A 49348-nucleotide genomic window follows, 5' to 3' on the forward strand; every position below is an offset into this window, starting at 1 on the left:
GGCCAAAGTCACCAGCATTGGGTCTAGGCGGCGCCGACCGCTGCCAGCACCGCAACCGGCAACAGCAGCATCCACTGAGGCAGGCGCAGCAACGGCTTCGACCAGCTCGCGGCCAAGGAAACGGCCAGGAACACGGCCGAGTAGGCGACGAAGTGGGCGGCCAGAAGCCAGGCGATGGTGTCACTGCCGGGGCGGTCGCGCAGGGCCAGCCAGATCAGCGCCGCCGCGGCCAGGACCATGTCGGCCGTGACCATGTGCCAGACGGCGTGCAGAACACGGCGGGGCTCGTCCGGGAGGCTACCGGCCAGCAGCGGCCGGACGACGTCCCGACCACCTGCTATGGCGTGCATCGCGGCGACCCCGGCCGCGGTTGCGCCGGCGCTGAGAAACCAGCCGTTCACCGGGCCTCGATTCCGCGGCCGACGATGGCCGCCAGTTGAGCGGCGAGCTTCGGGCTGGGCTGTTCGCCCACCAGCCCGACGTGGAAGAAGACGGCTCCCGCAAGCGTGTCCAGAACCAGGTCGACCAGCACGCTGGGGGCGGTCTCCCCGCGCCGGCCGGCTCGCTCGAACACTGCCACCAGACCGTCCTTGGCCGGTGCGAGGAAGTTGGAGCGGATGCGGGCCTGCAAGTCCGGGTCGGCGGCAAAGTCGGCCAGCAGGCCAGGCAGGGCAGCGGCGACGGCCGGCGCGGAAAACTCCTGGATGAGGGACTCCAGCAGCGCCGTCAGATCACCAGTCAGCGTGCCGGTGTCGGGCACCGGACCCGCTTCGGTTTCGGTGAACACCGCCTCGTACACCAACTCGGCCTTGCACGACCAGCGCCGGTAGATGGTGTCCTTGCCGACGCCGGCCCGGGCGGCCACCGCTCCGATTGAGGTGGCGGCGTAGCCGAGTTCCGTCACCAGCTCGGTCGTGGCGGCCAGGATCGCCTGATGGGCACGGCTGTCTCGGGGACGCCCACGCGGGGCGCCGGGAAGATTCATGGGATAACCATACGGGACGGCCCGTTGGGTTATTTGCGGGTCGCCACATCTCCACCCCCATGCACCTCCCGCTGCCGGGCCGCTTCGACTCGCCTGAGCATGAACCGCCGCCTTTGGGGCAGGGGCCGGAGGCCGGGACCCGCCCGGTGCACTCCCGTGCTCGAAGGAGACCGAACGTGATAGCCCGTCCCACCAGCCCCGGCTCGCCGATCTACGACCAGCTCGTCATGGAACACGGAGACGTCCTCACCGAGGCCAGAAGACTCGCCGACCTCACGCATCAGCAGGCGGATCGTGTGCTGACCTGGGACAAGTCCACCTTGAGGGGCGATCAAGCCGCACAGTCCTGAGTTCGGCGTCCTGTTCGCTGGAGGGTGCCGGGGGCGATTCCTTCGCATGGCCTATCGTGGCCGGTCACACGGGGTGGGCCGGCCAGGACGGCGGGGCGGAGTGCCAAGGGGTCACAGATGAGCGAGGGACGTCCGGGCTGGATAAGGGTTCCGGTCGGGGATGACGCCGCTCGATGGGCAGCCCGAGGACAATGCCGCCGGGTGCTCCTGGTCGTACACAACGTCACTTCGGCCACCCGCCTGCTCGACGTCATAGCACTGTTCCATGACGACCTGCGGGTGCAGCTTCTGGCGACCTGCACGCGATCCTCCGCCTTCAGTTCCGGGGTCGCCGAACTTCTCGCGAGTATCGGCGTACCGATATTGCCGTGGGAACAGGCATGCAGCGTCCCTGTGGATCTTGCCATCTCGGCCAGCTTCGGCGGCCAACTCCACCGTATCCATGGCAAGTTGGCCATACTTTCGCACGGAATTGGCTATACTAAGACGCTGGCCAAGCCGGAAGCCGGAAGCCGGAAGCACCTGTCTTCGGGCTTTCTCCGGAGTGGCTGCTGTCGGAGGAGACAGGGCGTCCTCTCGCGGATGCGCTGGTGCTGTCCCATCCCGAGCAGCTCGACCGTCTGCAAGCCGCCTGCCCCGAGGCCGCCCCTACGGCGGTGCTCGCGGGAGATCCGTGTTTCGACCGCATGCTGGCGGCACGTTCATACCGTGAGAGGTTCCGTAATGCTTTCGGGGTGCGGCGCGGGCAGCGGTTCGTCGTGCTCAACTCGACCTGGAATCCGGACTCGCTCTTTGGTGATGCCGGCGAGGACGTTCTGCCGTGGCTGTTGCCGCGCCTGAGTGCCGAGTTGCCGGCGGATGAATACCGTGTCGCTGTCGTACTGCATCCCAACATCTGGCACGGCCATGGCCCCGGGCAGATCCGGGCGTGGCTCGACCGGGCGCGACGAAGCGGTCTGGCACTGATCGATCCCCTGGAGGACTGGCGGCAGGCTTTGATCGCAGCGGATGCCGTGATCGGCGATCACGGGTCGGTCTCCTACTACGCCGCCGCCTTGGGCGTCCCGGTGCTGCTGGGCGCGGCGCCCGAGTCGGGGCTCGACCCACTGGCGCCGGTCTCGGACTTTGTGCGGCGCGCACCCCGTCTGGACGTGTACGCGCCCCTGCTTCCCCAGGTCGCCTCCCTGCTGGCGGGCCACCAATGCCTGGCGGGGCCGAAGGAGTTCACGACGTCGCTGCCCGGCGAGGCCGCGCTGCGGCTGCGCCGTCTGTTCTACGCGCTCGTCGGGGTGAGCGAACCGCCCTGGCCTGCGCTTCTGGAGCCGTTGCCGATGCCTGCGTACACGCCGGTCTCGCACACTGCTCCGTTGCGTGTGCTGACCCGGCTGCTGGACGGGACTGATGCGGTGGCGGTGGAGCGCTATGCGGCGCCCGTCTACGAGCCGGTGGCGACGGGCGGGGCGCAGGCCGAGGCGCATACCGCCGTTCATGAGGACACCCGGGATGTGAGCGCGCTGGGCCTCGCCGACGTCATCTTCCGTGAGGGCTCCGCTGAGGATCCGCGGTGGGGAGGCCCTGCCCGGTGGACGGCCGAGGTACTGGATATGCACCGCCATTGCGCCCTCGCCGCATTCGTCACCGGTCCGGGCGAATGTGTGGCCCGTATCCGTGGCGGCGAGGTTCTGCGCCTGTTGCCGGGGCCGGATGGTCCTGATCCCGCTGCCTGTGCGTCCGCGCTCTACGCGCGGCTGGCCGCAGGCTCCAGCCCGGACGAGATCGTGGCGCAGGGACTGACCGTCCGCACCGGCCGGACCACGCATCTGGTTGCTGTCACGACCGGGGAGTGAGGCACTGCTCACGCAGTGCGCGAAGGTAAACGAGTGGGTACGACGCCTGTTCCTGCCCGAGTTTGTTGATCGCCTCATCAATGTGCGGCAATGCGGCAGCCCGGTCCTGCTGGTCGAGCAGAGTTTCCGCGAGGTCGGTCAGGACGCGCGCCGTGTTGTAGGCCTCCTGGCTGTCGCGGAAGAACTGGAGCGCGCTCTCCAGGCGCTGTTGTGCCTCGGGTCGTCGCCCCATGCCGCGCAGCGCACGACCCCGATGGCGTTCGAGGAGCGCGCGGGCACGAGGCAAGTCCGGCGCTCCTTCGCCGTCCGGGGCGATGGTGTCGTAGATCTGTCCTGCCTCCTCGAAGCAGTCGTACGCCTCGTCGAAACGCCATTGCCGCAATCGCAGCAGCCCGAGGAGTTCCGTCGCCGATGCGTGTCCTCGCGCGTGACCGGCTTCCCGCTCGGCGGCTGTGGCGGCGAGCGCGGCGGCTTCCGCTTCATCGAAGCGTCGCAGTTCGGTGAGGGTGTGGGCGAGTTGTACGTTGAGGGCGCCGGCGGTGCGGGTGCCGGGGCAAGAGGTGGCGGCGGAGTCGGCCGCGAGCCGGAGGACGGGCAGCAGTTCGTCATGGTGGCCGGCTTTCAGCTGCAGCGGCCACAGCGCCCGTCCCAGGTCCATCACGGTGTGATGGTCACCGAACTCGGCGGCCGTGTGCATGGCCTGCACGATATTGCCCGCTTCCGCGGCGAGGATCCCCAGTGCTTGGCCCCGCTCGATGTGCGCGCTGTGAGCGGATCCCTCTGGCAGGGGTGGTACGCGCCAGCTTTCGGGGAGGGCGTGGTGTGCGGCGTGCAGTGCAGTGTGCCGGTAGCCCTCCGTCATGCGGGCGACGGCCGAGGCGCACGCCGCGATGCCGTCTACGCGGGCGGCAGTCTGTTCTGCGTGGCGCCGCACGGCCGGACGGTAGCGGTAGCGCCCGTCGTCCGTGCCTTCCAGCAGTTGCAGCTCGGCGAGCGTCGCCAGGATGCGGGCCGCGTCGTCCTCACTGATCTGTGCCGCCCACGCCGCCGCGGCAGGGCCGATGAAGGGCCAAGGCCGCAGCCCCAGCAGTCGGTACAGTCGAGCGGCATCCGGATCCAGCAGACGATAGGTGTCCTCGGCGGCGGTTTGAAGGGCTTCGTTTTCAGGAACTGCGAACACCTCCTGCCGCGGGTGATGGTGCGATGACAGGGCCGAGAGGCGCGGGGCGGCGGCTCTCAGGGCGTACGGCGAACCTCCGCAGCGGGCAATGACAGGTTCGAGCGTGGCGCGGGCAGCGGTTATGGCGGGCCTGCCGGCGATTTCCGTCAAAAGCCGTCTGGCGTCCTTGTCTGCCAGCGGACCTACAGGGATGCGCAGGGCGTCAAGGCCAGGCAGCGGATGCCGGGCGACGACGAGAGTGAACAGACCGGTGGCCGAGGTGATCAGCGGTCTGATCTGGGCAGCGGAATAGGCATGGTCGAGGACGACCAGCAGCCGGCGGTCGGAGGCGATGCGCCGGAAGTACTCGGAGCGCTCTTCGGCCGTGGGGGGAATATCCTCGGCGGCGAGGCCCAGTTGCCCCAGCAGGCGGCTCAGTGCGGCTGTCGCGTCGAGGGCGCTGTCGGCGGACTGGCCCCGCAGGTCGACGTACAACTGCCCATGAGGAAAGCGGTTCGCCTCCCTGCTGCCCCAGTGCAGGGCGAGGGTACTGGTGCCCATGCCCTCGGGGCCGTGCAGCAGGGCGATTCTGGGTCGGCCGTCGGCGGCGCGTGAGGCTTCCTCGCCGAGGAGCTTCATCGCTGCTTTGCGGTCGGTGAAGAAGCGTGGTGCCGGTGGGAGCTGAGGGCGAGCGGAGGCGACGGCGAAACGGGGCATCTGTCGCGCGAGTGCGTCCCATGCGGGACTGAGCCCCGGTTCGCGTCGCAGGCCTTCGGACACCAGGCGAGCCACTGCCTCGGCTTCCCGGGAGGTCGTGGGCGCGGACACCTCCCGTCCGGCGATTCGACGTACCAGGCCGCCCGCCGACTCCCAGGCCCGCTTCCCGGCCTCGTTGGCCATTCCCGCACCGACCGCACCAAGAACCGCGGTGGCGGCCGCCAGCGATATGGGATCCAGCATCGTGCACTCCCCCTTGTCCGGACTTCCGCGCCGCGACTGCAAGGCGCCAACGCGCGGGTGCGTCGCCGCCCTCAAAGTCCACGGTAGCGTCCAGGCGATCACCCGAGGTGCCCACGGACCGATAACTGGCCAAGCAGCAGGGGGTGTTCCTGCCACGACAAGGGACCACAGGCGAGCACGTCGCCCACGCGCAGGCACGCAGCCCCAGCGGATGTGTTGTTGATGCCGGGCCTGCGCGGAGGGGACGGATGGGGGCCCCGCCCCCTCCGCGTTGTGGGCCGGTGTCAGGCGGTGGCGGGCACGGGCGGTGCGGACGGCGCGGGCGGCTTCAGGCGGCCGGTGCGGTGCAGCCCGTACAGGGCGGCGGCACAGGCGAGGCCGAGAGCTGTGAGCGCGATCCATGGCAGCGCCGACATGCCCGCAGCCCGGGCGGCGTCGAGCGCGGCTCCGGTGAGCAGGTTGCCAAGCGTGATGCCGACGCCGCAGATGGTGTTGTAGAGCCCGTAGTGAGTGGCGACGAGGCGGTCACCGGAGAGGCGGACGATGGTGTCCATCTCGAACGGGTAGGCGATCATCGTGCCCAGCGCCAGCAGAAACGCGGCGAGCGTCGGCGGTACGGCGGCGAGAAGCCATAGCCCGGCCCCGCTGTCGGGTACCGGTACGGCCGTAGCCGCAAGCAGCGGCAGGAACGCGGTTCCCATGACGAGCAGGCCCCCGATGAGCGCGCGGCCGGGCTCCATGCGGGCCTTGCACCAGGCGGTCACCTTGGTCTGGCCGAGGATGGTGCTCAGTCCGGAGACGGCGAACAGCACCGCCACCGCCGCAGTCCCGAAGTCCCCTTCGCCACCCAGGCGCCGCACTTCCAGCGGCAACGCGAGATAGACCTGGAACGACATCACGTACGAACCGATCATGGCGAGCGAGAAGAGCAGGAACGGCCGGTTGGCCAGGATGCTCCGCCACTGCGACAGCACACTCTCCCGGCGGCCGTCCGCCTGGACCTTCGCGCCGTCGGCCCGGCGCGCCGGCAGGGCCCGGACCTGCACGATGCTCAAGGCCGCGAAGATGCCGGCGGCGGTCAGGCAGGTGATGCGGAAGTCGATACCCGTCAGCACCATGCCGACCAGCGGGCCGAGCAGGATGCCCGCCTGGTAGAAGACGTTGAACAGCGCGAACGCCTCCACCCGCCGCTCCCCCGCATCGGCCGCGAGGTAGGCGCGGGTGGCCGGGTTGAACAGGGCCCCGGCCAGTCCCGTCGCGGCGGACGCGGCGATCAGCGCGGGCACCGAGTCGACGAGCCCGAGGGTGGCGAAGCCCACGACGCGCAGCAGCATCCCCGCGATGATCATCGGTTTGTAGCCGAGCCGGTCGGCCAGTGTTCCGCCGACCAGGAACATGCCCTGCTGGCTGAAGTTGCGTACGCCGAGGATCAGGCCGACGAGCCAGCCGGCCAGTCCGAGGGGTCCGGCCAGGTGCGTGGCCAGGTACGGCATCAGCATGTAGAAGCCGAGGTTGATGGTGAACTGATTCACCATCAACAACTGGACGCTGCGTTCGTACGTGCGGACCTGCGCGAGGACGCTCTTCACCGGTCCCCCTCCACATCGGTCTCGGACGGCGTCTCCGCGGCGGATTCCGGATGTTCCGCGCCCGCGTCATGGGCGAGGACAAGCGGGTCCACGATGCTGGTGCACCGGGTCCAGCGGGTGACTTCCTTCTCGTCCAGGCGCCCGATCGCCTCCGGTTCGGGCGCGGGCGGGAAGCCGAGCAAGCCATGGGCGGCGCAGTAGTCGTCGTCGTACACCGTGCTCAGATAGCGTTGCGGCCCGTCGGGGAAGATCGCCGCGATACGGGTGTCCTCGGGCAAGGTACGGGCAAGCCAGCCGGCGACCAGGGCGACCGCGCCGACGCTCCATCCGCCGGTGGCGTAGTGCGAGGCGGCCAGCTGCCGGCAGGCCCACACCGCTTCGGCGGGGGCGACCCAGTGGACCTCGGAGAAGCTGTCGTAGGCGACATTACGGGGGTAGATGCTCGACCCGAGTCCGCGCATCAGCCGGGGCCGGGCGGGCTGGCCGAAGATGGTGGAGCCGATGGTGTCCACGCCCACGAGCTTCAGGCCGGGGTAGAGCTGTCGCAGGACCCGCGAAACGCCGGCGGAGTGCCCGCCGGTGCCGACGCTGCACACCAGCACGTCGATGTGGGCGAGTTCGGTGGCGAGTTCCAGGGCGAGCGGTGTGTACGCGGTGGTGTTGTCGGGGTTGTTGTACTGGTCCGGGGACCAGGAATCCGGGTGCTGCCGCATCAGCTGGGCGACGCGGTCGCAGCGGGCCTGCTGCCAGCCGCCGGTGGGGTGCGGCTCGGACACGACATTGACCTGGGCGCCGTACGCGGTGAGCAGCCGGGTCATGGACGTCTCCAGGCCCGGGTCGGTGACCAGGGTGACTGGGTGGCCGTACACCATGCCTGCCAGGGCCAGGCCGAGGCCGAGGGTGCCGCTGGTGGACTCGATGATTCGGGCCGCGGGCTTCAGATCGCCGCGAGCGCGGGCGCGTTCGACCATGTGCAGGCCGGGGCGGTCTTTTATGCCGCCGGGGTTGAAGCCTTCCAGCTTCGCCCAGAAGCCTCGTCCGGCAGGAGCTAAGGGCTCACTGACGTGCAGTAAAGGGGTGTTGCCGACCAGCCCCGACAGGGCGGCGTGACCGGGCTTGGCGAGGGGCGAGGTATTCGGAGATTGCATAAGTCGGCTCTCCTCATTCGGTGAATGGCGCGTCGGGTGCTGATCGGCTGCGACTTCAAGGGCATGGCCTACGTCCGCCACCGGCACAGTGTGCAGAGCGTGAATCGGCCGGACATGGTTCTTCGGGCCTCCTGCACCGCGGGCCGCTCACTCCCGGGAGGTGCTGTCGAGCGCGTCGCTGCCGCTTCGGGGACGGCCGCGGCTGGCATCGGCTTACGCGTCTGCTGCCGTACGGCCGGCTCTACGTCCGAGCCGGTCGGCGAGCAGGAGGAGGAGTCGGCAGGTGTCACCGCAGCGGGAGACACGTGCTCGGTGCTCTGTCGGGCGCCGGCGACGGTACGGACCGCGCCGTGAGCACCGCCGAACTCGTGCAGCAGCCGCGCACAGTCGAGCACGAGCAACAGCAGCCCGCTCAGCAGCAGGGTGAGCAGTCGGCGCTGCGCAGGGGAAGCAGCGGGGCGTGGGCGAATGCGGGATGGCGGGGGCACAGTTCCTCCGCAGACGGCCGTCGTGCGCCACAAGGCACATCCGTACGGCGGGCGGGGCGGGCGGGGCAGTGTCAGGGAAATGCCGCATCGCGCCCGCAGCCGCTGGGGGCTGTCCGTAGTCATGACCACGGGAGGCGTCGAGGGCCGGCGTAGAGTCGCCGGTCCCTAGATCTGCAGAACTGTGGCTCTTATCGACGTGCTCGGCAATTGCTTGGCCGCCGCCACGTCACCGAACGCGACCAGGACAGGTCGCGGCGACGGGGACGACCCCTGCTCGGCCACGGCACAGAGGCCGGGAGCGTCCAGGGCAGGCGTCTGCTGCGGCTGGCCGGGCACGCATTCCTGAGCGAGGTGGACGAGGTGGGACGGGTCGTGACCACCACCGTGGTGATCCACTGGCGGTTCCTCGACCGCATGGCCGTGAAGGACGACCGCTGCGGGCGCGGTGGCAGTTGCGGTTGCGGTTGCGTCGAGGTGGCTGGTGACGCCTTCGGTGCTCACGGCGTGCGCGTACACGAAGGCGAACAGCGTCATCGCCACCCACAACACGCGCAGCGGACCCGCTGACGAGCGGGCCCGCGACATGCGGAAGTACGACGAAGCCGTGACCACGCCGTGATCCTAGCGGGTGGCGTTGCAGATGTCGGCGCAGTCGGCGTTCGTACGGATGCACTTGGCCAGGTCGGCGACCATCTCCTCGGACAGGAGGGAGTCGGGGCAGCGGTCAGTGGTACGCGTGAACCACCGCGTGGCCCTTGCCCCGACCGATCATCCACTTGTTCAGCGGTGTGGTGATGACGAAGGCGACGGCGAAGCCTCCCAGGAGCGCGCCCCAGAAGAGTCCGTCGGACAGGTGGGCGTCCAGTGCGCCGGGCGTGAGCGCGATGATCAGGTTGTCCACGAATTCCATCACCGCGATGGAGACAGTGTCGGCAGCCAGGGCAACGCGGATGGCGGCCTTGAGCCCGAGTCCCGCCTTGCGCACCGCGTACATGGTGAAGGAGTAGCCGAACAGGAAGGCCAGGGCGATCGCCAGCGCCATGGTGGGGACGTTGCCCCAGAGCAGGGCGGTGCCGATGGCCATGCCCAGGATCTCGCCGATCGCGCAACCGGTCAGGCAGTGAGCCGTCGCCTTCGCCGCAGTACCCCAGGAAGCGCCACCAGTCCCCGTGTGCCCGCCGTGACCATGGTCGCCATGATCGTGCCCGACGTGCTCCCGGTCCGTGTGCTGGGAGCCGGAGGTGCCGGCGTGATGAGCGCTGTGGTCCATGTGATCCATGACGTTCTCCCTCTCCTCTTTCCAGTCTGAGCCCGAGGGGACCGCCCGGCACAGCACAGCACAGCACAGGAGGTGATCACGGCCGGTGGCACTGGGGCTAGTAGGTGGAAGGTGGCCGGTCCCTGGGGCAGGGGGCGCGGAAGCCTTACGCGGCTGGGGGAATGCGGGGGCGGCTGGTGGCGGCCCCCGCATCGCGGCTCGTGCGGTCAGCTCTTGCCGAGCAACTTGTTCATGCGGGTGATCTCGGCGCTCTGCGAGGTGATGATGTCGCCGGCCATGTCCTTGGCCGGCCGGTAGGCACCGTCGGCCTGCTCGGTCCTGGCCATTTCGATCGCGCCTTCATGGTGCTTGATCATCAGCTCCATGAACGCGGTGTCGAACGCCGCGCCGGAGGACTTCTCCAGCCTGTCCATATCCTCGGGCGTCATCATTCCGGGCATGGAGTGCCCGGCGTGCTCGCCGATCTCGTTCTCCTTGGGGACTTCCTCGCCCCAGGAGGTCAGCCATCCGGACAGCGTCTTGATCTCCGGGTCCTGCGCCTTCTTGATCTCCGCGGCCAGCTTCTTTACCTCGGGGGACTGCGCCCGGGTCTCCGCCAGCTCGGCCATCTCGACCGCCTGCCGGTGGTGCGGGATCATCCCCTTCGCGAAGGCGAGGTCGGCGGCGTTCTGCTCACCCTCCTGGGCGGAGGCCGACGCGCTCGGCGAGGAGGTCTTGTCGTGGCCGTCATGGCCGGCCGAACTGTCATTTCCCCCGCCGCAGGCGGCGAGCACGACGGCGGCGGTGGCCGCGGCGGCAACAGCGGCGACACGACGAATCAGGGAACGGTGTGCGGTCATGGTGGTGCAGCTCCTGTGTGTACGTGCGATCAGGCATGGCTCTCAACGGCGGCACCGCCCAAAGGGAGCGGGCGCGCCGGGGCCGCCCTATATGCGCAGGAGTTGCAGTTCGCTCAATGAGGGCGGGGCCCGCCCACCCAGCGTCGCCGCCGGCACGACTGCGGGTGCTTCAGCCGTCGGGCACGTAACCACCACAGCCAGAGCAAGCGCGGGCAGTGCGGGTGCTCCGCTCGTGCCGCCGGCAGCGCACGTGGCGTCGGCGTGCTCGGCGTGTCCGCCGACACCGCCCTCGTCGTGACCGACGTGAATGCAGTCCTCACATTCGGCTGGGTCGGTGTGCGAGGAGGCCCCAGCCGTGACCGCGTGGCGGACGTCCGGTACGGCGGAGGGCGACGCCAGAGGGACAGCAGGCCCCAGACCGTGCATGGCCACCACACCCGCCAGCACGGCCAGCACCAGCAGCACGTACGCCCGTACCGCACCCGGTCGGGCTGCGCACCACGCCTGCTGTCTCATACCGGGCATCCTAATCGTCGTCCCTTGCCGCACCGCTGACCGCGTTGCGGCGGCTCGACGTACCGCCCCTCACCACGTGAAGGGGCGGGAGAGCAGGGCGGCTCAGCCGACCTTCTCCATGGGGAGCCCGCAGCAGCACGTGGGTGCTTCGTCCCCGCCGTGGCCCGGAGTCGCCCCCTTGGTCACGGTGATCTCACAGCCACAGTCGGGGTCTGGGCACCGGTACACCTCGCCTTCGATGAATGCCATGAGGTGAACTCCTTCCCGCTTGGTGCCTACGCGACGACGCTAGAGCCTCCCCCTGCCGGCAGGCGCAAGGCCCGCTGCATGGAGGGGCACATCTCAGGATATTGCGGAGGGTCCCCGCATGCCGGACGCAACGTCGACCGCCACTGACGCCCGTGTGTGGGTGCGCAGTGGCCCGGACCGTAAGTGATCGGCGGCCTCCGCAGTCAGCACCCGGGGGGTTACCGGCGGAGGCTTCGGATCAATGGTTGTGGCCGTCTTCGTGCCCGGGCTCTTCGCTCGGGTGAGTGTCCTTCGTGGGCGGGCTGGGCTCGGAAGTCGGATCGGCGGTGCCGCTGCCCTGGTCACCCTCATGTCCTTCGCCGTCGCTCTTCTCGGTCACGGCATCGCCGTGACTGTGTCCCCCTCCGGGCACCTCGGCCATGGTGGGCGCAATGTGGCGCAGGCCCGCGAAGGTCAGTGCTGTGACGACGAGGACTGCCAGACCCATGAGACCGAAGATGCGCCGCCACGGCGTCTTGTCCTCCTTCAGGAAGTAGGCGACGAAGGACAGGACGATCCCCAGCGGTATCAGCACGGCGCAGCGGTCCGGAAGGTCTGCGAAATGCTGCATGCCACCGCTGAGCATGCCGAGACCGAACGACAGCATCGTCGAGGTGCCGAGCACCCGCGCCATGCGTGACAGGGCCGGCTTCTCGGTCGCAAGGATGATGTCGTTGAGGACGGTTGCGAGAAGGAAGACCAGCACGCCGGCCCCGGCGATCACGGAGTAGCGGGTCGGATCCATCGGGTGATGCACGACCGCGCCGCTGATGAGTCCGGCACCCACGTAGTAGCCGACGTAACCGAGGTAGCGCCACGGCAGGGAGGCGCTTTGCTGCCTACTGGCGGAACGGCGGTGGCTGGGGGTCGGCTCCGACGGGGTCGGCGGCGGGGTTGTGGCGAGACGGGATGAGGAGGACAAGAGCTGCTGGCCTTTCAAGGGTGGGTTCGGTGGCGCAGGACTGATCGCCTTGCGGCCTTCAACGAGACGTGAGGACAAACAGCCGGGCAGGCCTACAGCTCCGCGTCGCTTTCGCGTGCGGACAGCAGAAGGGCATGGCGCGGCATGGCAGAACCGCTGCGGACACGCAGGCGAAGACGGTGCGGCGTGTGCCCAACGAGTCGTCGACCGGTTCGAAGGCGACGCGAAGATTTAGATCCGTAGAACCGCTGAGTCCGGCAAGGGGGGAGACGCCCAGGGGGCAGCCGCAGGCCGACCGTTGATGGGTACGGACGTGTGCGGAGGCCGGATCATCGGAGCCCCGCACGGGGCGGGCAGCGCCACACTCTGCTCGGGGTGACCGGACACACACTGGTGAGCCGCGTGGTCAGGCTCCGGGGCATCATCGTGGTGGTCGGAGTGTCGCTGGTCGGAGTGCGAGCCGAGCCCATCGTGGCTGTGGCCGTGCTCGACCGCACCGGCGGCGTCTTGGGCGCCTACGGCCACCGTGCTGGACGCCACGGGATGTGCATGGCCTGCGGCGCTCTCCCCGCTGACACCGTGTGTGTACGTCAGTGCGAGGAGCAGCGCGGACAGCACCCATGTCCGCCACGGGCCCGCTGCATCAGAGCGGGTCCGCAGCGCGGGGAGCATCCGCCGGGCCGCAAGCATGCCGGGGAGCATAGCTGCACATCAGGAAGAACGACTACCGCCCCCTTGCGCGAGCCCCTCGGTCTCACGCTCGGGGAACGACGCACCCCCGACCTGCCAGGCCGCCCCGGCGACACGCCGCAGAAGGAATCTTCCGCCGTAGTGACTCGCGGGGGGATGGGCGGGGATGGAGGGATGGGGCCGACCGGATTCGAACCGGCGTCCTCCCACATGCGGTGAAGGCGCGACAACCGCTGCGCTACGAGCCCCATCCCGCTCTTGATCATACGAGACTCTGCGTGATTATTGATCTCGGTGATGCCTCTGAGGAGGCCGCCCGAAAACAGCCGCCCACGACCATGTCGTGGCTGACGGTTCTGGGCCGTGCACGAGGTCATGCTCCGCTTGGAGGAACTGTCGGCGGAAGAACACGGCGAGGCGATCCGTAGTGGGATCAGATGCCGGGCAGCCGGGGCCTCGTGTACGGGCTGTGGAGCCTGGTCGAGCCGGGGGTTCGGCTCCTATATGCGGCTTCCTGCTGACTGCCCAGCACGGGGCCGCGCGTGGTGCTGTGCGTGCATGTCCGTCGTTTCGCCTGCGTGGGTCCTCCGTGTGAACGGCGGGTCTCCGCCGAGGACTTACCCGTCGATACAGCCGGTGGACCGAACGGCTGCGGTCGGCATTGGCCTAGTGCAGCGCGCCGCAAGTCATTTGCTGGTTGCGATCATGCGATTGCGCTGCACTAGGTCTGCGCGTGGCAACAACTTCGGGACTCAGACGATCGACTTGATGGTCTTGTCCGCGTACCGCAGTGTCTCGTCGATGGCCTTGTCCATCTCGCGCAAGGCGTCGGGTTTTGCCGTGAGGAGAGCACTGACGTTGATGCTGCTCACGGCGAGGAGGCATCCCGCCACGGTTAGGAACTCCTTGTACCGTTCCTGCCCCTCATGCCCGAGCGATTTCCAGTGCCGGGGCTCCGGCGGCAGACTTACCCTCCACTTCTCAAGGGCGTGGGTGCCGTGGACGCCGACGTATTCCATGATGGCCGTGGCGCGAAGTAGTACGTCGATCATGGCGTCGAAGCCTTGCTGTGACTGATCCAGAGCTGCCTCCGCAGCCTCGACCTCGGTTCGGAGACGCTCCTCCTCCTTCTTGTTTCGGCGCTGCCTCAAGACGTAGAAGCCGGCGGCCGCCAGCGCTGCCGCCGGGGCGGCGACCATGCCTGTGAGCAGGAGAGTTCCACCCGCCATGCCCGCACCGCCTGCGGCCAGCGTGCCTCCTCCCAGGAGGGCCAGAGTCGCGTTGGTCGCGGCAACCCCGGACAGCGTCGAAATAGCTGCTCCAGTGGAGGCGGTCCCGAACAACGCGGCGGCAGTGAACGCACCGTAGGCCGCGGCGCCGCCGGCTGCTACCCCGGCCGCACCTCCAGCGGCGACACCGCGGATCGCGTTGGCGATCCCGACGGACATGGCCTCGATACGTATCGCAGTGGGGATCTCGCCCGTGCTCTCGGTCTCCTCCTCACTCGGCCTCTCTGGCTCGGGCGCCCCGCTGATGCTCTCGGCCAGCTCCACGAACCTCAGGAAGAACTCGTCGCGGGCGGTATCATGGACATGATTGAAGGCTTCCCCGAATTCTTGGGTGATCTTCGACCGCTGGGCCACCTTCTCGTTGATCTCGGCGTGACGTCTTTTCGTCTCCGCGACTTGGTCGCGCAACTTCACCGGCCGCTGGCCCCGCTGACGAGCGAGAGACCTGGTTCGGTCCTCCGCCTCCTGCTTGAGTTGCCCGGGTGTTAGTTGGAGCGCGAGGGCGATGGCGGCTAGACGGTGCTCCCCGGGGCTTATCAGCCCGCGCTCGATCCGGGAGATCGAGACCGCGCCACCCTTCCCGTAATCGGCCCGTTTAGCCAACTCTTCCTGGGTCATCGAGGGTCTCTGGGCCTGGCGGTGCTCGCGGATCACGAGGCCCATCGCCTCTGCACTGAAATCATTCATCGGTTCCGGCCCCTTCGGTCAGCGGGCTGTGGCGACGCCAGGAGGACTGAGCCTCACGTGCTAGCGCACCACCGGAGCGGAAAGCCTGGGCGCTGTCTTCCGCGAACTGCTTGGCCGCCTTGACAACGGCCGGGTCACGACGGACTTCGTCGGCGGTCTGGATGTTCTGGGCGGCGGTGAGGGCCAGTTGGGCGAGGTTGAGGCGAGACATGGCAGTGGACCTTTCGTCGCTGATGGTGCCTGCGCGTGTGCAACATAGCGTCACTTAGTGTGCGGTGTCGGCACTATGGCGAAGCTGACTGCGATGCCGACACGCTCAGCGCCTGGGACCGCCTGAGCACGCAGGGGCTAGCGCAGCGCGTCGCAGGTTCTTTGCCGGTTGTCGGTGACGGTGGTGAGGGTCATGCGGCTCGGTCGAAGGCACCGGGATGGCACGGGTATTGAGTGTGGCGTTCGAGGTAGCGGGCGTGTTCGGCGTCGGCGTCGTACCGCCACCGGTAGGGGCGGGCCGTTCGGTTGCAGCGGACGGTGTAGGCGGTGATCTGTGTTTCCAGGTCGTCGCGGGAGGCGAAACCGCCGCGGCGGAGGAGGCGACGGGTCAGCGCGCTGAACCATTGCTCGATCATGTTGAGCCAGGAGGCGTGCTTGGGGGGGGGCGGGATCGGTGCAGCGGTCGATCAGACGCGGGAAGCGGATGAAGGTCGCCGAGTTGTTGCGGTCGATGGGCTCGGCGATGACCTGGCCGGTGGCGACGTTCATGGCTGCGACGAGGGACAGCTCCTCTGGCGCGCATATACGGCCCGGACACCCCGGATGGGGTGGGGAGGGAAGGTTCTGGTGATCAGCCCACTCACCGCGAAGACCCACATCAACCGGGTCATGGCCAAGCTCCACGCCCGGGACCGGGCCCAACTCGTGGTCCTGGCCTACGAATCCGGACTCGTAATCCCGCGCAACTGACGAAACGCACACCATGTGCGGCTTACCTCGCCGTCGAACACCGCGTTAGCGTGTGGCCTTTGGCGAATCCGCTACACGACTGGGAGGTGCTGACATGACCAGTAAGTTCACCGACCTTGCGATCGACTGTGCCGATCCCAACGGTCTCGCCCGGTTCTGGTGCTCGGTCCTTGGCTACGAGGTGCAGGACAAAGACGAAGACGAAGGAATTGTCACCATTGGCTCCCCCATGGTGCCTGAAGGCACGGACCGCCTTGGCCCAGTGCCACCGACGTTGACATTCGCGCTCGTGCCCGAGGGCAAGACCGTCAAGAACAGGCTCCACATCGACGTCAACCCGACCGACAGGGAGCAAGAAGAAGAGGCCCGTCGCCTGCTCGGCCTAGGTGCTCGGCACGTCGACGTCGGCCAAACCGGCGACGAGAGCTGGGTCACGCTTGCCGACCCGGAGGGCAACGAGTTCTGCGTCCTTGCGAGCCGCCGCCCCTGACCGGAGGCCGCACGCCGCGCCAGACACGCAGGCGCTGAAGGGGGCCGGACGTACAGCTGGGGCAGAGATCGAATTCGTGCTCGCCCGGCGGGTCAGGGGGTGGCGGTGGAAACGACGTAGACGAAGGGACGCGCCGGGTCGGTGTCCTCGACCGTGATGTCGACGGTCGGCTGCGGATCCTTCTGGTCGACCGTGGTGCCGGACCAGGTACGGGCGGGATCGAGGTTCCAGCCGGCGACCTCGGCGTCGCGCGCACTGATCGTGATCTTGCCCTTCTTGAGGGCGGCCCGGTTGATGCCGAGGTCGTTCAGGAACCAGTCGAGGTCCGGCGGGACCGTACGGAACTGGACGTACAGCCTGCTGCTCTTCCAGTTGTTGGTCTCGTAGTAGGCGACTTCCTGGCCCGCGTTGGGGACGGGTACGTCGTAGATACGGCGTGTCATGCGGGAGGGGAAGCCCTCGATGAGGCCGGTGGCCGAGGCGATCTTCGCCTTGTCGCGGCCGCTGTCGCGGCTCTGCTCGGCGGAGATCAGAAGATAGCCGGCGGGGATGCCGATGAGCAGCACGATGATGATGGCCGTCAGCCAGCGGCGGCGGACCATGTGGCGGTGGGTCTCGGTGGGCTTGCCCGCATCGTCCGGGGACGGCGACTGGTGGGGAACGGACGGGGTCATTACTGGGGTCCCTGCGTGGTGGAGCGGATGGCCTGGGCGTAGCGCTCGTAGCGTTCGTAGCGCTCCAGGCGGCGGCGGTTGGCGCGGCGGAAGCGGCGCGCGACGAGGCGGGCGAGGTCGGCGGCGCCGACCATACCGGCCTCCGGCCCGAGCTGGGCCTTGGCGATACGGGCCTCGGGGCGGTAGCCGCGGCCGGTGAGGTGGCGCTTGAAGGCGTCGCGGGCCGGGCCGATGAGCAGGTCGTCCGCGGCGCTGACGCCGCCGCCGATGACGAAGCAGGAGGGGTCGAGTGCGGCGGCGAGGTTGGCGATGCCGACGCCGAGCCACTGGCCGATGTCCTGGAGCAGCTCGACGCACATCGCGTCGCCCTCACGGGCGAGCTCGGTGATGAGCGGTCCGGTGATCTCGTGGATGTTGCCGCCGACGCGCTCGATGAGGCTGTACGCGACCGGGGAGTCGGCGGCGGCGAGTTCGCGGGCCTCGCGGACCAGCGCGTTGCCGGAGCTGTACTGCTCCCAGCAGCCGCGGTTGCCGCACGGGCAGCGGTGGCCGCCGGGGACGACCTGCATGTGGCCGAACTCGCCGGCGACGCCGTACTTGCCGCGCTTGACCTGGCCGTCTTCGAGGATCGCGCCGCCGATGCCGGTACCGAGCGTAATCATGACGAGGTGGTCCTCGCCGCGGCCGGCGCCGAAGCGCCACTCCGCCCAGGCGGCGGTGTTGGCGTCGTTGTCGACCAGGACGGGGACTGCGAGGCGCGCCGAGATCGCGTCGCGCAACGGCTCGTTGCGCCAGGCGAGGTGCGGGGCGAAGAGGACGGTGGAGCGGTCCGCGTCGACCCAGCCGGCCGCGCCGATGCCGACCGCGTGGACGTCGTGGCGGTCGGAGAGGTCGAGGACCAGCTCGACGATGGTGTCCTCGACGACCTTGGGGCTCTTGGACTTGTCCGGGGTCTCGGTGCGGATCTTTTCGAGGATGACGCCGTCGGCGTCGACGACGCCGGCCATCACCTTCGTACCGCCGATGTCGATCCCGACCGTGGGCACCCGGGGCGCACTGAGGTGCGAGCGCCGCTCCCGGGTGCCGACGGTCCGCAGGACGGTGGCGCGGGCGGAGCCGCGGTGCGCGAAGTCTCGGTACGTGCTCATGTCCCCTGCGGGGTGTTGGGGGCGGTGGCGGGTCAGGTGGTCGATTCTGCCATCCGATGGGGCGGGGTGCGGTGCGGCGCCGCTGCGCGGGGCGACCTGGGGCGCTGCCCCGGACCCCGCTCCTCAAACGCCGGAGGGGCTCCACAGGAGCCCCTCCGGCGCGGTTACCGCTCCAGTTCGTGGCCGAGCTGGTCGAGCTCGCTGCCGCCTGCCATCTCGCGCGTCAGCTCGTCGAGGGTGATCTCGTCCCGCGTGTGGCTGCCGGACATCGCGCCACGCTTGAGGAGCACGAAGCGGTCGCCGACCAGATACGCGTGGTGCGGGTTGTGCGTGATCAGGACCACGCCGAGACCCGCGTCACGTGCCGCCGCCACGTACTTCAGGACGACGCCCGACTGCTTGACGCCGAGCGCGGCGGTCGGCTCGTCTAGGACCAGCACCTTCGCGCCGAAGTAGACCGCGCGCGCGATCGCCACACACTGCCGCTCGCCGCCCGAGAGCGTACCGATGGGCTGGTCGACGTCGCGCAGGTCGATGCCCATGCGCAGCAGCTCGGAGCGGGTGGTCCGGCGCATGAGGTCGACGTCGAGGCGCTTGAAGGGGCCCGCGCCCTTCGTCGGCTCCGAGCCGAGGAAGAAGTTCCGCCAGACCGGCATCAGCGGTACGACGGCGAGGTCCTGGTAGACGGTGGCGATGCCGCGGTCCAGGGCGTCGCGCGGGTTCGCCAGCCGGGTTTCCTCGCCCTCGATCGAGAAGGTGCCCGCGTCGTGCTGGTGCAGGCCCGCGATGATCTTGATGAGGGTGGACTTGCCGGCACCGTTGTCGCCCAGGACGCAGCTGATCTCGCCCGCGTGGACTTCCAGGGAGACGCCTTCGAGGGCCTTGATGTTGCCGTAGAACTTACTGACAGCGCTGAGTTCGACAAGAGGTGCGGTCTGCGTCTGCTGCGTCCTCATCGGGTTGCCTCCGCGCGCTTGCGTACCCATGCGTTGAGCAGGGTGGCCAGAAGGAGCATCGCTCCGAGGAAGAACTTGAACCAGTCGGGGTCCCACTCCGCGTACACAATGCCCTTGCTGGTCATGCCGAAGATGAAGGCACCCACCGCGGAGCCGATCGCCGAGCCGTAGCCACCGGTGATGAGGCAGCCGCCGATGACGGCCGCGATGATGTAGATGAGCTCGTTGCCGACGCCTTCGCCGGACTGCACGACGTCGAAGGAGAAGAGCAGGTGCTGGCCGGAGATCCAGGCGCCGAGGGCCACGCCCATGTAGAGCCCGATGCGGGTCTTGTTGACCGGGACGCCGACCGCACGGGCTGCCTGCGTCTCGCCGCCGACCGCGAAGATCCAGTTGCCGGCGCGGGTGCGCAGCAGGATCCAGGTCGCGGCGGCCACCAGGCCGAGCCACCACAGCACGGTCACCTTCAGGTTCACGCCGCCGATGGTGACCTGGGACGCGAAGAGCGCCTTGGCGGAGCTGAAGCCCTCCATGTCGGCGATGCTCTTGGTCGACACCGTGCCGCTGATCAGCTTGGTCAGGCCGAGGTTCAGGCCGGTCAGCATCAGGAACGTACCGAGCGTGATGATGAAGCTCGGCAGTTTCGTGCGGGTCAGCATGACGCCGTTGAATACGCCGATGGCCAGTGTGACCAGGAGAGAGACGAGGACGCCGACCCAGATGTTGGCCGTCATCTGGTAGCTGAACATCGAGGAGACCAGCGCGGAGCTGGTCACCAGGACGCCGGCCGACAGGTCGAACTCGCCGCCGATCATCAGCAGCGCCACGGGGACGGCCATGATGCCGATCACGGACGCGGCGTACAGCACCGTGCCGAAGCTAGACGCGCGCAGGAAGCTGTCCGCGACGATCGCGAAGAAGAGGAAGACGGCGACGGCGCCGACGACCGAGCCGAGCTCGGGGCGGCCGAGCAGTCTGCGCAGCAGCGACGTCTTGAGCAGCCGTTCGTCGGCGGGTGCCTTCTGGCCGGGGGCCGGCGCCTGTGCCGGTGCGGTCGCGGTCATCGGGTCCCCCGCTTCGTGTAGGCCTCCAGCTCGGCGGCGTCCTTCTTGGTGATGATCTGGGGTCCGGTGAGGACCGGCTTTCCGCCGCCGAGCACGTCGGCGTTGTACTTGTAGAGCCACAGCAGGTCCACGGCCTGGTACCCCTGGAGGTAGGGCTGCTGGTCGACGGCGAAACCGAGCGTGTCGGCCTGGAGCCCGGTGGCGACCTGGGCGTTGAGGTCGAAGGTGTCGATCTCGGCCTCGCTGCCCGCCTGTTCCTTCGCCTTGACGGCGGCGTCCGCGAAGGGCGCGCCGAGGGTCACGACGGCGTCGATGTCGTTCGCGGACTGGAGCTTCGCCTCGATGGACGCCTGTACGTCGGGCATGTTCGTGCCGTCGACGTAGAGGTTCTGCATATCGCCGTCGAACGTTTCCTTGGCGCCCGCGCACCGCTGTTCGTGCCCGACGTTGCCCTGCTCGTGCAGCACGCACAGCGCCTTCTTCTTGCCGCGCTTGGCGAGCTCCGCTCCGACCGCCTCACCGGCGATCGTCTCATCCTGCCCGATGTGGGCGAGCGCGCCGAAGTCCTTGGACTCGGCGGAACCGGAATTGACGGTGATCACCGGGATGCCGGCCTTGGTGGCCTTGGCGACGACGGCTTTCATGGCGTCGGGCTTGGCGAGCGTGACGATCAGCCCGTCGACCTTCTTGTCGATGTACGAGTCGACCAGCTGGGCCTGCTGCTGGCCCTCGTCGCTGTGGGCGTACAGGAACTTGATGTTGTCCTTGGCGGCGGCCTGCTTCGCGCCGTTCTGCACGATGTCCCAGAAGGTGTCGCCGTCGCCCGAGTGGGTGACCATGCCGACGGTCCAGCGGGGTGTGTTCACCGCGGCCCTGCCCTGCGCGGCGGCCTGTTCGGCCCGTTCCTCGGCGCGCTTTCCGCCCGTACTGCTGCAGCCCGCGAGGGAAGCCCCGAGAACCGCCGCCAGCACCGCGCCCAGCGCGCGTACCCCTGTCCGAACCCTTGCCACGACGTCGAGCCCTTCTCGTACTCCTCGGTGCGGCCGGGGATCATTCAGCCCGTCCCCGGCCGACCAAGTATCGGTTACGGGTGTTCGCACCGTATTCATCGGGTACCGCGGGCCGTGTACTTCTCCAGCGCCGGTACGTCCTCGTCCGTGACGAGGGCCGGGCCTGTCAGGACGGGCTTTCCGCCGCCGAGAACGTTTCCGTTGGTCTTGTAGAGCCACAGTTCGTCTACGGCGAGGTAGCCCTGGAGGTACGGCTGCTGGTCGACGGCGAAGCCGATTTCCTTGGCCTTGAGCTGCCTCACCACCTCGGCGTTGAGGTCGAAGGTGTTGACCTCCGCCTCGCTGCCCGCGCCCGCCTTGGCCTTGACGGTGGCCGCCGCGAAAGGCGCGCCGAGGGTGACGACCGTGTCAATTTCCTTGCCGTTCTTGCCGGTCTGGAGCTTCGCTTCAATGGAGGAAGTCGACGCGGGCATATTGGTGCCCTCGATATTGAGGTTTTCGACCGTTCCCCGGAACGTCTTTTTCACGCCCGCGCAGCGCGCTTCGAGCGACACGTTCCCCTGTTCGTGGATAACGCAGAGCGCCCTCCTTTTGCCGCGCTTGTTGAGTTCCTCACCGACGGCCTCACCCGCGACGGATTCCTCCTGACCGATGTGGCTGAGCGCGCCCGCCGCCTCGGAGTGTTCGCCGCCGGAGTTGATCGTGACGACGGGTATGCCGGCCGCGACGGCCTTCTCGACGGCTGCCTTGACCGCCTCCGGCTTCGCGAGGGTCACCACGATGCCGTCGACCTTCTTGGCGACGTACGAGTCGATGAGCTGCGCCTGCTCCTTGCCCTCCTTGCTGGCGGCGTAGAGGAACTCGACGTTGTCCTTGGAGGCGGCCTGCTTGGCGCCGCTCTGGACGATGTCCCAGAAAGTGTCGCCCTCGCCCGAGTGCGTCACCATGGCGATCTTCAGGCGCTCGGTGGTGACGGCCTTCCCGCCACTGCCGCCGCTGGCGCCGGTCTTGTCTTCGGAGTCCTTGCCGCCCTCGGAGCTGCATCCGGCTGCGAGCGCGAGCACGCATACGGCGAGGAGGGCTGCTGCCTTGCGGTGGGTACGCATCGTGGGTTCCGCCTTGTCTCCCGGCCGCCCCGTTGCGGCTGGGGGAGTTCTAGCGGCGTACGCGAGCCCCCGTCAAGACTTTGTCCGAACATTCTTACGCGGAGCGGCTGCTGGGGTTGCGGCTCACGGCCTGACGAGGAGCTGGAACTCGAAGGCGTACCGCGAGGCCCGGTAGATGTGCGAGCCGAACTCGACCGCCCGCCCCGTGTCGTCGAACGTCGTCCGCTGCATCGTCAGCAGCGGCGCCCCCTCCGCCTCCGCCAGCTGCCGCGCCTCGTCGGCCCCGGCCGCCCGCGCCCCGACCGACTGGCGCGCGCTGTGCAGCGTGATGCCGGCGGAGCGCATCATCCGGTAGAGCCCGGTGGCTTCGAGGTGCTCGGTGTCGAGGGCCAGCAGTCCGGTGGGCAGGTGGTTGCGCAGGACGGCCATGGGCTCGTCGTGCGCGAGCCGCAGCCGCTCCACCAGGTGTACGTCGCTGCCCTCCGCCACGCCGAGCGCCGCCGCGACCTCGGCGGTCGCCGGTTCGAGGGTGTTGCGCAGGACCGTGGTGGCCGGCAGCTGGCCCGCGGCTTCGAGGTCGTCGTACAGGCTGCTCAGTTCGAGGGGGCGCTTGACCTGGCTGTGCACGACCTGCGTGCCGACGCCGCGGCGGCGGACCAGCAGGCCCTTGTCGACGAGTGACTGGATGGCCTGGCGGACGGTGGGGCGGGAGAGGCCGAGGCGCCCGGCCAGTTCGATCTCGTTGCCGAGGAGACTTCCCGGTGAGAGCCGGCCCTTCTCGATTGCCGCCTCCAGCTGCTGGGACAGCTGGAAGTACAGCGGGACCGGGCTGTTCCGGTCCACGCCGAGACGCAGGGAGATGGTGGGGTCAGCCGTGGGTTTCGACACGCTCTTGAGCGTAAACCCCAGGTAATGACTACTGGAAGTCCTGTGGTCAGGTTGTCTGGACAAACGCTTGACAGGGTGGCGTTCATGGCGACACTTTGGGGCCATGCGCATCGGACTCATCGGCACGGGACGTATCGGTTCTTTCCACGCTGACGTGCTCAGCCGCCATCGCGAAGTGGGTGCCCTGCTCGTCGCGGACACCGATGCCGCGCGGGCCACAGCGGTCGCCGACCGGCTCGGCGCCACCGCCGCGCCCTCGGTCGAGGAAATCTTCGCGTGGGGCGTTGACGCCGTGGTCATCGCCTCCGCCACCTCGGCGCACGCCGACCTGATCGGCCGGGCGGCGCGGGCGGGACTGCCCACCTTCTGCGAGAAGCCGATCGCCCTGGACCTGCCCGGGACGCTGGACGCGCTGAGGGAGGTCGACGCGGCCGGGACGGTGCTCCAGCTCGGCTTCATGCGCCGCTTCGACGCCGGGTACACCACGGCGCGCGAGCTCGTACGGTCAGGGAGCCTCGGCCGGCTGCACACCGTACGGGCGATGACCTCCGACCCGGCGCCGCCGCCCGCCGCGTACCTGCCGCTGTCCGGCGGGCTCTACCGGGACTGCCTGGTCCACGACTTCGACATCCTGCGCTGGGTCACCGGGCGCGAGGTCGTCGAGGTGTACGCCGTCGGTTCCGACGCGGGGCCGGCGATGTTCCGCGAGGCGGGCGACGTCGACACGGCCGCGGCCGTCCTCACCCTGGACGACGGGACGCTCGCCACCGCCACGGCCACGCGCTGCAACGGCTCCGGTTACGACGTACGGATGGAGCTGGCCGGCGAGCTGGACCAGGTGTCGGTGGGGCTCGACGACCGTACGCCGATCACCTCGACCGAGCCGAAGGGGCCGCCGGCCTGCGAGCAGCCGTGGCCGGGCTTCCTGGAGCGGTTCGCCCCGGCGTACGAGGCGGAGCTGGACGCCTTCGTGCGGGTCGCGCTGGGCGAGCGGGACAACCCCTGCGACGGCAGGGAGGCCCTGCACGCGCTGCGGATCGCGGAGGCCTGCGAGAAGTCGCGCCGGGAACGGCGGCCGGTACGGATGGATGAGATCCCCGCGTCATGACGCTGAAGGCGGAGGACGGGGTGACGCTCTGGACGGCGAAAACCGGCGAGGGTGATCCGGTCCTCCTGTGCCACGGCGGACCCGGCCTGTGGGACACCTTTGACGACGTCGCCCGGCTGCTCGCCGACCGGGGGGCGGCCGTGTACCGCTGGGACCAGCGCGGCTGCGGGCGCTCCGAGCGGCGCGGCCCCTACTCGGTGGCCAGGTCGGTGGCCGATCTCGACGCCGTACGCGGGCACTTCGGGCTGGAGCGGGTGACGCTGCTCGGCCATTCCTGGGGCGCGCGGCTCGCACTGCACTACACGCTCGCGCATCCGGAGCGGGTGACACGGCTGGTGTACGTGTCCGGCACCGGGATCGGGCCCGACTCCGGCTGGCATCCGGAGTTCGCGGCGAAGCTGCGCGCAGCGCTCGGTGAGCGGCTGCCCCGCTGGGAGGAGCTGAGGTCCCGGGAGCGGCGTACGGAGGCGGAGGAGCGCGAGATGTGCGTACTCCAGTGGTCGGCGGACTTCGCCGGGCCGGACCGGGACCGGGCGATCGAGCTGGCCGAGCGGATGGCCACGCCCTGGCTGTGCGTCAACCACGCGTGCAACGCGGAGATCAACGCCGAGACGAGGACGATGAGTGAGCACCAACTCCACGCCGCCTGTGGGGGGTTGAGGATGCCGGTCGTCATCGTGGACGGCGCGGAAGACATCCGGCCGCGAGACGCCGTGGACTCCCTGGAGCAGGCCCTGCCGAATGTCTCGCGGGTGACGCTCGCGGGAGCGGGCCACATGCCGTGGGCCGAGTGCCCGGCCGAGTTCGCGGCGGCGGTCGCACCCGGCCGACCTCCTGAGCTCGCCATGTAAAGAACCCTTGACTTCATGTCCAGGCTGCTTGACACTCCACAGTGTCAAGTTTTCCTTACATGGGGAGTGAGCGGCAGTGGCATTCGAAGAGAAACGGGCCTGGAGCATGGTCCTGGTCACGGTCGCGTCGTACGCGGTGTACCTGGCCGTCGTCCTCGGGCGACCCGGAGACGCGCCGCTCGCCGAGGCGCCCTATGTGCCGGCGCTGCTGTGGACGGTCGGCGCGGCGATCGCCGCGTCCATCGTGCTCCACATCGCACTGGCGACGTTCTCGCCCGAGGACGCGAAGAGCAAGGACCAGCGCGACCGGGAGATCCACCGGTTCGGTGAGCACATCGGGCAGTCGTTCGTCGTGCTCGGCGGCGTGGCCGGGCTCGCCCTGGCCATGGCTGGTCTCGACCAGTTCTGGATCGCCAACGCGATCTACCTGGCGTTCGTCCTGTCGTCGCTCCTCGGGTCCGCGACGAAGATCGTCTCGTACCGGCTGGGCTTCCACCCGTGGTGAAGCCGACCAGTGTCACCAACTCGATCCGGGCCCTGCGCTTCACCCATGGCGAGATGACGCAGGCCGAACTGGCCGGCCGCATCGGTGTGTCACGCCAGACCGTCATCGCCATCGAGCAGGGCCGTTACTCGCCCTCTCTGGAGATGGCTTTCCAGATCGCCCGTGTATTCGGTGTACCGCTCGACGAAGTGTTCCAGTACCCCCAGGACGACGCGGGAGAGACCCAATGAAGGCCATCGCCCACACCACCTACGGACCGCCGTCGGTCCTGCGCCTGGAAGACATGCCCCAGCCGGTGCCCGGCAGCGGCGAGGTGCTCATACGGGTCCACGCGGCCGGCGTCGACCCAGGCGTCTGGCACCTCACGGCGGGCATGCCGTACCTGATCCGCGCCATGGGCTTCGGTCTGCGGGCGCCCAAGGACCGCGTCCGGGGCCAGGACCTCGCGGGCCGCGTGGAGGCCGTCGGCCCGGACGTGACCCGCTTCCGGCCGGGCGACGAGGTGTACGGCACCTGCGACGGGTCGTACGCCGAGTACGCGTGCGCCAAGGAGGACAACATCGCGCACAAGCCCGCCAACCTCACCTTCGAACAGGCGGCCGCCGTGCCGGTTTCGGCCGTCACCGCCCTCCAGGCCGTACGCGACGCCGGGCGGCTGCGAGCCGGGCAGCGCGTCCTCGTCATCGGCGCGGGCGGCGGGACCGGCCACTTCGCCGTACAGCTGGCCAAGGCGTTCGGAGCCCACGTCACCGGCGTCTGCAGCACCGCCAAGGCGGACCTGGTCCGCTCGGTCGGCGCCGACGAGGTCATCGACTACACCCGCGAGGACCCCACCGACGGCACCCGCCGCTACGACCTCGTCCTCGACACCGCCGGCAACCGCCCCCTCTCCCGGCTCCGCCGCGCCCTCACCCCCCGCGGCACCCTCGTCATCATCGGCGGGGAGAACGGCGGCAAGTGGATCGGCGGCAACGACCGGCAGCTGCGGGCGCTGCTGATGTCGCCGTTCAGCGGACAGCGGCTGCGCGGGCTCGCGGTCATGAACCTGCACCACAGCGACCTCGAAGTCCTCACGGAGTTCATCGAGGCCGGCTCGGTCACACCCGTCATCGACCGGAGCTACCCGCTGGCCGATGTCCCCGAGGCCGTAGATCACCTGATGAAGGGTCACGTGCGGGGCAAGATCGTCGTCCAGATGTAAGGGCGGCCGGAGCCGCGAGGTCGCAGCGGCACACCGCCTGCCGGTGTCCGCCGTGCACCACGACGGCGCGGGCGATCAGCGTGGCGCCTGTCGCGGGGCGTACGTACTGGATGGAGAAGCCGCCGGTGGGCACGGCGGGGCCGAGCGCCGCGCCGCCCGCGAAGGTGAGGGCGTTGTCGGCGGCGTACGCCAGGACTCCCCCGTGCAGGAAGCCGTTCCGCTATGCCTACGCCCCCGCCGCGCGCCGCCCCCACGTCGTGCCGGCCAGTACCAGTACGCCGCCCAAGAGGCCCACCGCGCCAAGCCGTTCGCCGCCGATCGCGATGCCGGCCGCCGCCGCCCACAGCGGCTCCGTGCCGAGGAGGAGGCTGACGCGGGACGGGGAGGTTCGGCGTACCGCCCACATCTGCACGAAGAAGGCGAAGAGTGTGCAGAAGAGGGAGAGGAAGATGAGGCCCGCCCACTCGCGCGGCCCGAAGCCCGCCGCGACCGTCCAAGGGGCGGGGCCCGTGCCGGGAGCCGCTGCCAGGACCGCGAACACCGCCACCGCGCCGCCCAGTTGGACCGTCGTGAGCGACAGCGCGTCCGCGCCCTGGACCGACTCGGTCCGGGCCATCGCGAGCACATGCGCGGTACGGGCGAGGGCCGCCAGCAGCATCAGCAGGTCACCGAGCGAGGGAGTCGTGAAACCGCCTCCCTGGGTCAGCAGCACCACTCCGGCGACCGAAAGACCCGCGGCGCCCACGAAGGCACGGGACGGCACGGTCCGCGTCACCGCCGCCTCGGCGAGCGGCGTGAAGATCATGGTGAGGCTGATGATGAGCCCGGCGTTGGTCGCCGAGGTGTGCACGACGCCGTACGTCTCCAGCAGGAAGATCACGCTCAGTACGAGCCCCAGCGCCCCCGCGCCGCGCCACTGGGCGGCGTTCAGTGCGCGCAGCTTGCGCCATCCGACGACGGCCAGGACGGGCAGCACTATGGCGAAGCGCAGGACCAGCACCGGCACCACGGTCTGCGCCGTGGTGATGTCCTTGGCCGCGAGATAGCTCGCGCCCCAGACGACGGCGACCAGCAGGACGGGCAGGTCGGTGAGCCAGGCCGTCCGGCCAGGCGGCACGAGTGCGGATACGGGTACGGCGGTCGGCGGTGATGCGGTGGCCACGGGCTCGGTCTCCCCCGGGAAGGGTGGTGTGGAGACTTCGGCGGCTCGCACGCGGAGTGATCACCGTACCCGCGGCGCCCCTCACTGGTCGAGCGCAAAAGTGCCGTACTCCGGCCTGCCCACGGGCCGGTAGGTGTGGATGGCGATCCCCTTCTCGGTGGTGCTGCTGTCGGCCAGTTCGAAGCGGGTCGGCAGGCCGCCCTCGGCGAACAGCCGCCGTCCCGCGCCCAGGACCACGGGGAAGGTCAACAGGTTGTACTCGTCGATGAGGTCGTGCCGCATCAGGGTCTGCGCGAGCGCCCCGCTGCCGTGGATCTGGAGCTCACGGCCGGGCTGCTTCTTCAGCCGTGAGACCTCTTCCACGACGTCGCCGGAGATGACGGTGGAGTTGTTCCAGTCGGCCTTGTCCATCGTCGTGGAGACGACGTACTTCGGGAGCGTGTTGAGGGGGCCCGCGACCGGGTCGTTCTCGTCGGTCACCTTCGGCCAGTAGCTCGCGAAGATCTCGTACGTACGCCTGCCGAGCAAGAACGCGTCGACCCGGCCGAACACCCGGTCGACGAAACGGCCCATGCCTTCGTCGGCGAAGGGCACCACCCAGCCGCCCTGCTGGAAGCCGCCGCTGGTGTCCTCCTCCGTGCCGCCGGGTGCCTGCATGACGCCGTCGAGCGTGAGGAACGTGGTGAGCGTGATCTTCATGGTCCGAAGCCCTTCTCCGTAAGTGTCACCAGCTCTGACTCCACGCTTCCACGGAACTCATCGGTCGACCCGGACACGGCGTCCGTTTGCCGCCAGCGCCACCCGCCCGCCACCAGCTTTCCTTGAATCCGCAACCATTCGTGGGAATCTGAGGAAGAGGCAGCGACATGGCTTCACTGAACGGCAAGACGGCCCTGGTCACCGGCGGCAGCCGGGGCATCGGCGCGGCGATCGCGCTGCGGCTCGCGCAGGACGGCGCGGATGTGGCCCTCACGTACGTGCGGGGCGAGACGGCCGCCCAGGAGATCGTCCAGAAGATCGAGTCGATGGGCCGCCGCGGGCTCGCGCTGCGCGCCGACGCCGCGGACCCGGCCGCGGTCACCGCCGTCGTCGGCCAGGCCGCCGACGAACTCGGCCGGCTCGACATCCTGGTCAACAACGCGGGGGTCGGCGTACTCGGCCCGATCGAGACTCTCACCCTCGCGGACGTCGACCAGGTGCTGGCCGTCAACGTACGGGCGGTCTTCCTCGCCTCGCAGGCCGCTGCCGCCAGGATGGAACGCGGCGGCCGGATCATCTCCACCGGCAGCTGCATGGCCCAGCGCGTGCCGGGCCCCGGCGGAGCGCTCTACGCGACGAGCAAGGCCGCGCTCATCGGGCTGAACAAGGCCCTGGCACGGGAGCTGGGCAGCCGGGGTATCACAGCCAACCTCGTCCACCCGGGCCCGATCGACACGGACATGAACCCGGCGGACGGTCCGTACGCCGCGTCGCAGAGCGAGTTGACGGCCCTCGGCCGGTTCGGCACCCCGGACGAAGTCGCGTCGGCGGTCGCGTTCCTGGCGAGCGACGAGGCCGCGTACATGACGGGGTCCGAGGTGGTGGTGGACGGCGGCCACGCGGCGTAAATGGGGAAGGAAAAACAACGGAGTGCATCGGGGCCGTCGCGTCCCGATGCACTCCGCGTCATTGTTCCCGCCGTGGCGTCAGTCGCCTCAGGCCCGTCAGCCGCCCAGTTCCTGGTGGCGGGCCGCCAGGCGCGACGCGCCCGTCTCCGTCAGCGAGCCGAAGAGGCGCAGGCGGGAGATGCCGCCGTCCGGGAAGATGTCCATCCGGACCTCGGTCGCGGCCGGGACCGCGTCCAGCAGGAAGCGGTGGTTCGTGTCGGGCTGGAGCCGGGTACGGGGCAGGATCTCGGTCCAGTCGGCGTCGGCTCCGTCACGCACCGAAAGCGCCGCCCAGCCCGCCGAGTTGCCCTTGAGGTACGCCGTGTCGATCTCGACCGCGCGGATCTCGGCCTGCTCGACCAGGTGGTAGTGGATCCAGTCGTTGCCCTTGTCGCGGCGACGGCGCGTCTCCCAGCCGTCGTCCATCTTGTGCGAGCGGCCCGGCTGAATGGTGTTGGTGGCCGGCGAGTAGAAGCGGTCGGACGCGTCCTCGACCCGGCCGCCGTTCTCCAGGGCGACGAGGTCGAACGTACCGAGCCTCTCCAGCCACGCCGGGTCCGGCGCGACCTCGCCGTACACGCGCAGGCGCGCGATGCCGCCGTCGGGGTGCTGGTTGATCCGCAGGTGGGTGAAGCGCTGCTCGACATCGACGGCGAAGCCGTTGGCCGCGTGGCCGCCGACTGCCGTACGGGGTACGAGGGTTACCCACTTCACGTCGCCGGAGAGGAGGTCGTCGGGCGAGGGAGAGCCGGGCACCGACGCCGCCTCGACCGATACCGCCTGCGGGTAGTTGCCCCGGAAGTGCGCGGTGTCGATGACGATTCCGCGTACGACGCCGGGTGCGCCCAGGCGTACGAGCGCCCAGTCGTGATCCTCGTCGGTCGGGTGCGGCTGCTGGGCGCTGACGCCACGGCGGCGGCGGGTCTCCCAGCCGTCCATGATCTTGCCCTTGTGGCCGAAGTGCTCCGGGTCGAACTCCGCCGCCCCCGGCCGCAGCATGTTCTCGCGCTCGGCGAAGAACTCGTCGTTGGCGGCGATCACGCCCGCGCCGATCCGCCGGTCGGCGAGGTCCGCGAAGTGCGTGAAGGGGAAGTCGGCGGTGCGGTAGTCGGCGTACGGGTCGCCGCCGCCGTAGGGGTTCGCGTCACCGGTGAAGGAAGGGGTCGCCACGTCAGACACGTCAGTTGTTCCTTTCGAGCAGCCGGCCGGTCGGCTCGGCCAGGGTGCCGTTGTCGGCGATACGTACGCCCCGCAGCCACGTCGACTTGACGACGCCCTGCAGGGTCTTGCCCGCGTACGCCGTCACCTGGTTGCGGTGGTGCAGCTCCGCCGGGTCGACGGTGAAGCTCTCGTCGGGCGCGAGGACGGCGAAGTCGGCGTCGCGGCCGGCCTCGATGGCGCCCTTCTGCGAGAGCCCCGCGAGTTCGGCGGGCGCGGCGGACATCCAGCGGACGACGTCCTCCAGCGAGCGGCCGCGGCGCCGGGCCTCGGTCCAGATCGCCGGGAGGCCCAGCTGGAGCGAGGAGATCCCGCCCCACGCGGACGCGAAGTCCGGGGTCTTCAGATCGGTGGTGCAGGGCGAGTGGTCGGAGACGATGCAGTCGATCGTGCCGTCCGCGAGCCCCTCCCACAGCGCGTCCTGGTTCTCGGCCTCACGGATCGGCGGGCAGCACTTGAACTCCGTTGCCCCGTCCGGGACTTCCTCGGCCGTGAGGGTGAGGAAGTGCGGGCAGGACTCGACCGTGATGCGTACGCCCTCGCGCTTGGCGGCGGCGATGAGCGGCAGCGCGTCCGAGGACGACAGGTGCAGCACATGCACGCGGGCGCCGAGGCGCTTGGCGTGCGCGATCAGGCCCTCGATCGCGGTGTTCTCGGCGTCACGCGGCCGCGAGGCGAGGAAGTCGGCGTACGCCGGACCGCTCTTCTGCGGGGCGGTCTCCAGGTGGTGCGGGTCCTCGGCGTGGACGATCAGCTGTCCGCCGAAGCCGGTGATCTCGGCCATCGACCGGGCGAGCTGCTCCTGGTCGAGCTGGGGGAACTCCTCGACGCCCGAGGGCGAGAGGAAGCACTTGAAGCCGAAGACTCCGGCGTCGTACAGCGGCCGCAGGTCCTTCACGTTGGACGGGATCGCGCCGCCCCAGAAGCCGACGTCGATGTGCGCCTTGCTGCGGGCGACGTCCTGCTTGGTGCGCAGGTTGTCGACCGTGGTGGTCGGCGGCAGGGAGTTCAGTGGCATGTCGAGCAGCGTGGTGATGCCGCCCGCGGCGGCCGCGCGGGTGGCGGTCCAGAAGCCCTCCCACTCGGTGCGGCCCGGGTCGTTCACGTGGACGTGGGTGTCGACGAGGCCGGGGAGCAGGACGTCGTCCCCGAAGTCCTCCAGCCGGGCCCCGGCCGGCACCTCGGCGTCGTACGGCAGCACGGCCGTGATCTTCCCGTCGGCGACGGCGACCGATGCGGCACGCGTCCCCTCGGGGGTGATGACGCGCGTCGAGCGCAGTACCAGTTCCACGACGTCGGACACCCGTGACCTCACTTTCGTATGCGGAAATTCAACGAACTGTTGAAGGAGTCTTCACTTCCGGGTCCGGCCCGTCAAGACCCTCCCCAGCCCCTGAGACCCCTGTGACCTGCACGGGGATCATGGCTTCGGCCATCTCGCCCATCGCGGCCGCGCACAGCACTCCACACACTTGGATGTTTCCACAAAGTGGAAGTATAATTCCGGGTGGCAGAAGGTGGCTAGATACAAGAAGAGCGTCAACAGCTCGTTGGAAGTGACCGCCGACACAGGGACAAACACCCTCTGACCGGCGGGGACGGCTTGACGCAGACCGTGTGCTCCGCGCATGCGGCGGGTAGGCTGCTGCCTTGCCCATCCGCCTCGAAAGGACCGTTGACGTGCCGTCGTCCAACGCCACCACCGACGCTTCCAAAACCGCTGCGCCCACGGGTGGTGTCCAGTCCCTTGAGCGCGCCTTCGACCTGCTGGAGCGGATGGCCGACGCGGGCGGCGAGGTCGGACTCAGCGAGCTCTCCGCCAGCAGCGGTCTGCCGCTGCCGACGATCCACCGGCTGATGCGCACGCTGGTGGCCTGCGGTTACGTACGCCAGCAGACCAACCGACGCTACTCGCTCGGCCCGCGCCTGATCCGCCTCGGCGAGAGCGCGTCCCGGCTGCTCGGCACCTGGGCCCGCCCGTACCTCGCCCGCCTGGTCGAGGAGACCGGCGAGACCGCGAACATGGCGCTGCTCGACGGCGACGAGATCGTGTACGTCGCCCAGGTGCCCTCGAAGCACTCGATGCGGATGTTCACCGAAGTCGGCCGCCGGGTCCTGCCGCACTCCACGGGCGTCGGAAAGGCCCTCCTCGCGTACACCTCGCCGGAGGAGGTGCGCGCGCTGCTCGCCCGTACGGGCATGCCGACCGCCACCGAGAAGACGATCACCACGCCGGAGGGCTTCCTGGAGGCCCTGGAGCAGGTCCGCAGGTCCGGTTACGCCGTGGACGACGGCGAGCAGGAGATCGGCGTCCGCTGCCTGGCGGTGCCGGTGCCCAACTCCCCCACGGCCGCGGCCATCTCGATCTCCGGTCCGGCGGGCCGGGTGACGGAGGCGGCGACCGAGAAGATCGTTCCGATACTCCAGGAAGTCGCCCAGGACCTGTCGGTCGTGCTGACCAACAACGGAACGCAGGGCTGATCAGGCACCGGCCGCCGCCACACCCGGGATACCGGGGATACCGGGGATACGGCCGTCCGCCATCGTCACCGTGGAGTCCATCCGCTCCAGGTGCGCGCGGTCGTGCGTGACGAGCACCGTCGCCGTGCCGCGCTCGCGCGTCAGCGTGACCAGCAGGTCGAGTACGGCCGCGCCCCGCTCGTGGTCCAGGGCGCTGGTCGGCTCGTCGACCAGCAGGACCGCCGGTTCGTTCATCAGCGCGCGGGCGATGTTCACCCGCTGGCGCTGACCGCCGGACAACTGGTGCGGGCGGCGGTCGGCCTTGTCCGCGAGCCCGACCGCCTCCAGCAGCTCCCGCGCACGGTCACGGACCTGGCGCGGCGGGCGTCCCGCCAGGTGAGCCATCACCTGAAGCTGCTCGGCCGAGGTGAGGGACGGCAGCAGGTTCGGCTGCTGGAACACGATGCCGATGCGCGTACGCCGCAGCTCCGCCTTCTCGGCCCGGCTCAGGGGGCCCGTGTCCGTACCGTCGACCACCACCCTCCCCCGGTCCGGTGAGACCAGCGTCGCGGCAACGGCGAGCAGGCTGGACTTGCCGGAGCCGGACGGCCCGACGACGGCCGTGAGCGAGCCCGCGGCGGCTTCGAGCGTGATGTCGTCGAGCGCGGTCAGGCGGGAGTCGCCGTCGGGGTAGGTGAGGGTGACGCCCGTAAGGGACAGGGACTGAGACTGAGCGGTCATCGGGCGCTCCCGAGGGCGATGAGGGGATCGACGGCGGTGATGCGCCGGATGGAGAGTGCGGCGCCGAGGACGCCGAGGCCCGCTATCACGGCGGCCGGCACGAGCAGCGTCGCCGGTTCGAGTACGAACGGGACCGCGTCACCCGCGACGGCGCCGCCGATGAGGGTGGCAAGTGCGGTGCCCACGAACGTACCGGCGCCCAGCATCAGGACGGCCTGGCCGAGCGCGTCCCGCAGCAGATAGGGCGTGGAGGCGCCGAGCGCCTTCAGGACCGCGATGTCGCCGCTGCGCTGGATCGTCCAGACGGTGAAGAAGGCGCCGACGACGAGCGCCGAGATGACGAAGAGGAAGCCGCGCATCAGCTGGAGCGAGCCGTTCTCCGCCTCGTAGGAGGCGAGGGCGCTCAGCGAGCCGTCGATCGTGCGGGTCTCGGTGCCCGCCGCCCGGTCGCCCGCCGCGAGGTCCGCGCCTTCGCCGGTGGTCAGGGCGACGACGGTGGCCTGCGGCTCCCTGCTGTGGCTGAGCCGCTGCCAGTCGTCGAGCGAAGTCCACACCACAGGCGTGTGGCTGTACGAGTCGTCGCCCTCGACGGCGGCGACGGTCTCCTCCACGTCGCCGACCCGCACCTTGTCCCCGACCCCGGCGCCGCCCAGGTCCTCGGCCGCCTGTACGGACAGCACGACCCGCCCGGACCCGAAACCCCCGACCGCCGGGGCCAGGCCCGAACCCGGCTCGACGCCGAACACCGACACGGCGGCCGTCCGTTCCCCCGCCCGCGCATTGGTCGTACGGATACCGAGCGGCTCGGCGGCGGTGATGCCGGGCTGCCGTCCCCACTTCCGCCAGACGCTCTCGCCGACCGACGAATTGGTGAACGAAACCTCCTGCCCCTCGGGCGGCCGGTCGAAGGCCAGCCGGTCGGCCGGGAGCGAGGTGATGGCCGAGGTGTTGTCCCTGGCCAGCCCGGAGGTGAGGCCGGACAGCAGCCCGACGAGCAACGTGATCAGCACGACGACCGTGCCCATGAGCGCGAACCGGCCCTTGGCGAACCGGAGATCTCTCCATGCGACAAACATGTTTCCAGCCTGGACGCGGGGGCGCGTGAAAACATCGCGCCACGGATCGTCGCGACATCAATCTTTTGATTGACGGGGCAACGGCGCCGGAGCCCTACGCTGGAAAAGCCATGGAACCAAGCCCTGCTCTACCCAGCCCTTCCCTACCCGGCTCCGCCCTCCCCGGCCCTTCCTCCTCCCCCTCGGCCCTCCCCTCCCGTCCCCTCACTCCCGTACTGCGCGCACTGCGTCTGTGTCTGCACGCGCTGCTCGGCGGACTGATCGCGCTCGCCGCCGTGAAGGCGGTGGCCGACGACGCCCCCGACGCGACCGCGGTGGTGCTCGCGGCCGTCACGATGGCCGTCGTCTACACCGTCGGGACGCTGAACCCGGCCGTCGACCGCTCCCCCCGGGCCGCCGCCGTCTGGCTCGCCGCGCTGGGCCTCGCCTGGCTGATACTGCTGGCCCTGTCCCCCGACGGACTGTGGGCGGCGTTCCCGCTGTACTTCCTCCAGCTGCACCTGCTGCCGACGCGCTGGGGCCTGACCGCGGTCGTCGCGACGGCGGCCGCCGCCATCGCCGGCTTCGTCCTGCACGGGCAGGCGGTGACGCCCGGAACGTTCATCGGGCCACTGCTCGGCGCCGCCGTCGCCGTGGCCACGGTCCTCGGCTATCAGGCGCTGTACCGGGAGAGCGAGCGGCGCCGCGAGCTCATCGACGAGCTGCTCGCGACCCGCGAAGACCTGGCCGCCGCCGAACGGACGGCCGGGACGCTGGCCGAGCGCGAGCGGCTGGCCCGCGAGATCCACGACACGCTCGCCCAGGGCCTGTCCAGCATCCAGCTCCTGCTGCGCGCCGCCGAGCGCGCCCTGCCCGTCGGCGATCCGGCCGCCGCGCATGTCCGCCAGGCCCGGGCGGCGGCGCAGGACAACCTGGCCGAGGCGCGCCGGTTCGTACGGGCCCTGACCCCGCCCGACCTGGAACACGGCTCGCTGCCGGCCGCGCTGGAGCGGCTGTGCGCGGCGACTCCCGGGCTCGCGGTGCGGTTCGCCGTGAGCGGTACGCCGGTGAAGCTGCCCACTCCGTACGAGGTGGCCCTGCTGCGCGTCGCCCAGTCGGCGCTCGCCAACACGGTGCGGCACGCGGGCGCCACACGCGCCGAGATCACCCTCAGCTTCATGGACACCTCGGTGGCGCTTGACGTCGTGGACGACGGCGTCGGCTTTGACCCCCTGGCGGCCCGCGACGCGCGGACGGGCGGCGGTTTCGGCCTGCCCGCGATGCGCTCGCGGGCGCGCTCGCTCGGCGGCATGCTGAGCGTCGAGTCGGCGCCGGGACAGGGAACGGCCGTAGCGATCACCCTGCCCCTGCCCCTGCCTTCCGGAGACCCTGGAGACCCTGGAGACCCTGGAGACCCCACGTGCTGACCCCCGGCGCCCCGGTCCGCCTGCTGCTGGCCGACGACCATCCCGTCGTACGGGCGGGCCTGCGCGCCGTACTCGACACCGAGGAGGGCTTCCTGGTCGTCGCGGAGGCGGCGACCGCGGAGCAGGCCGTGGAGCTCGCGGCGGCGGACGACTTCGACGTCGTACTGATGGACCTGCAGTTCGGGCCGGGCAGGATGCACGGTTCGGAGGCCACCGCCGCGATCACCGCGCGGCCGGGATCGCCCCGGGTGCTCGTCCTGACGACGTACGACACGGACGCCGACATCCTGGCGGCGGTGGAGGCGGGCGCGAGCGGCTACCTGCTCAAGGACGCGCCGCCGGAGGAACTGTCGGGCGCGGTACGCACGGCGGCGGCCGGCCGGTCGGCGCTGGCGCCTGCGGTCGCGCACCGGCTGATGGACCGGATGCGGACGCCGGCCCAGGCGCTGACGCGGCGCGAGCTGGAGGTGCTGCAACTGGTCGGCGACGGTCTGTCGAACCAGCAGATCAGCAAGAAGCTGTTCCTCAGCCAGGCGACGGTCAAGTCCCATCTGGTGCACATATACGCGAAGTTGGGCGTGGACTCGCGCACGTCCGCGGTGGCGATGGCGACGGCCCGCCGCCTGATCCGCCGCTAGTCGCGGCGGCCGAAGAGTTCAACCGCGTTGCGTACCTGCGTCATCGCTTCCGCCAGCGCGCTCACCGAGCCGATCGACCCCGCGACCAGCAGCAGCGAACGCCGCAGCCGCATGATCTCGGGTACGCCGCTCAATGCCATCGCGTGCAGCGACGCCAATTCGTCCTCGGCGACTCCCCGGTCGGGCAATTCCACAGGGTGGCCGGCCAATTCACGGCGCAACCGCGAAACGGCAGCACGCAGCTCCGTTACTCGCGGGTCCTCACCGTTGCCGGTCACGCACCTCTGTTCCGCACTTCTCAACAAGGTTTCTCCCCCAGTGGTTCAGCCCGTACGGCGTTGGTCGGACGCCGTACACAGGAGCTGGGGTCAGTTAACGCCAATCGGCGCCCTGTACGCCACTTGGCCTCCCGATGCGGTATGCAGAACCCATGGCACGTACAAGGAATGACGGGGCCGCCGGCATCGCCGGGCTTCTGCTCGCGGCCGGCGGCGGGCGGCGGCTCGGCGGGCGGCCGAAGGCGCTGCTGGAGTACCGGGGGCGGCCGCTGGTCGAGCACGCGGTACGGGTGCTGCGCGAGGGCGGCTGCGGTCCGGTGCACGTGGTGCTGGGGGCGGCGGCCGCGCAGGTGCGCGAGCACGCCGACCTGACCGGATGTGTGCTGGTCGACAACCCGGAGTGGGACGAGGGGATGGGTTCGTCTCTGCGTACCGGCCTGGCGTCCCTGGCCGGTACGGACGCTTCGGCCGCGCTCGTCTCGCTGGTCGACCAGCCGGGGATCGGCGCGGCGGCGGTGCGGCGGGTCGTGGCGGCGTACCGCACACCTTCGAGCCTCGTGGCGGCGGCGTACGACGGGAAGAGGGGGCATCCGGTGCTCTTCGGCGCCGAGCGGTGGGCGGACGTCATGACGAGTGCGACAGGCGACCGGGGGGCACGCGCCTATCTGAAGGAGCACGAGGACGCGGTCACCCTCGTCGAGTGCGGGGATGTGGCCGCGGCGTACGACATCGACACGCCGGAGGACCTGAGGCACCTGGAGTGACTGACATGGCACTGAGCGCCAGTTTCTGTCGACTATGAGAATCTCGACGTCAACAGACCGTTGAACTTCCACCATGAGGAAACTAGTATCCACACGTCAGAAGCGCCCTGTACCACCCGGCGGCGCCCGCGACCGTACCTCGGAGCCATGGCACTCTGTGCCGTTCTTGGGCGACCCTGCGGCCGTAACGCGCCGGTCGCCTAAGGAGTGACAGCTCATGTCCGCACCAGCGCCGTCCCCGCTGGCCATCGTCGATGCCGAGCCCCTGCCCAGGCAGGAAGAGGTCCTGACCGATGCGGCTCTCGCCTTCGTGGCCGAGCTGCACCGGCTGTTCACGCCACGCCGTGACGAGCTGCTGGCCCGCCGCTCCGAACGCCGCGCCGAGATCGCCCGTACCTCCACGCTGGACTTCCTCCCGGACACCGCACAGGTCCGCGAGGGAGACTGGAAGGTCGCGCCGGCTCCGGCCGCGCTCAACGACCGCCGCGTGGAGATCACCGGTCCGACCGACCGCAAGATGACCATCAACGCCCTGAACTCGGGCGCGAAGGTCTGGCTCGCCGACTTCGAGGACGCGTCCGCTCCCACCTGGGAGAACGTCGTCCTCGGCCAGCGCAATCTGATCGACGCGTACGAGCGCCGGATCGACTTCACCGACCCGAAGTCCGGCAAGACGTACGCCCTGAAGCCCGCCGAGGAGCTGGCGACCGTGGTGATGCGGCCGCGCGGCTGGCATCTCGACGAGCGCCACCTTCAGTTCGACGGCCGCCCGGTGCCGGGTGCTCTCGTCGACTTCGGGCTCTACTTCTTCCACAACGCCAAGCGGCTCATCGAGCTCGGGAAGGGCCCGTACTTCTACCTCCCCAAGACGGAGTCGCACCTTGAGGCGCGGCTGTGGAACGAGATCTTCGTCTTCGCGCAGGACTACGTCGGGATCCCGCAGGGCACCGTCCGCGCGACCGTCCTGATTGAGACGATCACGGCGGCGTACGAGATGGAGGAGATCCTCTACGAGCTGCGCGACCACGCGGCGGGGCTGAACGCGGGCCGCTGGGACTACCTCTTCTCCATCGTCAAGAACTTCCGCGACGGCGGCGCGAAGTTCGTTCTGCCGGACCGCAACGCGGTGACGATGACAGCGCCGTTCATGCGCGCGTACACCGAGCTGCTCGTCCGCACGTGCCACAAGCGCGGGGCGCACGCGATCGGCGGCATGGCGGCGTTCATTCCGTCCCGCCGTGACGCCGAGGTCAACAAGGTCGCCTTCGAGAAGGTCAAGGCCGACAAGGACCGTGAGGCCGCCGACGGCTTCGACGGTTCCTGGGTCGCGCACCCGGACCTGGTGCCGATCGCGATGGCGTCGTTCGACGCGGTCCTGGGCGACAGGCCGAACCAGAAGGAGCGGCTGCGCGAGGACGTGTCGGTGGCGCCGGGTGATCTGATCGCGATCGACTCGCTGGACGCGAAGCCGACGTACGAGGGCCTGCGCAACGCCGTCCAGGTCGGCATCCGCTACATCGAGGCGTGGCTGCGGGGGCTGGGCGCCGTGGCGATCTTCAACCTGATGGAGGACGCGGCGACGGCGGAGATCTCCCGCTCGCAGATCTGGCAGTGGATCAACGCGGGCGTGGTCTTCGAGAACGGCGAGAAGGCGACGCCGGAGCTGGCCCGCAAGATCGCGGCGGAGGAGCTGGCCGCGGTCCGCGCGGAGATCGGCGACGAGGCGTTCGCCGCGGGCCGGTGGCAGCAGGCGCACGACTTGCTGCTCACTGTCTCGCTCGACGAGGACTACGCGGACTTCCTCACGCTGCCGGCGTACGAGCAGCTGCGCGGCTGATCAACGCCGCTCTCGTCTCCGCCCCCGGGACCGCACAGCACCGGGGGCGGAGGCATTCCTCAAACGCCGGACGGGCTTGGATTGCCCGGCCAGCCGGCGGCGTCAGCGGATCGGCTCCGACAGTTCGCCGCGCAACCGCTGCGCCCGCAGCACCAGTTCCAGCTCGAAGCGGCGGTCCGGGTCGTCGACCTCGTCGCCCCACAGCTCCCGTATCTGCCGCATCCGGTAGCGCACGGTCTGCGGGTGTACGCCGAGCCTGGCCGCCACCTCCGGCGCGCCGCCCCGCGTCTCCAGCCAGGCCAGCAGCGTTTCCGCGAGCCGCCGCCCCTGGGTGGGGCCGCAGTCGGCGAGCGGCGCCAGGCAGCGGCGGGTCAGGTCGCCGATGAGTTCCTCGGGCGGGAGAAGGACCAATGCCTCGGTGTACTCCGTGCAGTGCAGCAGCCGCCCCGAAGGCAGCAGCCCCCGCTCCATGAGGCGTACGGCGGCCCCCGCCCAGCGCAGCGACTTCGCGGCCTCGGTCAGCGCCACCGCCGGCCCGATCGCCCCCGACCAGCCCTTCATCGACCGGCGCAGCAGCTCGGACCGCCCCGCCAGCGCCGGGTCGGGCACGATCATCAGGGGCTGCTCGTTCTCCATGTCGAGGAGTACGCCCTGTCCCACGGCCGGGGCCACGCACTCGCGGCCGGGGCGCAGCAGCACGCCGACGGCGACCCGCTCGGGCAGTGCCCAGCCGATCCGGGCGGCGTGCTCGGCGAGCGAGCGGGTGTGGGCGGGGTCTGCGGGCTCGCCGTGCTCCGCGATCAGTGCCTGCGTCAACTTCCGTTGCAGTCTCAGCCGTTCACCGGCCTGGCGCGCCGCGGCCTCGGCGTATCCCCGTACCGTCTGGTCCACCAGCCCGTCCAGGAAGGCGAATCCGGACTCGGCGAGCTCGTACATCGCGGGCGGCGGAATGCACAGCTGCTGCCCGATCTCCGCGAGCCGGCGCCACGCGAGCCGGACACCGAGCCGGTACATGGCCTGGAGGGAGTCGAGGGAGCGGCCGTGCAGCCCTTCGCCGCGCCCGAACGCCTGGAAGACTTCGAGGTGAACGTGCGGCCGCCCCTCCGCCAGCACCAGATGCTGCACGAAGTCCTCCAGGGCCCGCCGGATGCCGACGAGGGCGATCAGTTCCCCCGATTCGTCGACGAGCAGCGGCAGCTTGGGGTGTTCGCGGCAGATGCAGTCGAGGATCTCCTGGGCGAGCGAGGGCACTTCGCGCATGGCCCGGTCGGTGAACTGCCGTACCTGGAGGCGGGGCACGTCCTCCCATGCCGAGCAGTCGCCCATACGTCGTCGCTCCCCGTCCACTGCGGTCGTTTCCACCTGGGTCACTTCCGGGGCGTCGCCGACTCATAACTGATCAGCGGCACATTCGGCTGGTCCGGGGTGGCGTTCAGCAGCGCCACGACGGCTAAGGCGGCCCCCACGGCGAGGGCGGCGGCGGCAACGGCGGTCAGCGCTGCCGCAAGAAGTCTGGACATGGTCGGGTCAGCCTCTCTGACGCTGTGACCCCACCGGTTTCCCCCACCGGTCCTCTCCGGCAATGGCCCAGTGTCAACATTCCATTGACAGTCCGTCAAGAGGGCGCCTACGGTTCCCGGCCCATACGCATGTGCACGTATCCGCCGAGCCACCTTTCGCCGGCCCCCACTGGAGTCGCCCGTATGCGTCGCACCGCTTCCCCCCTGTCGCTGGCCCTGCTGGGTGCCGGCGTCTTCCTGCTCGTACTCGCTCCGCTGCTGGCCTGGTACGTCGAGCCACGCGCGAAACGCACGCCGGTCGACGTGGACGTCACGACGGTCTTCACCGGCACCGGCAGCTACTTCGACACCACCCGGATCAAGACCGTCGGCAACACGAAACTCACCATCACCCGGCAGGTACGGGGCGATGTGGCCGACAGCGAGAAGAGCGGCCGGGCCGTCTGGGACGTCTCGACCTCCGTCGACACCGACGCCACCCTCCCCGCCGCCGACACCCACGACTCGCTCCAGTGGACGCTGGAGCGCTGGGTCACCGACCGCCGCACCAATGAGCCCGTGCACTGCTGCGGCGAGAAGCCGGCCTTCGACGGAGAGGCGTACCTGAAGTTCCCCTTCGGCGTACAGAAGCGCTCGTACCGCTGGTGGGACAACACGCTCGGCTCGACCGTCCGCCTCCGCTTCGCCGGTACGCGGAAGATCCAGGGGTACGAGGGCTACCTCTTCACCGGCGCCGTCGAACCGGCGAAGACCGGCACCAGGCTGGTGCCGGGGCGGCTCGTCGGGCTGCCGAAGCGCAGCCAGGTGCTCGCCGAGGAGTGGTACGCCAACCACGGCATCGAGCTGGTCGTCGACCGCCGCACGGGCCGCATCGTGAACGCGGCGATCGGTCCGCGCAAGACGCTGCGCGCGCCCGGCGGAAAGCGGGACAAGGTGGTGCTTCTCGACAGCCGACGGCTGGAGTTCACACCCGCCACGCAGCGCGCTCAAGTGAAGCTGGCCTCGTCCGACAGCGATCGGCTGAAGCTGGTGGGCGAGACGCTGCCGATGGGCGGCGGCGGGGCGGGAGGACTGCTGGCGGCGGCGGGAGCGGTGCTTGTGGCACGCGGGCGTGAACCACGAACAGAGCCGCGCGTCATCACGATGTGATGACACATCAGCTCACTCCGGTCCCGAAATTGTCATCAAGGTGAGTAGCCGCATCGAACAGCGTGCCGAAAACTGACCTCCCCACCCCGAGCACAGCCCCACCCATCCCCCAGCACAGCCCCCACCGGTTCCGCACCCTGAAACGAGTTGGAGCTCGCATGCCCCAGCACGTGCCCCCCACCCTGCACGATGCGAAACCCCAAGAGACCCACAAGCCACTGCCCCATCCCACCTCCCGGCACCCCCGCCGGATCGTCTTCCTCTCCCGCCGCGATCTCGGCAATCCGGCCGCAGGCGGCTCCGAACTCCTCGTCGACCGCCTCGCGGACGGCCTGACCGCCCTCGGCCACCAGGTGACCCTGCTGTGCGGAGGCCCGGCGGCGTACCGCGACTACCGGGTCGTCTCCGCGGGCGGCGACCTCGGGCACTTCATCAAGGCGCGGCACGCCTTCGCCCGGCAGGTCGGCGACTGCGACCTGCTCGTCGAGGTGTGCAACGGCCTGCCGTACCTCACCCCGCTGTGGCATCGCGGCCCCACCCTGTGCCTTGTCAACCACGTACACACGGAGCTCTGGGGCATGCGCTACCCGGCTGCGGCAGCCGGCCTCGGCCGGCGACTGGAGCACTGGGCGCTGTCGGCCGCGCAGCGCGAAAACCTCCTGGTAGCCGTATCGCCCTCCACGGCGAGCGCCCTCGGCGCACTGGGAGTGCACCCGGGCCGAATCCGGGTCGTACACAACGGAGTCGAACAGCCGCCGGACCCCACACCGCGCTCCACGGAACCACTTTTCGTCGCGATGGGCCGCCTGGTCGAGTACAAGCGCATCGATCTCCTCCTCCGCCTCTGGGAACGCGTGAGACCGGTCACCGGCGGCAAGCTGCTGATCATCGGTGACGGCCCCGAACGCCACCGGCTGGAAGCCATGGCAGGACCGGACGTGATCTTCAAGGGCCACGTCTCCGAAACGGAGAAACACCAACTCCTCTGCGCGGCCCACCTCTTACTGCACCCGTCGGCGGTCGAGGGCTGGGGCCTGGTGGTCACCGAGGCCGCGACCCGGGGCACTCCCACGATCGGCTTCGACGTACCCGGCCTGCGGGACTCCGTGGCCGACGGGGTGACCGGCGTACTGGCGCGCGGCGAGAGTTCGTTCGCCGCCGCCTGGTGTGCACTGGCGCTCAGCACCGAGCGCCGCGAGGCGATGGGCCGGGCCGCGGCCACGCGGGCCGCGCGCTACCGGTGGAGCAGCACGGTGCGCCAGTTCCGGGCGGTGGCGGCGGAGGCGGCCCTCTCCCACCGGCGGAGGTGACAGGCGGTGAAGGACCCCTCCCTCCGCAGGTCCGCCACCCTCTTCCGGGCGTTCCTGAACGAGCAGTCCGACCCCGACCGGTGCTACTCCCTGCTCGCCCGTGACGCCGCCGACCAATTGGAGCGGTACGAGCCCCTGGCCAACCGGACGGTCGTCGACATCGGCGGCGGCAGCGGCCACTTCACCGAGGAGTTCCGCAGGCGCGGCGCGCACAGCTATCTCTTCGAACCGGACGTACGCGAACTCAGGGGCCGCACGCCCGCAGGCGCGGTGGTGGCCGACGGATATCTGCTCCCCCTCCCTGACGGCACAGCGGACATCTGCTTCTCCTCCAACGTCCTGGAGCACGTCGAGGACCCGCGGACCTTCCTCAGCGAACTGATCCGGGTCACGGCACCGGGCGGCCTGATCTACGTGTCGTTCACCAACTGGTACTCCCCGTGGGGCGGCCACGAGTGGGCGCCCTGGCACTACCTGGGCGCGGAACGGGCCCGCCGCCGCTACGAACGGCGCACCGGCCGCAGCGCCAAGCACACCCTCGGCGAGAACCTTTTCCCCATCCACATCGGCACCACCCTGCGCCAGGTACGTTCCCGTACCGACGTCGAGCTGGTGACAGCCCGCGCCCGCTACTGGCCGTTCCTCCCCGCTGTCGTGCCGAAGATCCCCCTGCTGCGTGAGTTCGCCACCTGGAATCTCCTCCTCATCCTCCGGCGGTGTCCATGACGACCACCCCCTATCAGGAGCCGCGTTCGCGCCGCTGGCTGTTCGCGTTCGGGGCGGCAGCACTGATCGCCTTCATCGCGGCGTCACCGGGCAGGATGACGTTCGAAACAAAGCTCGGCGTGGCACTGGACCCGTTCAAATTCCTCTCCGACCTGGGCGAGTTGTGGCACAGCCGCGCGGGCTTCGGTGGAATCTTCGACCAGTACGTCGGCTACGCCTTCCCGATGCTGCCGTTCTACGCGCTGGCCGACCTGGTGAACCTGCCCGTCTGGCTGGCGGAACGCCTGTGGCTGTCGATAGTCGTCACCACGGCCTTCTGGGGCGCGCTGCGGCTGGCCGAGCGGCTGCTCGTCGGCTCGCCCACGACCCGCCTCCTCGGTGCGGCGGCGTACGCCCTGTGGCCGACGTACACGATCGTCATCGGCTCCACATCGGCGGCCGCACTGCCAGGAGCGCTCCTGCCCTGGGTCCTGCTGCCGCTGACCAACCCCCGCACGAGCCCCCGCACAGCCGCTCTGCGCTCGGCGCTCCTGATCCCCTGCATGGGCGGCGTGAACGCGGCGTCGACTCTCGCCGCGCTCCTCCCTGTAGCGCTCTACCTGCTCAGCAGGGCGCCCACACCCCGCCGCCGCGCGCTGATCGCATGGTGGGTGCCGGGCGTATTACTGGCAACGGCCTGGTGGGTGGTCCCCCTCCTCATCCTCGGCATACACGGCGAGAACTTCCTCCCCTACGTGGAACAGTCCGAGACCACCACGGCGACCATGTCCGCCACGGAGCTTCTGCGGGGCGCGGGCAACTGGACGGCGTACCTGCACTTCGGCGAGGCGTGGCTGCCGGCGGGCTGGACGGTCGCCGCGACAGCCCTGACCATCCTCGGCTCGGCCTTCGCCGCCGCGCTGGGCCTGGCGGGCCTGGCCCGCCGCGACCTGCCGGAGCGCCGCTGGCTGCTCCTCGTAGCACTTTCCGTCACCACCATCACCCTCGCCGGATACGCAGGCCCCCTGGGCGGCCCGTTCCACTCCACCGTCCAGGACTGGCTCAACACCTGGCTGGTGCCTTTCCGTAACATCTACAAATTCCAGCCCGGCCTGGCCCTTGCCCTGTCCCTGGGCCTGGCGCACATCACAGCCACAGCGGCCGAAAGCGCACGCCCGAGGCAGGCCCGCCGCCTGGCGCCAGTGGTCACAGCTCTCCTCATCCTCCCGGCGCTCGCCCTCCCCTACCTCAACGGCAACATCCTCCAGCCGGGTTCCTTCAGCAAGCTGCCCGGCCACTGGGAAGCGACAGCCGCCTGGCTGAAGAAGTACTCGCCCGACAGCCGCGCCCTAGTGGTCCCCGCCACCGCGCACGGCCTCTACACCTGGGGCTCCCCGATCGATCAGCCACTGGACGTGCTGGCCGACTCGCGCTGGGCGCAGCGCGACTACGTGCCGTTCGGCACCCCGGGCAACCGACGTGCGATGGACGCGGTCGAACAGGCACTCACCACAGGGGCCCAAGTCCCCGGCCTGGCGGACTACCTCAGCAGGGCCGGCCTGCACTACGTAGTCGTACGCAACGATCTGGACCCGGACCAGATCGGCTACGTACCCCCACAAACCGTAAAGCGCACGCTGGAAGAGTCCGGCTACAAACGCCTCACCGGTTTCGGCCCGGTACTGACCGGCGGTCGCATCCCGGACGACACTCCGATCCAGATCGAGGGCCTCTACCCACGCCAGCAAGCGGTAGAAATCTACGAGCCCCCCACCGCGACGGAACGCCCTTCCAGATTCGGACTCAAGGCTGCGGCGGACACAGCAGTGGTCAGCGGCGGCCCAGAGACACTGCTGCCGCTCTCCTCCGACCCCACCATGCGCAGACGACCGTCAGTACTCACCGGTGACAGTCACCCCGGTCTCGGCGACCCGGCGATTCAGGCAACGGGCGACGGCCTGCGACGCGCCGACACCCGCTTCGGCCTGGTCAATTCCAACACGTCCTACACCTACACCGCCACGGAGAAGAACCACCCCAACAGCCTCCAGGACCCCGGCCGTTCCCCCCGCCAGATACTCCCCACCGACGGCATCGAGCACCAGACGACAGCGGTGCTGCGCGGCGCGAAATCGGTGACGGCGTCGAGCAGCGGCAACTGGCTGTTCCATCTGCCGCAGTACGACCCGGTGAACGCCTTCGACGGGAATCCCGACACGGCGTGGACGGAGGGCAGCGCGGCGAACCCAGCAGGCGAATGGCTTCGCGCGGACTTCACCCGGCAAACAGACATCCCCGCTCAAATCCGCGTGACGCCCCTGCCGTCGGACGGCGTAAGAGCAGCACCCACGGCCGTACGAGTAGATACGGACACCGGCAGCCGGACCAGCGCCCTGCACCCCAACGGCGCACCGCAGCAGATAGACGCGCCCCCCGGCCGGACGACGTACTTCAAGCTGACCATCATCAGTGCCCAGCAGGGCCGTCCGGGCCTGATGGGCGCGGGTTTCACGACCATCGACATCCCCGGCGTCCAGGTGACCCGCCTGCTTTCCCTCCCCCCGGACTCGAACCCGGACCTGATCTCCCTCCACCGGGGCAGTGACCCGGGCGGCCTCTCGCCGGCATCGGCGGAGGTGGGCCTGCACCGCCAGTTCTCGACGGCCACAACAGGCGCGTACGCACTACGGGCGAGCGCCCTGCCCGTACCGGGCGACGAACTGGACGAACTCCTCTTCAGCCTCGCCCCCGACCAGCGCCGCCGCCTCACAGCCACAGCCGACTCGACCGCCCGCCTGGGCGCGTCGCTGACCCCACGCAACCTGGTCGACGGCGATCTGACCACGGCATGGATAGCCGGAAGCAACCCGACCGTGCACCTGCGCTGGCCGGGAAAGCGCCCCATAGCCGAGATCGTGTTCGCCCCGGCGGGCGGCCTGTCCACCCGCCCGGAACAAGTGGAGATCAGCTCTCCGAACGGTGCGACAACGGCTTCCGTCGACGAAAACGGCCTGGCCCGCTTCGAACCGATGAACACCGACCGCCTGGACATCACCGTCACCCGCTCAGCACCGCTGACGGTCCACAACCCGGTCGCGGACGGCGAGATGCAGCTCCCCGTGGGCCTGAGTGAGATACACATCCCAGCACTGGCCGACTACCAGGTCCCGCAGCCCAGCCCCTCCCAGACCTTCCAACTCCCCTGCGGCAAGGGCCCGATCCTTTCCATCGACGGCACGTTCCACGCCACCAGCGCGAAGGGAAAGCTCAGCGACCTGACCGAACGCCGCCCCGTCGAGGTCTCGCTCTGCGCGGGCACCCAGCGCAACGGCAAAGCAACCCTGTCCGCCGGCACCCACCGCATCGAGGCCGGCGACGCGGGCCCCCTGGCCCTGACCGACATCACCTTCACCAGAAACAAGGCAACACCCCCGGCGAAGCAATCCCGCGAACTCACGGTCCAGGACGCCGCAGGCGACCGCCGCTCCCTGACGGTGGGCCCGGGCGAAGCGTCGTACCTCCAGACCTACGAGAACGCGAACCCGGGCTGGCAGGCCACGCTCAACGGCCGGCAGTTGCCTTCAGTGCGACTGGACGGCTGGCAGCAGGGCTGGCTGATCCCAGAAGGAGCGGGCGGCCAGGTACGCCTGGAGTACAAACCGGCGCGACTGTACGAAGCGGGCCTGATAGGCGGCGCACTAGCGGTAACAGCCCTGGCAGCGCTCACCCTGTACCGCCGCACAACCCCACTGCCAACACCCCCACCGCCACCCCCCGCCCCGGGCCCGATCCTGGGCCTGGCCGCACTGACCCTCACACTGGCCCTAACAGCAGGCCCCGTAGCCCTACTGGTCCCGCTGCTAGCCCTTGTGGCCCACTACCGCCACACCCTGCTCCCCCCCATAGCCCTGCTGGCGATGACGGCGGCGGGCACGACAGCGGCCCTGCAAGCGGGCTCGCCGGCCTCGGCCTCGGAGGGCGCGTTCGGCCCCGCAGCACAGCTCCTGGCCCTGACCGCCCTGACGGCGGCCCTGGTGACGACACGCGGAAACGCCGACACCACCGCCCCGAACATTCCGGTGCCAGGAGGGGACGTGCCGGGGCGCTCCCCGCAGGGCGCCGAACGCAACCAGCCCAACGAAACAACGCGCTACCCGAACGTTCGGCGTCCGAGGAGACGCCACGGCGCGGCACCGACCCCGAAGCCGGGGGCCCCCGGAACCCCGGACAGCGGCCCCCCGGACACCGGCACCCCCGGCGAGGAGAGGAAGACGTGACCGCGCTCCAGCAACGGCACCCCCGCCGCGTGCCCTTCACCGTCGTCGACGAAGTCACCCGGCACTGCCTGCACCCCCGCGTGCCCGAGACCGTACACATCGAGGTGCACCTGCCCGGCCGCCCCGACCCCGCCCGCCTGCGCGCCGCCTTCAACGAGGCCCTG

General features: G+C 69.8%; 49 protein-coding genes, 1 tRNA gene and 4 pseudogenes. 20 read left to right on the plus strand and 34 right to left on the minus strand.

Going from position 1 to position 49348, the window contains the following annotated elements; translation table 11 throughout:
- Nucleotides 1–23 precede the first annotated feature (23 nt).
- Together J7E96_RS30930 and J7E96_RS30935 are read right to left on the minus strand one after the other, a co-directional pair.
- A complete protein-coding gene (locus tag J7E96_RS30930) occupies nucleotides 24–350 on the minus strand; it encodes a hypothetical protein (RefSeq protein WP_251070698.1) in 327 nt (108 codons plus the stop codon).
- A gap of 47 nt (nucleotides 351–397) precedes the next feature.
- Nucleotides 398–985 (minus strand): TetR/AcrR family transcriptional regulator, encoded by a 588-nt coding sequence (locus J7E96_RS30935; RefSeq protein ID WP_215136184.1) that lies wholly within the window; start codon nucleotides 983–985, stop codon nucleotides 398–400.
- A gap of 176 nt (nucleotides 986–1161) precedes the next feature.
- Here J7E96_RS30935 and J7E96_RS30940 point away from each other — a divergent pair, with 176 nt between their 5' ends.
- Both J7E96_RS30940 and J7E96_RS38595 read left to right on the plus strand, forming a co-directional pair.
- Entirely contained in the window at nucleotides 1162–1335 is a 174-nt protein-coding gene (locus tag J7E96_RS30940) for a hypothetical protein (RefSeq protein ID WP_215136278.1), read from the plus strand.
- A gap of 734 nt (nucleotides 1336–2069) precedes the next feature.
- The gene (locus J7E96_RS38595; protein ID WP_308296222.1) at nucleotides 2070–3182 is read left to right on the plus strand and encodes a hypothetical protein; all 1113 of its coding nucleotides are present in this window, start codon (nucleotides 2070–2072) and stop codon (nucleotides 3180–3182) included.
- Here the strand turns inward: J7E96_RS38595 and J7E96_RS30950 are convergent.
- The 15 genes and pseudogenes from J7E96_RS30950 to J7E96_RS31015 all read right to left on the minus strand — a co-directional run bounded on the left by J7E96_RS30950 (nucleotide 3166) and on the right by J7E96_RS31015 (nucleotide 15662).
- Nucleotides 3166–5301: a tetratricopeptide repeat protein gene (locus J7E96_RS30950; RefSeq protein WP_215136186.1), complete on the minus strand. Its 2136-nt coding sequence runs from the start codon at nucleotides 5299–5301 to the stop codon at nucleotides 3166–3168. The two genes, J7E96_RS38595 and J7E96_RS30950, sit on opposite strands and share 17 nt — an antisense overlap.
- 284 nt (nucleotides 5302–5585) lie before the next feature.
- Nucleotides 5586–6890, minus strand: coding sequence for an MFS transporter (locus tag J7E96_RS30955; RefSeq protein WP_215136188.1), 1305 nt, complete (start codon nucleotides 6888–6890; stop codon nucleotides 5586–5588).
- The gene (locus tag J7E96_RS30960) at nucleotides 6887–8038 is read right to left on the minus strand and encodes a PLP-dependent cysteine synthase family protein (RefSeq protein ID WP_215136190.1); all 1152 of its coding nucleotides are present in this window, start codon (nucleotides 8036–8038) and stop codon (nucleotides 6887–6889) included. Before J7E96_RS30960 ends, J7E96_RS30955 begins: the two co-directional genes overlap by 4 nt.
- Before the next feature lie 68 nt (nucleotides 8039–8106).
- Nucleotides 8107–8526 carry a hypothetical protein gene (locus J7E96_RS30965; protein ID WP_215136192.1) on the minus strand — a complete coding sequence of 140 codons (420 nt, stop codon included), beginning with the start codon at nucleotides 8524–8526 and terminating at the stop codon, nucleotides 8107–8109.
- Between the two features lie 165 nt (nucleotides 8527–8691).
- A complete protein-coding gene (locus tag J7E96_RS30970) occupies nucleotides 8692–9138 on the minus strand; it encodes a hypothetical protein (protein WP_215136194.1) in 447 nt (148 codons plus the stop codon).
- Nucleotides 9139–9153: 15 nt separating this feature from the next.
- A pseudogene (locus J7E96_RS37865) lies at nucleotides 9154–9246 on the minus strand (four-helix bundle copper-binding protein); the annotation flags it as partial.
- A 4-nt stretch (nucleotides 9247–9250) separates the two neighbouring features.
- Nucleotides 9251–9796, minus strand: a complete 546-nt coding sequence (locus J7E96_RS30975) for a DUF4396 domain-containing protein (protein WP_215136265.1) — start codon at nucleotides 9794–9796, stop codon at nucleotides 9251–9253.
- Between the two features lie 215 nt (nucleotides 9797–10011).
- Nucleotides 10012–10644 carry a DUF305 domain-containing protein gene (locus tag J7E96_RS30980; RefSeq protein ID WP_215136196.1) on the minus strand — a complete coding sequence of 211 codons (633 nt, stop codon included), beginning with the start codon at nucleotides 10642–10644 and terminating at the stop codon, nucleotides 10012–10014.
- Nucleotides 10645–10731: 87 nt separating this feature from the next.
- Nucleotides 10732–11160, minus strand: a complete 429-nt coding sequence (locus tag J7E96_RS30985; RefSeq protein WP_215136198.1) for a DUF6153 family protein — start codon at nucleotides 11158–11160, stop codon at nucleotides 10732–10734.
- Between the two features lie 102 nt (nucleotides 11161–11262).
- Nucleotides 11263–11409, minus strand: a complete 147-nt coding sequence (locus tag J7E96_RS30990; protein ID WP_215136200.1) for a hypothetical protein — start codon at nucleotides 11407–11409, stop codon at nucleotides 11263–11265.
- 238 nt (nucleotides 11410–11647) lie between these two features.
- Nucleotides 11648–12370 carry a hypothetical protein gene (locus J7E96_RS30995; protein ID WP_215136202.1) on the minus strand — a complete coding sequence of 241 codons (723 nt, stop codon included), beginning with the start codon at nucleotides 12368–12370 and terminating at the stop codon, nucleotides 11648–11650.
- 865 nt (nucleotides 12371–13235) lie between these two features.
- Nucleotides 13236–13309: transfer RNA gene (locus J7E96_RS31000), tRNA-Ala, on the minus strand.
- Between the two features lie 503 nt (nucleotides 13310–13812).
- Nucleotides 13813–15036, minus strand: a complete 1224-nt coding sequence (locus J7E96_RS31005; protein ID WP_215136204.1) for a helix-turn-helix domain-containing protein — start codon at nucleotides 15034–15036, stop codon at nucleotides 13813–13815.
- On the minus strand, nucleotides 15029–15247 hold the full coding sequence (locus J7E96_RS31010) for a hypothetical protein (RefSeq protein ID WP_215136206.1): 219 nt from the start codon (nucleotides 15245–15247) through the stop codon (nucleotides 15029–15031). Before J7E96_RS31010 ends, J7E96_RS31005 begins: the two co-directional genes overlap by 8 nt.
- 190 nt (nucleotides 15248–15437) lie before the next feature.
- On the minus strand, nucleotides 15438–15662 hold the full coding sequence (locus tag J7E96_RS31015; RefSeq protein WP_215136208.1) for a hypothetical protein: 225 nt from the start codon (nucleotides 15660–15662) through the stop codon (nucleotides 15438–15440).
- Between the two features lie 208 nt (nucleotides 15663–15870).
- Here J7E96_RS31015 and J7E96_RS31020 point away from each other — a divergent pair.
- Together J7E96_RS31020 and J7E96_RS31025 are read left to right on the plus strand one after the other, a co-directional pair.
- Nucleotides 15871–15996, plus strand: a pseudogene (locus tag J7E96_RS31020) (LuxR C-terminal-related transcriptional regulator); the annotation flags it as partial.
- Nucleotides 15997–16090: 94 nt separating this feature from the next.
- A complete protein-coding gene (locus J7E96_RS31025; RefSeq protein ID WP_215136210.1) occupies nucleotides 16091–16486 on the plus strand; it encodes a VOC family protein in 396 nt (131 codons plus the stop codon).
- Nucleotides 16487–16578: 92 nt separating this feature from the next.
- Here J7E96_RS31025 and J7E96_RS31030 read toward each other — a convergent pair whose 3' ends face one another.
- From J7E96_RS31030 to J7E96_RS31060, 7 genes are all read right to left on the minus strand, one after another.
- A complete protein-coding gene (locus J7E96_RS31030; protein ID WP_215136212.1) occupies nucleotides 16579–17160 on the minus strand; it encodes a hypothetical protein in 582 nt (193 codons plus the stop codon).
- On the minus strand, nucleotides 17160–18308 hold the full coding sequence (locus tag J7E96_RS31035) for an ROK family glucokinase (protein WP_215136214.1): 1149 nt from the start codon (nucleotides 18306–18308) through the stop codon (nucleotides 17160–17162). Before J7E96_RS31035 ends, J7E96_RS31030 begins: the two co-directional genes overlap by 1 nt.
- Before the next feature lie 164 nt (nucleotides 18309–18472).
- Nucleotides 18473–19294, minus strand: coding sequence for an ATP-binding cassette domain-containing protein (locus J7E96_RS31040; protein ID WP_215136216.1), 822 nt, complete (start codon nucleotides 19292–19294; stop codon nucleotides 18473–18475).
- Nucleotides 19261–20328 carry an ABC transporter permease gene (locus J7E96_RS31045; protein WP_215136218.1) on the minus strand — a complete coding sequence of 356 codons (1068 nt, stop codon included), beginning with the start codon at nucleotides 20326–20328 and terminating at the stop codon, nucleotides 19261–19263. Before J7E96_RS31045 ends, J7E96_RS31040 begins: the two co-directional genes overlap by 34 nt.
- Nucleotides 20325–21338 (minus strand): sugar ABC transporter substrate-binding protein, encoded by a 1014-nt coding sequence (locus J7E96_RS31050; protein ID WP_308296223.1) that lies wholly within the window; start codon nucleotides 21336–21338, stop codon nucleotides 20325–20327. The genes J7E96_RS31045 and J7E96_RS31050 overlap by 4 nt, the downstream gene beginning before the upstream one ends.
- A 95-nt stretch (nucleotides 21339–21433) precedes the next feature.
- The gene (locus tag J7E96_RS31055; protein ID WP_215136220.1) at nucleotides 21434–22444 is read right to left on the minus strand and encodes a substrate-binding domain-containing protein; all 1011 of its coding nucleotides are present in this window, start codon (nucleotides 22442–22444) and stop codon (nucleotides 21434–21436) included.
- A 123-nt stretch (nucleotides 22445–22567) separates the two neighbouring features.
- Entirely contained in the window at nucleotides 22568–23287 is a 720-nt protein-coding gene (locus J7E96_RS31060) for a GntR family transcriptional regulator (RefSeq protein WP_308296224.1), read from the minus strand.
- Between the two features lie 148 nt (nucleotides 23288–23435).
- On the opposite strand from J7E96_RS31060, the gene J7E96_RS31065 reads away from it, so the two are divergent.
- The 5 genes from J7E96_RS31065 to J7E96_RS31085 all read left to right on the plus strand — a co-directional run bounded on the left by J7E96_RS31065 (nucleotide 23436) and on the right by J7E96_RS31085 (nucleotide 26997).
- Complete coding sequence (locus J7E96_RS31065; RefSeq protein ID WP_215136222.1) at nucleotides 23436–24440, plus strand: Gfo/Idh/MocA family oxidoreductase; 1005 nt, start codon at nucleotides 23436–23438, stop codon at nucleotides 24438–24440.
- On the plus strand, nucleotides 24437–25291 hold the full coding sequence (locus tag J7E96_RS31070; RefSeq protein ID WP_215136224.1) for an alpha/beta fold hydrolase: 855 nt from the start codon (nucleotides 24437–24439) through the stop codon (nucleotides 25289–25291). The genes J7E96_RS31065 and J7E96_RS31070 overlap by 4 nt, the downstream gene beginning before the upstream one ends.
- A 76-nt stretch (nucleotides 25292–25367) precedes the next feature.
- Nucleotides 25368–25796 carry a hypothetical protein gene (locus J7E96_RS31075; protein ID WP_215136226.1) on the plus strand — a complete coding sequence of 143 codons (429 nt, stop codon included), beginning with the start codon at nucleotides 25368–25370 and terminating at the stop codon, nucleotides 25794–25796.
- Nucleotides 25790–26026, plus strand: coding sequence for a helix-turn-helix transcriptional regulator (locus J7E96_RS31080; RefSeq protein WP_215136227.1), 237 nt, complete (start codon nucleotides 25790–25792; stop codon nucleotides 26024–26026). The genes J7E96_RS31075 and J7E96_RS31080 overlap by 7 nt, the downstream gene beginning before the upstream one ends.
- Nucleotides 26023–26997 carry an NAD(P)-dependent alcohol dehydrogenase gene (locus tag J7E96_RS31085; RefSeq protein ID WP_215136229.1) on the plus strand — a complete coding sequence of 325 codons (975 nt, stop codon included), beginning with the start codon at nucleotides 26023–26025 and terminating at the stop codon, nucleotides 26995–26997. The genes J7E96_RS31080 and J7E96_RS31085 overlap by 4 nt, the downstream gene beginning before the upstream one ends.
- Here J7E96_RS31085 and J7E96_RS31090 read toward each other — a convergent pair.
- The 3 genes and pseudogenes from J7E96_RS31090 to J7E96_RS31100 form a co-directional block, all read right to left on the minus strand.
- Nucleotides 26903–27217 (minus strand): annotated as a pseudogene (locus tag J7E96_RS31090) (PaaI family thioesterase); the annotation flags it as partial. The gene J7E96_RS31085 and the pseudogene J7E96_RS31090 sit on opposite strands and share 95 nt — an antisense overlap.
- Nucleotides 27218–27223: 6 nt before the next feature.
- Nucleotides 27224–28159 carry a DMT family transporter gene (locus J7E96_RS31095; RefSeq protein ID WP_215136231.1) on the minus strand — a complete coding sequence of 312 codons (936 nt, stop codon included), beginning with the start codon at nucleotides 28157–28159 and terminating at the stop codon, nucleotides 27224–27226.
- A gap of 81 nt (nucleotides 28160–28240) precedes the next feature.
- Entirely contained in the window at nucleotides 28241–28858 is a 618-nt protein-coding gene (locus J7E96_RS31100; RefSeq protein ID WP_215136233.1) for a dihydrofolate reductase family protein, read from the minus strand.
- 167 nt (nucleotides 28859–29025) lie between these two features.
- Here J7E96_RS31100 and J7E96_RS31105 point away from each other — a divergent pair, with 167 nt between their 5' ends.
- Nucleotides 29026–29766, plus strand: coding sequence for an SDR family NAD(P)-dependent oxidoreductase (locus J7E96_RS31105; protein WP_215136235.1), 741 nt, complete (start codon nucleotides 29026–29028; stop codon nucleotides 29764–29766).
- 96 nt (nucleotides 29767–29862) lie between these two features.
- Here the strand turns inward: J7E96_RS31105 and alc are convergent, their stop codons facing one another.
- Nucleotides 29863–30984, minus strand: coding sequence for an allantoicase (gene alc, locus J7E96_RS31110; protein ID WP_215136237.1), 1122 nt, complete (start codon nucleotides 30982–30984; stop codon nucleotides 29863–29865).
- A gap of 1 nt (nucleotide 30985) precedes the next feature.
- A complete protein-coding gene (gene allB / locus J7E96_RS31115) occupies nucleotides 30986–32326 on the minus strand; it encodes an allantoinase AllB (RefSeq protein ID WP_215136239.1) in 1341 nt (446 codons plus the stop codon).
- A gap of 377 nt (nucleotides 32327–32703) precedes the next feature.
- Between allB and J7E96_RS31120 the strand changes: the two genes are divergently transcribed.
- Entirely contained in the window at nucleotides 32704–33504 is an 801-nt protein-coding gene (locus J7E96_RS31120) for an IclR family transcriptional regulator (RefSeq protein ID WP_215136241.1), read from the plus strand.
- Here the strand turns inward: J7E96_RS31120 and J7E96_RS31125 are convergent, their stop codons facing one another.
- Together J7E96_RS31125 and J7E96_RS31130 are read right to left on the minus strand one after the other, a co-directional pair.
- Nucleotides 33505–34224 (minus strand): ABC transporter ATP-binding protein, encoded by a 720-nt coding sequence (locus J7E96_RS31125; RefSeq protein ID WP_215136243.1) that lies wholly within the window; start codon nucleotides 34222–34224, stop codon nucleotides 33505–33507.
- The gene (locus J7E96_RS31130) at nucleotides 34221–35300 is read right to left on the minus strand and encodes an ABC transporter permease (RefSeq protein ID WP_215136245.1); all 1080 of its coding nucleotides are present in this window, start codon (nucleotides 35298–35300) and stop codon (nucleotides 34221–34223) included. The genes J7E96_RS31125 and J7E96_RS31130 overlap by 4 nt, the downstream gene beginning before the upstream one ends.
- A gap of 110 nt (nucleotides 35301–35410) precedes the next feature.
- Between J7E96_RS31130 and J7E96_RS31135 the strand changes: the two genes are divergently transcribed.
- Both J7E96_RS31135 and J7E96_RS31140 read left to right on the plus strand, forming a co-directional pair.
- On the plus strand, nucleotides 35411–36706 hold the full coding sequence (locus J7E96_RS31135; protein ID WP_215136247.1) for a sensor histidine kinase: 1296 nt from the start codon (nucleotides 35411–35413) through the stop codon (nucleotides 36704–36706).
- The gene (locus J7E96_RS31140; protein ID WP_215136272.1) at nucleotides 36703–37344 is read left to right on the plus strand and encodes a response regulator transcription factor; all 642 of its coding nucleotides are present in this window, start codon (nucleotides 36703–36705) and stop codon (nucleotides 37342–37344) included. The genes J7E96_RS31135 and J7E96_RS31140 overlap by 4 nt, the downstream gene beginning before the upstream one ends.
- Here J7E96_RS31140 and J7E96_RS31145 read toward each other — a convergent pair.
- Nucleotides 37341–37649, minus strand: a complete 309-nt coding sequence (locus J7E96_RS31145) for a DUF5955 family protein (RefSeq protein ID WP_215136249.1) — start codon at nucleotides 37647–37649, stop codon at nucleotides 37341–37343. The genes J7E96_RS31140 and J7E96_RS31145 overlap by 4 nt on opposite strands.
- Nucleotides 37650–37774: 125 nt before the next feature.
- Between J7E96_RS31145 and J7E96_RS31150 the strand changes: the two genes are divergently transcribed.
- Both J7E96_RS31150 and aceB read left to right on the plus strand, forming a co-directional pair.
- Nucleotides 37775–38386: an NTP transferase domain-containing protein gene (locus J7E96_RS31150; RefSeq protein WP_215136251.1), complete on the plus strand. Its 612-nt coding sequence runs from the start codon at nucleotides 37775–37777 to the stop codon at nucleotides 38384–38386.
- Nucleotides 38387–38603: 217 nt separating this feature from the next.
- Nucleotides 38604–40223: a malate synthase A gene (aceB, locus tag J7E96_RS31155; RefSeq protein ID WP_215136253.1), complete on the plus strand. Its 1620-nt coding sequence runs from the start codon at nucleotides 38604–38606 to the stop codon at nucleotides 40221–40223.
- Between the two features lie 102 nt (nucleotides 40224–40325).
- On the opposite strand, the gene J7E96_RS31160 is transcribed toward aceB, so the two are convergent.
- Nucleotides 40326–41549: a helix-turn-helix domain-containing protein gene (locus J7E96_RS31160; RefSeq protein WP_215136274.1), complete on the minus strand. Its 1224-nt coding sequence runs from the start codon at nucleotides 41547–41549 to the stop codon at nucleotides 40326–40328.
- Nucleotides 41550–41590: 41 nt separating this feature from the next.
- Entirely contained in the window at nucleotides 41591–41743 is a 153-nt protein-coding gene (locus J7E96_RS31165) for a hypothetical protein (protein WP_215136255.1), read from the minus strand.
- A gap of 183 nt (nucleotides 41744–41926) precedes the next feature.
- Here J7E96_RS31165 and J7E96_RS31170 point away from each other — a divergent pair, with 183 nt between their 5' ends.
- The 5 genes and pseudogenes from J7E96_RS31170 to J7E96_RS37870 all read left to right on the plus strand — a co-directional run.
- Nucleotides 41927–42892: a DUF3068 domain-containing protein gene (locus J7E96_RS31170; protein WP_215136257.1), complete on the plus strand. Its 966-nt coding sequence runs from the start codon at nucleotides 41927–41929 to the stop codon at nucleotides 42890–42892.
- Between the two features lie 158 nt (nucleotides 42893–43050).
- Nucleotides 43051–44202, plus strand: a complete 1152-nt coding sequence (locus J7E96_RS31175) for a glycosyltransferase family 4 protein (RefSeq protein ID WP_215136259.1) — start codon at nucleotides 43051–43053, stop codon at nucleotides 44200–44202.
- Nucleotides 44203–44208: 6 nt separating this feature from the next.
- Nucleotides 44209–44928 (plus strand): bifunctional 2-polyprenyl-6-hydroxyphenol methylase/3-demethylubiquinol 3-O-methyltransferase UbiG, encoded by a 720-nt coding sequence (locus tag J7E96_RS31180; RefSeq protein WP_215136261.1) that lies wholly within the window; start codon nucleotides 44209–44211, stop codon nucleotides 44926–44928.
- Nucleotides 44925–49184, plus strand: a complete 4260-nt coding sequence (locus tag J7E96_RS31185; protein ID WP_215136276.1) for an alpha-(1->3)-arabinofuranosyltransferase family protein — start codon at nucleotides 44925–44927, stop codon at nucleotides 49182–49184. The genes J7E96_RS31180 and J7E96_RS31185 overlap by 4 nt, the downstream gene beginning before the upstream one ends.
- Nucleotides 49181–49348: pseudogene (locus J7E96_RS37870) on the plus strand (condensation protein); the annotation flags it as partial. The gene J7E96_RS31185 and the pseudogene J7E96_RS37870, both read left to right, overlap by 4 nt.

Origin of the sequence: Streptomyces sp. ISL-96 (assembly GCF_018614035.1) — a bacterium.
Classification (GTDB): Bacteria; Actinomycetota; Actinomycetes; order Streptomycetales; family Streptomycetaceae; genus Streptomyces.

Excerpts from the sequence above, each read along its gene's own strand:
- J7E96_RS31030 (WP_215136212.1), bottom strand. The coding sequence starts at position 17,160 with ATGACCCCGTCCGTTCCCCACCAGTCGCCGTCCCCGGACGATGCGGGC.
- J7E96_RS31070 (WP_215136224.1), top strand. The coding sequence starts at position 24,437 with ATGACGCTGAAGGCGGAGGACGGGGTGACGCTCTGGACGGCGAAAACC.
- J7E96_RS31160 (WP_215136274.1), bottom strand. The coding sequence starts at position 41,549 with ATGGGCGACTGCTCGGCATGGGAGGACGTGCCCCGCCTCCAGGTACGG.
- J7E96_RS30990 (WP_215136200.1), bottom strand. The coding sequence starts at position 11,409 with ATGGCATTCATCGAAGGCGAGGTGTACCGGTGCCCAGACCCCGACTGT.
- J7E96_RS30975 (WP_215136265.1), bottom strand. The coding sequence starts at position 9,796 with ATGGACCACAGCGCTCATCACGCCGGCACCTCCGGCTCCCAGCACACG.
- J7E96_RS31010 (WP_215136206.1), bottom strand. The coding sequence starts at position 15,247 with ATGTCTCGCCTCAACCTCGCCCAACTGGCCCTCACCGCCGCCCAGAAC.
- J7E96_RS31005 (WP_215136204.1), bottom strand. The coding sequence starts at position 15,036 with ATGAATGATTTCAGTGCAGAGGCGATGGGCCTCGTGATCCGCGAGCAC.
- J7E96_RS31015 (WP_215136208.1), bottom strand. The coding sequence starts at position 15,662 with ATGATCGAGCAATGGTTCAGCGCGCTGACCCGTCGCCTCCTCCGCCGC.
- J7E96_RS31035 (WP_215136214.1), bottom strand. The coding sequence starts at position 18,308 with ATGAGCACGTACCGAGACTTCGCGCACCGCGGCTCCGCCCGCGCCACC.
- J7E96_RS30930 (WP_251070698.1), bottom strand. The coding sequence starts at position 350 with ATGCACGCCATAGCAGGTGGTCGGGACGTCGTCCGGCCGCTGCTGGCC.
- J7E96_RS30985 (WP_215136198.1), bottom strand. The coding sequence starts at position 11,160 with ATGAGACAGCAGGCGTGGTGCGCAGCCCGACCGGGTGCGGTACGGGCG.
- J7E96_RS31175 (WP_215136259.1), top strand. The coding sequence starts at position 43,051 with ATGCCCCAGCACGTGCCCCCCACCCTGCACGATGCGAAACCCCAAGAG.
- J7E96_RS30950 (WP_215136186.1), bottom strand. The coding sequence starts at position 5,301 with ATGCTGGATCCCATATCGCTGGCGGCCGCCACCGCGGTTCTTGGTGCG.
- J7E96_RS31045 (WP_215136218.1), bottom strand. The coding sequence starts at position 20,328 with ATGACCGCGACCGCACCGGCACAGGCGCCGGCCCCCGGCCAGAAGGCA.
- J7E96_RS31125 (WP_215136243.1), bottom strand. The coding sequence starts at position 34,224 with ATGACCGCTCAGTCTCAGTCCCTGTCCCTTACGGGCGTCACCCTCACC.
- J7E96_RS31135 (WP_215136247.1), top strand. The coding sequence starts at position 35,411 with ATGGAACCAAGCCCTGCTCTACCCAGCCCTTCCCTACCCGGCTCCGCC.
- J7E96_RS31130 (WP_215136245.1), bottom strand. The coding sequence starts at position 35,300 with ATGTTTGTCGCATGGAGAGATCTCCGGTTCGCCAAGGGCCGGTTCGCG.
- J7E96_RS31185 (WP_215136276.1), top strand. The coding sequence starts at position 44,925 with ATGACGACCACCCCCTATCAGGAGCCGCGTTCGCGCCGCTGGCTGTTC.
- J7E96_RS31065 (WP_215136222.1), top strand. The coding sequence starts at position 23,436 with ATGCGCATCGGACTCATCGGCACGGGACGTATCGGTTCTTTCCACGCT.
- J7E96_RS30980 (WP_215136196.1), bottom strand. The coding sequence starts at position 10,644 with ATGACCGCACACCGTTCCCTGATTCGTCGTGTCGCCGCTGTTGCCGCC.
- aceB (WP_215136253.1), top strand. The coding sequence starts at position 38,604 with ATGTCCGCACCAGCGCCGTCCCCGCTGGCCATCGTCGATGCCGAGCCC.
- J7E96_RS31165 (WP_215136255.1), bottom strand. The coding sequence starts at position 41,743 with ATGTCCAGACTTCTTGCGGCAGCGCTGACCGCCGTTGCCGCCGCCGCC.
- J7E96_RS31025 (WP_215136210.1), top strand. The coding sequence starts at position 16,091 with ATGACCAGTAAGTTCACCGACCTTGCGATCGACTGTGCCGATCCCAAC.
- J7E96_RS31100 (WP_215136233.1), bottom strand. The coding sequence starts at position 28,858 with ATGAAGATCACGCTCACCACGTTCCTCACGCTCGACGGCGTCATGCAG.
- J7E96_RS31150 (WP_215136251.1), top strand. The coding sequence starts at position 37,775 with ATGGCACGTACAAGGAATGACGGGGCCGCCGGCATCGCCGGGCTTCTG.
- J7E96_RS30935 (WP_215136184.1), bottom strand. The coding sequence starts at position 985 with ATGAATCTTCCCGGCGCCCCGCGTGGGCGTCCCCGAGACAGCCGTGCC.
- J7E96_RS31105 (WP_215136235.1), top strand. The coding sequence starts at position 29,026 with ATGGCTTCACTGAACGGCAAGACGGCCCTGGTCACCGGCGGCAGCCGG.
- J7E96_RS31170 (WP_215136257.1), top strand. The coding sequence starts at position 41,927 with ATGCGTCGCACCGCTTCCCCCCTGTCGCTGGCCCTGCTGGGTGCCGGC.
- J7E96_RS30960 (WP_215136190.1), bottom strand. The coding sequence starts at position 8,038 with ATGCAATCTCCGAATACCTCGCCCCTCGCCAAGCCCGGTCACGCCGCC.
- J7E96_RS31040 (WP_215136216.1), bottom strand. The coding sequence starts at position 19,294 with ATGGGTACGCAAGCGCGCGGAGGCAACCCGATGAGGACGCAGCAGACG.
- J7E96_RS31085 (WP_215136229.1), top strand. The coding sequence starts at position 26,023 with ATGAAGGCCATCGCCCACACCACCTACGGACCGCCGTCGGTCCTGCGC.
- J7E96_RS31055 (WP_215136220.1), bottom strand. The coding sequence starts at position 22,444 with ATGCGTACCCACCGCAAGGCAGCAGCCCTCCTCGCCGTATGCGTGCTC.